Raw genomic sequence first — 57,671 nt, forward strand, 5'->3', positions numbered from 1 at the left:
TCATAACCGCTTATACAGGCTCATTACGCTATACTCGGCCATATCGCTGAATATCCTTTTTGTGGAAATCCACGCAACCGCGTACAATACGTTGATATATAAACAAATGAGTCAGAAAAACAGACTAAAGGGGAAGAAAAATGAGAAAATCAGTGTTAACTGTATTTGGACTATTTATGATTTTATCAATGGCCTTAGTTGGTTGCGGCGGCAGCGCGTCCGTAGATACGGCAGAGGGCGAAACGAACGCAGAACCAGGCGACACGACAGACGGCAAATTGTTGGACCCGAACAAGTTCCATTTTGCCATGAGCGGCGTGTATAAACCGTACAACTACGTGAATGAAAAGAATGAGCTAGAAGGCTTTGATGTGGATATCGCCCATGAAATCGCGAAGCGAATGGAGTTGGAGCCTGTTTCGGAACAGTTGCCGTGGGACTCGCTGATCATGGAACTGAAATCAGGTAAGTTTGACGCGATTACGGCAAGTATGGCAATCACCGATGATCGACTGAAAGAAGTCGACTTCACCCGCCCGTACTACTTGTCACAAGCCGTCATGTTTGTTCACGAAGACAATGCGGATAAGATCCGATCCAAAGAGGATCTCGAAGGCAAAAAGGTAGGCGTGGTGGCGGCCTCCACGTTTAAAGAAGCGGCAGAAAAATTGATCGGCCCCGAGGGCGAAGTCGTCGAATACACCAGTGACCTGCTTGCTCTAGAAGAACTAAAAGATGCGCGTCGCCTCGATGCGGTCATTACGGACTTAGGGGTGGGCCAGCATGCGATTGAACACGCAAATTTACCGGCAATCGCAGTGGGCGAAGCGCTTTTTGTTGATAAGATCGGAATTGCCGTGCAAAAAGGCAATCAAGAGCTGCTCGATGAGCTGAACGAAGCGCTCGAAGCGATGATCGAGGATGGAACGTACTTAAAAATCAGTGAAGAGTGGTTTAACGAAGATATGTTAGAAGAGAAATAGGCGACACAAAAAGCTTGCTTCAACAAAAAGGGGCTGGTTCATTGAGTAGGCGGTTAAATAAACACCTAAGCGAATGAATCAGCCTTTTCTATTTTTCTTTTAGGTTTCTTTCAGGGAGGTCAACATGGCGGACATTATCAACTTATTTATGCAAACGTGGCCAGGTTTTTTGAAGGCGGCCTGGTTTACTTTACGCTTAACTGCGGTCGCGCTCGTTTTTGGCAGCGTCGTTGGATTGATCGTTGCTTTTATGCGCTTGTCAAAATGGCGAATCATCTCGGGTTTGTCACAAATTTACATCACGATGGTTCGGGGCACGCCGCTTATTTTACAAATTTACGTGCTGTATTGGGGGATGCGCGAAATTATTTTGCTCGATCGATTTTGGGCGGGAGTGATTGCGCTTGCGATTCACAACGGGGCGTACATCGCCGAAATTTTCCGCGGAGCGATCCAGTCGATCGACAAAGGGCAGGCAGAAGCGGCTCGGTCGCTGGGCATGTCTCTGCCGTTAACGATGCGGCGAATCATATTGCCGCAGGCTTTTAAGCGGGCGATTCCGCCGCTCGGCAACCAATTTATTATCGGGCTGAAAGATTCATCGCTTGTCGGCTTTATCGGGTATCAGGAGTTGTACATGTTTTCCAACTCGACCGCGGCTCGCACGTTGTTGAACTTGGAATCCTATATGATCGCGGGCCTTTATTATCTGGCGCTCGTTTTAATTTTCACCTATATCGTCCATCGTTTGGAACAGCGGCTAGATGTGGACAACAATCATAAAGGAGGTGTAACGCATGTCGAAGGAACGCATGGTCGAGGCGCGCAAGCTTAACAAATCGTTCGGTCAACTGCATGTTTTAAAAGATTGTGACCTACAAGTCGATCGCAACGAAGTCGTCGTGATGATCGGGGCGAGCGGCTCGGGCAAAAGCACGTTGCTGCGTTGCCTTAACTTCTTGGAACTCGAAGACAGCGGTGAGATCTTTATTTCTGGAAAAAAGGTGGACCCGCGTAAAGACGACTTGAATCGCATTCGCCAACAAGTCGGGATGGTGTTCCAGCATTTTAACTTGTTCCCGCATATGAACGTGTTGCAAAATGTGATCGAGGCGCCGATGCAGGTTAAAGGGGTGAGCAAAGCGCAGGCGATCGCCTTGGCCCAAGAGCTATTGGAAAAAGTCGGGCTCGCCGATAAAGCGGACAGTTATCCGAGTCAGTTGTCAGGCGGACAACAACAACGCGTCGCCATCGCGCGGGCGTTGGCGATGAAGCCGGATGTGATGTTGTTCGATGAACCGACCTCGGCGCTCGATCCCGAACTCGTCGGCGAAGTGCTCGGCGTCATGCGCGATTTAGCCAAAGAGGGGATGACGATGGTCGTCGTCACCCATGAAATGGGCTTCGCTCAAGAAGTCGCCGATCGAGTCATCGTCATGCACGACGGGGCGATCATCGAACATGGTCCGCCCGAGCAAATTTTCCAACACCCGAAACACGAACGCACCCAGCGGTTCCTAAGTCAAGTACTCTAAAACAAAACAAGCGGATCAGATAACGGGTAGTTATCTGATCCGCTTTTCATTTAAACCATTCCATCCTCATCTCACTATCTTAACCGACCTTGTCAAACTGACTTTGATACAGTTGAGCGTAAAACCCATCATTGGCGAGCAATTCATCGTGTGAGCCTTGTTCAATGATGTCCCCGTCTCGCATCACCAAAATCAGGTCAGCGTTGCGAATCGTGGACAGTCGATGGGCGATCACAAAGCTGGTGCGCCCTTGCATCAGATGGTCCATCGCTTTTTGAATGAGCGCCTCGGTGCGCGTATCGACTTTACTGGTCGCTTCATCCAAAATCAAAATTTTCGGATCGGACAAAATCGCGCGAGCAATCGTCAACAGCTGTTTCTGCCCTTGTGAAATGTTGTCGGCCGCCTCATTTAAGACCATCTCATATCCGTCCGGTAACGCCCGAACAAAATGATCAACCTGAGCCGCTTTTGCCGCTTCAATCACGTCTTCGTCCGTCGCGTCGAGCCGACCGTATCGAATGTTATCGGCGATCGTCCCATTAAACAACCATGTATCTTGCAGCACCATCCCGAACAGCCCGCGCAGTTCATTCCGTTCAAAATCGCGAATGTCATGACCATCGATGCGGATCGTCCCACTGTTCACATCGTAAAAACGCATTAGCAGTTTGACGATCGTCGATTTACCGGCCCCGGTTGGACCGACGATGGCGATTTTTTGTCCCGGATTCACGTTTGCGTTGAAATTGCGGATGACGGTTTGTCCAGGTTCATAGCCGAACGCGACCTGTTCAAACTGGACGCCGCCCTCAATCGCCACCGCATTTTTTCCATCGACGCCAGTTTGTTGAACCGTCAAGGCCTCAGCCGCTTCCTCGACTTCTTCCTCTTCCGCCAAAAACTCAAAAACGCGTTCCGCGGCCGCCGCTGTTTGTTGCAGCACGTTGGAAATGTTGGCGATCTGGGTGACAGGATGGGTAAACGAGCGCACATATTGAATGAACGCCTGGATGCCTCCGACCGTCAAACTGCCTGTCACCGTCAAGTAGCCGCCGAGAATACAGATGACGACATACGTCAAGTTCCCGATAAAGGTGGTGATCGGCATGATCATCCCTGACAAAAAGTTCGCCTTCCAAGCCGACGCGTACAGCGTGTTGTTGTACTCATCGAACGTGGTGGCCGCTTCCTTTTCCCCGTTGAACGCTTTGACTACCTCATGGCTGCTAAAAATTTCTTCTACATGCCCGTTCACATGACCTAAATATTGTTGTTGATTGCGAAAATGAGTTTGTGATTTTTTCACGATGCCGATGACAGATACCATCGATAGCGGTAAAATCAGCAAGGCCGCTAGCGTCATCTGCCAACTGATCGTTAGCATCATCACCGTAATCCCGATCACTGTCGTTACCGACGTGATGATTTGCGTCATGCTTTGGTTTAGTGTCTGGTTGATCGTGTCGACGTCGTTCGTAATCCGCGACAGCACCTCGCCGTGGTTTGTTTTATCGAAATAACGAAACGGTAATTTATGAATCTTCTCATTAATATCACTGCGCAGCTTGCGGGTGATCTGCATGCTGACCCCCGCCATCACATACCCTTGTAAATAGGAAAAGACGGCGCTGATGATGTACAAGCCGAGCAACCATAATAAAATTTTCCCAATCTTTTCAAAGTGGATCCCGCCAATGCCCGCGATTTGGTCCATGATTCCTTTAAAAAGTTCGTCCGTCGCTTGACCTAGAATTTTGGGGGCCACAATTGTAAACACGGTGGAGATGATCGCCAATATCCAGACGCCCGCAATCGTCCACTTGTGCCGCCCGACATAACTGAGCAACTGCTTCATCGTTGCTTTAAAGTTTTTCGCTTTTTGGCCCGGCATCATGCCGTGTCCGCCGTGCCCGCGTCCGCCAAAACCACCCATTGGTCCGCGACCGCCGCCAGCCCCGTGTCCCGCGGGTCCGCGATGCCCACTTTGTTGTTGACTCATGCTAACTCCTCCTTTGACAGCTGCGAAGAAGCAATCTCGCGATACTCAGGGCATTGTTGCAGGAGTTCGCGGTGGGTGCCGCGTCCGACAATTTCGCCTTTTTCCAGCACGAGAATTTGTTCGGCATGCATAATCGTGCTCACGCGTTGGGCGACGATAATCATCGTTGCGTTCGCCGTTTGCTCCTTCAACGCCTGGCGCAACCTGGCATCGGTGCGAAAATCGAGCGCGGAGAAACTATCATCAAAAATGAGCGCGTCAGGACGTTTCGCCAAGGCGCGGGCGATCGTTAACCGTTGTTTCTGTCCGCCCGACACGTTGGACCCGCCTTGCGAGATCGGCGCCTCAAACTGCTCGGGTTTTTCCGAAATAAACTCCGTCGCCTGAGCGACTTCAGCCGCCCACTTCATTTCTTCTTCGGTCGCATCGGGTTTGCCGTAAATCACATTCGAGGCGATCGTCCCCGATAAAAGTAATCCTTGTTGGGGCGCGTACCCGATTTTTGCCCGTAAATCTCCCAGTTTTACGTGACGAATATCGACGCCGTCCAATTGAATTTCACCCGCGCTCACATCGTAAAAACGGAGAGCTAAGTTGGCAATCGTTGATTTACCTGAACCGGTTGACCCGATAATCGCGGTCGTTTGTCCGGGCTTGGCCACAAAAGAAATCGCGCGCAGGGCGTCTTCTTCGGCGCCTTCATAACGGAAATAAACGTCCTTGAATTCGAGTACCCCTCTTTTCTGCGGGTCAAACGATTGTGGTTCGACAGGATCGGAAATGGCGATTTCCGTTTCTAACACTTCCGTGATCCGTCCCGCTGACACCGCCGCTCGCGGCACCATAATAAACATCATCGAGACCATCATAAACGACATTAAAATTTGCATGACGTATTGCATAAAAGCCATCATGTCGCCCACTTGCATTGAAGAAGCGGCGATCCGCTGGGCCCCGACCCAAACGATCAGCAGAGTAACGGCGTTCATAATGAACATCATCGTAGGAAACATGAACACCATCACGCGGTTAACGAATAAGTTTGTTTGCGTCAAATCGGTGTTCGTTTGTTCAAAACGTTCTGTTTCGTGGCGCTGGGCTCCGACCGAGCGAATCACCATCAGCCCGTTCAAATTTTCCCGAGAAACCAAGTTCAATTTATCCATTAACTTTTGAATTAATTTGAATTTAGGCATGGCAATCGTCATCACGACAATAATCATCCCCAACAAAATCACGACGGCGAGGGCAATAATCCAACTCATCGAAGCCGATTTGTTGACAGCCATAATGATCCCGCCAATCCCCAAAATCGGGGCGTAACACATCATCCGAATCCCGATCAGCAGCACTTGCTGCACTTGGTTGACGTCGTTTGTGCAGCGGGTGATCAGTGACGCGGTTGAAAATTGATCAAATTCCCGCTTCGAGAAATCCTCGACTTTGGCAAAAATTTGCGTCCGCAAGTTTCGGGCCACGCCTGTTGCCGTTCGCGAAGCAAGAAAACCGACAATCACCGTCGCCAGTCCACCAAGTAAGGCGATGCCGAGCATTTTGAGTCCAACTTTGAGAATGTAGCTGGTCTGTTTGGCTCCTAAATCAACGCCTAATTCATTGTAAAAAGCTTTCGTAAACAGGATCCCCGTTTGTTTTTGCATCATCGGGTCGGTCGCCGCAAGTTGCCGCGCCTCTTGGATCGCTGATTCTGGCAACGAATGTAGCATCGGTATCATTGGATACAATTTTGTCACATCGATGTTGGTGGCCTGTTCCGCCTGGGAAGCTGCCTCGGCATCTCCTGTTGGAGGCTGCATGTCTGGCGCCATTTCTGTCATCAGGTGGACCAACGTGAGCGACGCCGCCCCAAAAGCATCGTCGAGCGCTTCCGAATCAGCGCTGGGTTTGCCGCCGTCATTGGTCTTTTTTATATAATATTGTGGATCCGCTGCGGCAGGGTACAAACTTCCATACAATTCCCCTTCGGTATTTTTATCCGTGGCTGAAACGGGCGCATAGTTCGCTTCCACTAATCGCTGTTCCTCATCCGTCATCAATGTCGTCGCCAACCGCATTCCGTCTTCGCTCAGCGCGTCAGGCGCGGCGTGTTCAATTCCGCTTTGTTGAATCCCAACATTGACGATCTCTGACATGTAGTTTGGCAAGTTCAAATCGGCAAAAGCCTGCGTAAACAGGAACACAATCGCCAACAAAATCCCGCCTAAAAATGGTTTAAGCTGCTTTGCAAATTTCATCCGCGATCCTCCTCCCCTTTTTCATTCAACTGCTCGGAAATATCGGCGAAACGTTGAAACAAATCCACCAGTTGCCGTGTGTCATCCTCGCCAAACAACGTAATGATCTCCTCCAAGCGCTGATTAAAATACCGCTCCATCTGGGCCAACATCTCCACGCCCGCCGAAGTCAGCGTCACCACCACTTTGCGGCGATCCGCCTTGTCCGTCTCACGAACAATGTACCCCTTTTTCTCAAGCGAACGATACATCTGTGAAATGGCAGGCTTCGTCACATGCAGCTTTTTTTGCAATTCCTTCGTCAAAATCGGGCGATCGGAGTCCGCCGCGTGCCGCGCGATTCGCTTCATCAAAAAAACTTCTCCCATATGCAAATCCAATTCCGGCGGGAACTGAATCGTAACCTTTCTAAAACGAAAAAGAGAGCGGGCGAGCTGTTCCTTCAATTGATGGTCTGCATGGCTTCCCATTCGTTGCTTGCTCCTCGCAGTCCGTTCATCGTCAACCACCGTTCGTACCCTCCTTCTGATCACAAACTATTAAGCACTTAACTATTAAGCATTAAACAGTATACAACCATTAGCGCGAAAAATAAACCTTTTTTAAAAAGGGGATCGCTGGAAGCGAGGCATTGCGACGGGTAACGAGTTAAACCGCGATTGTATTGGGGGAGGACGAGGGGAGCATTCCGCTCCCGCTTCGAGCGGTATATCCACAATACTCGATAAAAAAGGGCCGCGATGACAGAGAAGACCAGCGAGATTAAAGTCAATCCACAAATCCACAATATTCGATAAAAAAGCGAGGCGCGGCGGGGATGGGGGCGGAAGGTAGGCGCGGAAGGGGAGGTTGGTTGGCAGGTCGGCAGGCGGGAAGGTTGGCTGTAAAGGCCAAAACGGCCCTTACAAATTTAAGATTCGAGCATCAATCCCCTGTAAGGGGCTCCCAGGCCTTTACAACAAGATAAGTGGGGAAAAAATGGGGCATGATCACTTGTAAGGGTCTGAGCTGCCTTTACAAACCCAAATTTGCGGGTGACATTTATGCAAGAGTCAAAACTCCCTTTACAGTCCGATCAAACGCGCAAATTTGATCCCGGCTAACTCGATCCACAATATTCGATAAAAAAGCGAGGCGCTCCCTCCCTCCACCGACCGCTGCCCCACCACCCATTAGCAAAAATTGGTTAACCACCAAAATATCTGCTAACATAAACACACGCACAATCGTTTTAATCGATTAGTTCATTTTATATATAATGATAGGAAGGTATTATGACGCGTAAAAAAAGGAAAAGCAAGTTCAAAAGATTGCTCTACTGGATTCCCGTCATTCTTTGGATGGCTGTCATTTTTAAAGCGTCTTCGCAACCATACGAAGATCAAGATTTACGACCGATGTTGGACCAATATGCTCCGAAAGCAACGGTAGAAAAATATCTCGGTGATGTCAAAGTAAACTATGCGGGCAGGGAAATCAGTATCGAACAAAGGGGTGTGCCCGCGTTTCTTGAGTTTTTCATTCGTAAAGGAGCGCATATTTTCGTATTCATGATGCTGGCGATTCTCATTCAATGGGTTGTCCAAAAAACATGGTTAAGAGGATTCCGCAGTTACGCCTTTACCTTGATCGTCACGTTTCTGTATGCGTGCAGTGACGAATGGCATCAATCGTTTAACCCCAATCGCACCGCCAAATTATCAGACGTAGGAATCGACATGGTTGGCGTTTTCATCGGCCTCGCGTTCATCTTTGCGATCAACACTTGGAATCGATTTCAGCAGCGTATCCGTTAAAAGGAAAGTTTTTTGAACATTTATATTGTTTCGTTCATCGACTAATTATAAAATAGAGCATAGGCAACTGGTTCTTTCTTATATACAGAAAGCGTTCGGTTGGTTAAAAGGGTCAAATTTGCTAAATAAAGAATGGGAAAATCTTAAGGGGGAAAAAGAAGGTAATGTCTACCATGTTAGAAAGTGAACAAACGGAGTTGGAAGCGGCGCGGGCTTATGTGAAACAAGTGTATGATTCTGTCGTTCAACGCAACTCGATGGAACCGGAATTTCTGCAAGCGGTTAAGGAGATTTTGGATTCCCTCTTGCCTATTCTCGCTAAAGAGACCAAATATAGGGAAAATGGAATTTTGGAGCGACTCGTAGAACCGGAAAGATTAATTTCGTTCCGCGTGCCGTGGGTCGATGACCAGGGCAAAGTCCAAGTGAATCGTGGTTATCGGGTGCAATTTAACAGCGCAATAGGCCCCTATAAAGGTGGAATTCGTTTTCATCCGTCGGTCAATGCGAGCATCGTTAAATTTTTAGGTTTTGAACAAATTTTCAAAAATGCCTTAACAGGACAACCCATCGGCGGTGGTAAAGGCGGATCCGATTTTGATCCAAAAGGAAGATCCGACCGCGAAATTATGAATTTTACACAAAGCTTTATGACCGAATTGTACCGTTATCTTGGACCTGATGTAGACGTTCCCGCGGGGGATATCGGCGTTGGAGCGAGAGAAGTTGGGTACATGTTTGGGCAATATAGAAGAATTCGCGGCGCATACGAAGCCGGCGTGTTAACTGGAAAAGGAATCGGGTACGGTGGAAGCTTAGGTAGAAAAGAAGCGACCGGGGCGGGTCTCGTTTACTTCATGCGTGAAATGCTAAACGGGGCGGGACTCAGTTTTCAGGGCGCGTCCGTCGTCGTTTCAGGATCGGGTAACGTTGCGATTTACGCGATGGAAAAAGCGATTGAGTTTGGGGCAAAAGTGGTTGCTTGCAGCGATTCCAGCGGATACATTTATGATCGTAACGGATTGAATCTTGACACAGTTAAGCGATTGAAAGAAGTAGAAAGAAAGCGAATCAGCGAATACGTGAATGAGCATCCTGGTTCAGAGTACTATGAGGGATGTTCTGGGATTTGGACAATTCCATGCGATATTGCGTTACCTTGCGCGACACAAAATGAAATTGACGAAACTTCTGCGAGACAACTCATTGAAAATGGGGTAAAAGCAGTTGGAGAGGGCGCCAACATGCCGTCTACGCTAGAAGCAATTGATGTGTTCTTAAACGGCAACGTCCTATTTGCTCCAGCAAAAGCGGCGAACGCTGGCGGAGTTTCCGTGTCCTCTTTAGAGATGGCGCAAAATGGCATGAAATTGGCTTGGTCCGCGGAAGAAGTCGATGAAAAACTCCAAGGCATCATGGCCGACATCTATCGCAGCGCAATGGCTGCGTCACAAGAATATGGTGTCCCTGGTAACCTCGTAGCTGGCTCAAACATTGCCGGTTTCCAAAAAGTAGCCGAAGCCATGCTGGCCCAAGGTGTTATCTAATTAAAGGCGCGTATTAGCGCATATGCGTATCACGGCGGCGAAAAGCGATCCATTCGTTTTTCGCCGCTTTTATATTTTACCCAAATCCTCACGTGGTCAATGGGGGATGTCCCCCTTCGTAACGGCCTTTTTTATCGAATATTGTGGATGAGTGATGTGGATAGATAGACCAATAATTGCTTTTTTATCGAAAATTGTGGATGGAATAACGGCTCTTCCTTCGTTCGTTTCCTTTTATATCTGAAAATGTGGATGAAGGCGGAGTGAAAAGCGGAAAAGTCGGTGTCGAAGCTCTCATAATGGATAGAATGCTCAGTCATTTTCTTTTTCATCGAGTATTGTGGATAATGTGCTACGAATCAATTTTGATAGTTCGCTTTATTATTAGAAATTGTGGATGGATTACTGGGCTTGGCTTAACTAGCATTTAGATATCCACAATGCGACATTTTGCCCGATGACTTTCAGAAGAACCCTGTTTGCTTGGTCCTAAAAAAGTTTTTCTCGCCCGCTCAACTTGATCCACAATATTCGCTAAAAAAAGAAGAGTAGCCCAAAAGCGTTCGCAGGCTACTCTTCCTCTCCAGTTTTTATATCCACTTCCTACTTATCAAAATAATTCCACCTAGCATCTTCCTCGACGATCTCTTTTCAGGCCAAACCGATTGCCTCTTTTACGCGACTTAATTCCAACTCTATAAACTCCTGAAAAGTAATGCTCAATTTTTGATTTCGGTAAATGTCCGCCATTTTTTCAATGAACTCATCAGAAAGAATAACATGTCTCATAACCAATCAGCGCTCCTTTTTGAATATAAAATCCCGCGATTTAGGGTACTTAAAGTATTCGACCTGTAGGTCTGTCGAATCCTTTGATGAAAAAGGTCTTTCTTTGACTTGTTTCGTTGAATTGAATTTTTGTTATAATAGGGTAACTAATTCTAATTTATAGGAAGGGGGATGGGACCTTATGGCTATTTTAGTAACCGGTGGCGCCGGGTACATCGGCAGCCACGCGTGTGTGGAATTGTTGAACGAAGGGTATGACATCGTTGTCGTCGATAATTTTAGTAATAGTAAACCAACCTCGTTAAAAAGGGTAGAAGAGATTACGGGAAAAACTTTTCCGTTTTATGAGGCGGATTTATTGGACTGCGCAGCGTTGGACCGTATTTTTCAGGAGAATGAAATTGAGGCTGTGATCCATTTTGCGGGGTTAAAAGCCGTCGGGGAGTCGGTTGAAAAACCACTCAGTTATTACCATAACAACATCACGGGTACGTTAGTGTTGTGCGAGGTGATGCAAGCCCATGGCGTATATAATATCGTATTCAGTTCCTCGGCAACGGTGTACGGTTCACCGGAAAAAGTGCCGATCAAAGAAACGGCTGCGTTACAAACGACGAACCCGTATGGACGGACAAAACTAATGATTGAAGAGATTTTACGCGATTTGCGGGTGGCAGATGAAAGGTGGAGCATTGCTTTGCTCCGTTATTTTAACCCAATCGGCGCTCATAAGAGTGGAAAAATTGGCGAAGATCCAAGCGGATTACCTAACAATTTGATGCCATATATCACCCAAGTGGCGATTGGCAAACTGGCTGAGTTAAAAGTTTTTGGTAACGATTATGAAACGGTGGATGGAACAGGCGTTAGGGATTACATTCACGTTGTCGATTTGGCAAAGGGGCACTTAAAAGCGTTACAAAAAACGCAGCTCCATAGTGGAGTTGAAGCGTATAATTTGGGGACAGGCAAAGGGTACAGCGTATTGGAAGTGGTGGCTGCTTTTGAAGAAGCGTCAAAATGTAAGATTCCTTACGCGATCGATGAACGCAGACCTGGGGATATTGCCGCCTGTTACGCGGATCCACAAAAAGCGAAAGAACAATTGGGTTGGCAGGCAGAAATGGGAATCGCGGAGATGTGCGCTGATTCGTGGCGGTGGCAATCGCAAAATCCAAATGGGTATGAGTGAGTTAAATGAACAGGAAGAGGGGAGCGAATTCGCTCTCTTTTTTTTCCCATTAACCTTGATTCACATTAGGTGAATCGACATGAAGGATTGCGCGAGAAAGAGGACGGACGGTGTTAAGTGACGCCTCACGATCTGCTAGTGTATTGTTGTGAGGTGTGAATGGACTTCACAGACCGCGCGGTGGGATGGGACAGGGGACAATCGCGCTCGACACAGGATAAAATGTTTTATCTTTATAAGAAGGATTAGTCGTGGTTTAACCCGAAATATATACAGTATGAAATGATGTGAATAAAGATGAAAAAGGGGGGTGATCTGGTTGTTGGTCGGGGAGTTTTTGAATCGTATTCAACAAGGGGAAACGGTAACTGGGATTAGTGAAGCGCTAGGATTGCATCGCAAAACACTGCAACGGCGGTTGCGACGTTTAGGGTATAAGTGGGATTCAGATAACTTAAGATGGCGTTGGGACGGTAAGGAAGGGTCGGAGCCGCTGCATATGTCTCTAGTCGACATGAATATGAGTTGGTCAAAACAATTGGATAAATCCGATTCACAGCCTATGAATCAAGACAAAAAAAATATTATTTCGTCCCCTTTCACTTTGGATGAAATAAGAGATTTAAAGGACATGCTGGAGCAATGGCGTCAATCCCCTGATTCGTTATCCGTTTCTGAACAAGACTTGGTCGATCGTATACAACAGATACGTAATAGTGAGAACGAAAAAGTGCGCAAGACGATTGTGATTGACCATGAGATCGGCGATCGGTTCGATGATTACGCGGATAAGACACGTTTAAATAAATCCGATTTGCTTCATTTGGCTATATATGAGTTAATGGAGAAGTATCGACTACCTTAAAGAGTAGCAGCGGGAGTAGGCATTTTAGCTGATCGAAACAATAAATTGTGAAAAAAGCGGTAATATTTAAGAAAAAAGCGAGGAAATGTCTAAAAAACCTTGCCAAACCGCTGAAATGAATGTATTTTGTAAGCAGGCCAAACAATTGTTTGGAAAAGTTTTCTATCGAGGAGGGCTACGCGTGAACAAGTCAGAATTGATCGCATATGTAGCAGAGCAATCAGAATTAACGAAGAAGGACGCAACAAGAGCCGTAGAGGCGGTATTTGAAGCGATCGAAAGTACTTTAAAGAATGGCGAGAGGGTTCAACTTATTGGGTTTGGGAATTTTGAGGTTCGTGATCGCGCTGCGCGTAAGGGGCGTAACCCACAAACAGGTGAAGAAATCCAAATCGCAGCGAGCAAGGTTCCTGCGTTCAAACCTGGAAAGCAATTAAGAGACGCTGTAAACTAAAAGCGTTCCACTTTCCAGTCATTTTAAAGGTTACGTTTTCCACTATAAAAGAGAGAACGTGTTTTACGATGCTTCGAGATTTCAAAAGAAACCGAGATTTCCGAAAAGGGATTTCGGTTTTTTTGAATCCTTTTTTTAGAAGTGAGGGCTACATTGGGTGGCGCGGGGGATTGGAGTTGTCGGACAGGAACAGCTTTTTTATCGAATATTGTGGATGGCAGTGATAGGGAGTTACCCCTGCATATATGGATATAGTTGTTTTCTGTAATCTGCTTATACGAAAAAAAACGCGGCGATCCATTGGAAGGTCTTCTCCATTGTTTCGACTTTATTAAAGGGAGTCCTATATGGCGCGTCTGCGAGTCGGATCTATTCATCGAAGTTGCCCCTACATCAGGCGATTGATCGTAATAGTAAGTGGATTGGTTTGCAGACCATTGAACAATGTAGTGTTTATTGTTCGGCTTATGTTGGCAAGCGCGTGTAAAAAAGATAGTTGAAATGAAAAGTCTAGTCTAGCAGGGTTCTCGGACAGAATTATACGTTTGATTGAGGCGAGGTGAGCAGGTCAGTAAAAAAAGTTCTTTCATCCGCTCAAATCGGGATTTATACGTCGTGTCAAGATGAAGAAAATAAAACCAAGCTAAATAACGATTCAAATATTTAAAAGAGATCCAGCTGAAATAGGCGATCCAACTTACAAATGTGGGGCGCAAGTCATGGTCCATATGCATGAGTGGAATAAATGCGCCGCTACGGAATGTAATGTAGGGGCTCTTCCAGCCAAGTTTTTCGGTCTCGAATAGCTTTACGTTAAGTTCAGCGCTTGCCAGAGCTTGAAGGATTTTGTGCCGCCAGTAGAAAGCAGTCGTAATCGAAATGCGAACGACAAGAGCAGCATTGAATAGGGAGTAACCTTTTACCATGCATTCAAGGAATTTTACGAATTTTTGCGGCGAATGTGTCCAATGGAACGGAGTGTTGGTCAAATCATTAAAAGTCCGCTCGCAACATTTGCATTTATAACGTTGGCGATCACGATATTTTCCGTAGCGAACAATTTGCTTACTTTTGCAGTGGGGACAAGCATGCTCTCTCTCTTTCAAGGCGTTTAGAATCGCGAGATACGATGGGTAGTCAGTGTAACGCTCAAATAAATTAAAATAAGCCTTGTTCATTTTGAAAACCTCCCCCTTTTTCGAACGCCTGTTCCCATAATAACGTAGATAGCTGATTTTGTCCACCCACAATTTTCAATAAAAAAGGGAACTTTTGAACTCCTTACTTGTATTTTTTCGGAAGCCTCTTTAAGGCTAAATTGGATCAACAATATTCGATAAAAAACAGGGGATAGCAGGCGCCTCGCTGGCTTTTTTAGTTTGAGAAAAATGGTTTTGGCGTAAGGAAAAAAGCATCAACAATATTCGGTAATAAAGCAAAGCGCACGGCGATCACCCCGCCAGAGCCCCCGCCAACAAGCAAAAAAAATTCCTCCTGAATCAGACCAGAAGGAATTTTCACGCTTTTATCTTATTCGGCTTTTGCCTTCGCTTTTTGCGGTTGCTGAGTTTTATAGTCTTTTTCGGATACTAACGGAATTGCTCGGATGAAAATAGCGACAACGACAGCGACGAGCATAATGATCGATCCCGTTAGAAAAGTTGTCGTCAATGCATCGCTAAATATCCCTCTTATCATGACAACCATTTTTTCCGCTAAAGGTAAAATTTCCGTAGGCATCCCATTTAAAATAGTCGTTAATCTCGGTTGATCCAGCAGCGTCTCGGGATTCATTAATTGAGCAAACTGATTCACTTGATCAGGAGGAAGCTGCTCCATCTGTTGACCGCCCGCGCCTGCAAACGCGTCTGTCATCCTGCTCGTCATCCGTGAGCTCATCACACTCCCCAGCACTCCGATTCCAATTGTGCTTCCTAATGAACGGAACAATTGCGAAGATGCCGACGCCACACCAAGCTGAGTTAACGGAACCGCATTTTGTACGGTGAGAGAGAACACGGGTAGGCTAGCGCCGAGTCCAATTCCAATGACAGCTAAGTACAAGATGAGAATTGAGATCGGCGTATCCATATGGATAAAGTGCAGTAAAAACATGCCAATGGACGTGGTCAGTAACCCCGCTACCGCTAACGCCTTGTATTTCCCTGTCTTTGTCATAAATTGACCCGCAAAAGAGGTCGCGATCACCATCACGATCGACATCGGCATCATAATATAGCCGGACCCGCTTGGTGAAATTCCTTTTACACCTTGAATGAAAAACGGCGTATAGATCATCACGCCCATCATCCCCGCCCCGAGTAAAAACACAGCGATATTGGACAACGTCACTATATCATTTTTAAATAACGAAAGAGGCAGCACAGGTGATTTTACTTTTGATTCTGTAATAATAAACGCGATCAAACCTACTATCGTAAGACCAAACAAACTCAAAATTTCCCACGAAGTCCATGCGTACTTACCAGGTCCCTGACCGGCTAAACTAAACGCAAGCAGTAAGGAAACGATGGTTACAGTGAGGAAAAAGGAGCCAAAATAATCGATCGTTTCTCCTTGTCTGCGCTCGACTTTTGGAAATAGCGTCATAATCATGATGAAAGCGACGATGCCGAGCGGGAGAAACACCCAAAACACCCAGTGCCAGTCGAGGTGGTCAACAATATAGCCGCCCATTAACGGCCCGAGCACACTCGAAATACCAAAAATACCACTCATTAATCCGGTCCAACGCGCCCTTTCTCGCGGCAGATACAAATCTCCGATCGCAGTAAAAGCGGTTGACATAATAATCCCCGCTCCGAATCCTGTTATCCCCCGATAAGCAATCAGTTGAAAAATGCTATTTGAGAGTCCAGATAAAAAGGCGCCGAGCGTAAACAAGCCAATTCCTGCTAATATAAACGGTTTCCTTCCATATATATCAGAAAGCTTTCCAACAAGAATCGTCGCGACGGCCGTCGTTAGCAAATAAATCGTAATCGCCCATGTGTAGTAATCCATCCCGCCGAGGCTCGCAATAATACGCGGCATCGCCACACCGATAATTGTCTGGTTAATCGCCGAGAAAAACATCGCAACCATAATTGCGATCATAATCGTTATTTTCTTTTTCTCTGTTAAGTCGTTCATTCGTTTTTCCCCCTTCGTAAATCGTCGATGTTGCGGGAGGCCCGTTCAAAGCAGTTTATAAAAAACGTCAAGTCCGCATCGGATAAGTCGTTGAACACGAGCCTCATCAGTTCAGAGCCCTCGTTTTGCAGCTCCCGAATTGCTTCCTTCCCTTTGTTCGTAATCTTCAAATAGACAACTCGACGATCATCTTGATCACGTAGGCGGGTAATATACCCGTTTTCAATGAGTTTGTCTGCTACCGTTGTCGCCGCTCCAGGTGTGAGGTTCAATGCGTCCGCCAACTCTGACATCCGCTTGTGGGCCCCATTTCGTTCGAGTAAAAAGAGCATATGTGACTGTGATCCAGGGAACCGTTCTTCAAAAATTTGCTTCCATAGAGAACCCAACTTTTTGGATAAATGCCAGTATACCCTCTCAAATTGTCCGAAAAGGTGTTGTTCGTTCGTTAACAAAAGTTTTCCTCCCATAAATGTTTATGTGATTAATAGTTTGACTATCAAAGTATAATGCAGGAGATTGCGGGTTGTCAAACCCAATAATTCCCTCAAATCGCCTTACTCCAGTATGAGGAAAAAGAGTGTTATTTATTCAGAATTGAAAAGGGACATATAGGCATAGATACGGCCGACACATCCCTTTTTATCGAAGATTGTAGACTTTGTAGGGTGTCGTGTGATCGGAAATTCTAAATTAGGTATAAAAGAAATAGGGGCTCGAAAGCCCTACTGTATGATTGTTATATATAGACTAGCAAGACTAAAGGCACTCTTTTTTTTAGTGAAAAGCAGATAAATGAGCTTTTTGTCATTGTAATGTTGTAAAAACTCTGTTATTTTATATTAAAGTTATTCTAATTAAGGAAATTAAGACCTGAGACAGTCGGTGTAGTAGGATTGGACCGTAATCGTAAGGATGTACTGTACCGCCAAGCGGTGGTTACACTTATATGATTTTGTAAATAAGGACTAGGGGGAGATGAGATGGGGTTGGATACTCCACTAGCAGGGATAGACAGTTTGGCATTCGAAAATGAAGGTCCATTAGATATGGAGTGGGTGGAACTAATTCTGGAAGCCAAAAGGTTGGGGTTGAGTTTCGAAGAAGTTCGTAATTATTTTCGCCTTTTTCAAAAGTAATGATATGGGTTTTAAAAATTTGTTGGTCGATTCGATAGGTTGGTAGTTTAGCTAAAAAGAAGAACTACAATCTGTCGAAGATTGATGTGACCCCCAAAAATTAGATTTGTGACTCTCGCTCTTGTGGCGCGGGTCAGACTCCTTTCGAGTGTTGCCATGCATTAATTTTTGAGTCCTATCGTTCTTGATATAGAACAAGGGCGTTATGATATAAAGAACGATCATAAGGAAGTAATGAAACGTGATTTCAACAATTATGAAGCGTCGCAGGTTATTTTTCATCAGCCATTCGCTTTTAAAATGCCCAATCTTGGAATCCGGGCCAAGGGAACAGAGATCACCTTGGAAAAGGAAACGGATCGCCTAACGGTCATCCAGTCGGATCGACGAATCCGGGAAAGGGTAAAGGCAATAAAAAAATAGGTTACTTTTAAAGCAACCACCTATCAAACAGTAATCCATTTTACATAAGACCTGTAACCAAGGTCTTCTTTTTTTCCTCGCTAATCCAATTCTTCATGCCTTCTTGGAAGCTCAACCAGCTGCTTGCAAATCCAATAAAAGGGTAGACGAGGTCATTCCTGAAACTAATAAATGCTAATAAGGCTCCGACCGTGCGCGTTCTATAGGCGCCCATCCACGAGAGATCGCCATGAAGACGAGCAAGATGAGGTACGTTTTCCACTAGGTACGAATAAAAGAAAAAATCCTTTGCAGTGGAATCATGCTATGAGTTCGCATGTATTTAATGGGATCCATTTGATTGTCCCTTCCTGGATGCGATCTCTTTTAATCGTCTCCAATAGTAAAAACCCTTTTTGCAATAAACAGGAACTGTGGGAAAAGAGAGAATGAACCGAGTCCAGATGCGCGTCACCCTCCCGCCTGTTTTTAGAACCGATCGTTTCTTTTTAATGGATATCAATTTACCAATTAGCTGTTCAGGCGAAAGCGGGGGATCAAATTGAACATTCGAATCCCCTTTGAAAGCGTGAAAAAGAATCTGGTTCTTTAAAAAACTGTGATAATAACGGTGCCCGATCAGTTGACCGTCCTCCGTTTGGAACAAATAGACATCTCCTTTTTTAAGATCCAGCTCTGCGGATAATGGGACAAAGCGGCATATATCGCCTTCTTTAATCAACGGAAACATGCTCACTCCGCTGGCAGGGATATCGACCCAGCCTTTTTTTGCAAGGATCGATTTAATGCTTGAACCTAGTGGGTTAACGTTGCTCATGAACGAGCCCGATCTTTTCCAGTTGTTGAATAAATCCAATTGTTTCATATCTGATTTTTTCGGAGTCGGCTTGAAATTGACGCGTGATCATTTCTATGATCTGCTCGATTGTTTTATGCGCTAACAACGCCTCCACAATATAGGCGCCCATCCGATTAATTTTTGTAATCGTAAATCCTTCGGTATCCATGACGACCCATTCTCCATCCATCTCAATCAGTTCGATGTGATTCATGAAATCAACTCCCAAAATCGGTTGTTTTTTTGAAAATACAATTGGCGCGCGGGTACCGCGGTAATTAACTGCTGGCATAAGTGAAGTATTTTTTTCGTCTCGCTTGTATCATGCGGCCAGTAGAACACTTTGTCGATGAGTTGAAAAAGTGTTTCCGTTCGGTTGAGCGGCTTTGTTTTCACGTCCGACGATTGTGTAAGTAAGTAGATCGCGGTGAGCGGACAAAAGGGTTGACGCCCTGTCATTGCCAATTCACTATTAAAAGGCGACGGCAGTACCTGAACTGCCCCGTCCGTAATTTTTAGAATGGTTGCTTCATCGGAATAAACTGCCCGCGGCTGAGATAGTTTGGCCACGGTTGATTTTCCCGCTCCCGAACGCCCCGCAAATAAATAGGCTTTCCCCGCCTGTTCAAGGCAAGAGGAATGGAGCAGCAATCCCCAAGATTGATAAACAATGAACGCGCTGTATAAATTCATCAGGGCATGTTTTAAAGCGACCGCATCGAGAACGAGCAGCTTTGCGCGATTAAAAGATGTATCAATAGTGATCCGATAATCCGAGCGTTCATAAGCGATCATTCCTTGTCTATTCGTTATAACGACATGAAAATCAGTCGTTGTCACGCCAATTGGGTATGGTTCAAGACGCGCCTGAAGATCCACCTTCTTTGGCGGGGGATTAAGGATGAACGAAGCATAGTCTTGGTAGATTAGTTGAATCATTTGTTCCTGAGCGCTTTCGATTTGAAAAATGTGTTCACCAATTTTAAGATGAGTCTGGTACATAGGATGCCTCCTTTTTTATTGAATATTGTTGGTTTTTACGGCGCGGTCGACAGTCATTTCCTGCTGATCATCGCCGCAAATTGCCCCCATCTTTGTTTGTACAATTTGAATAAGGAGCTCCCGTGGGAATCTTCGTCACCTACCGCTTTACACTCATAAGCGGCCATCGCTTGTCCTGGGATGAACCATGTGGCCAGCTTTCTCAGTCGGTCCCGAGGTGAATCGAAATCAAGGAATTCAAAACAGAACATGTTGGCGTATTGCTTGTATGTTTTGTAATCGTGATTGCGGATCGCCTCGTATTCCCACCAGCGTGTTGTATTGCTTGTCAAAGGAAAGATATTAACTGGTTTAAGGTGAGGAAATTGTTGATAGACGATCGATAGTGTTTTGCGTATTCGTTGTTCGGTTCCTTGTCTGATCATCTCTCTTTCTAGTCGTTTCCAGTCAAACTGTGGACCGATTACACTGATCACCCGCAAAATATCAATGAAGTATTTTAAACAGTTTAAATGATGTCGCCAGCCGTGCAGACAAATCATATAGAAGGTGTGATAGTCGCTCAATTCACGGATATATTCACTCGTTTGGATCGGTTTCGACTCCGCCCAAAATTCATCCATCGACAATTGAGAAGTTCGCTCTTGCAACAATCCCCAGTGCAATTCAACTGTTAAGGGGATATTAGAGTGAGGAAGCGCTTGACTAAAGCTGAGATGAAAATGCGCAGGGATCGGTTCTTCATCGATTGTAAAGCCTAAATCCCTCACGACAGCGGCTGCCTGACTCAGCTCGGCTTGAGGGATGAGCAGATCAATATCTGACGTCCACCTTGCAGATAGTTTCCCGAAATACGTTTCGATAAAATGGGTTCCTTTTAATGGAATCACATAAATGTGAGCTTCCTCAAAGGCAGCTAAAATTTGTTCCATCTTTCTTTTAATGTACAGATTTTGTAAGAAGGCCTGATTGGCCTGTTGTTTTAAAGCCTTTTGGAAAAAAACTGGCGTTTGATGTACGGCGTTTCGCTGTTCTAAGTAAAATAGAATTTGCGGTGAGATGGAGAAGTGCTCAATATCAGTAAGAGCCTTTTCATACCAGGTAGTCTCACTTGGTAAAGGGAGCTCTGGGTCATGCAGAGTGGTGATGAATGGGCGTAACAAAGAATACCCTCCTAACAATTTGGATTCAATCAACGTTCATTATAAAGAACGTAATTGGAGTTGTAAAGAGATGTAAAAACAGTCGAATAACTATTGACTCGTTCATTATAAAGAACTATAATGGAGCGCGATTGCTCTCGGAAAAATGAATGGATTGTAGGTGACGTGGTGATTGGACAGCGCATTAAAAGATTAAGGGAAGAGAGAGGATATTCCATCACGGAACTTGCTAGCCTGGCGGAAGTATCTAAATCATATTTAAGTTACATTGAGAGGAACTTGCAAAATAATCCTTCTCTTCAGTTTTTAACAAAGGTGGCAGTACCCTTGGAGACTACCCTCGAGTTCTTACTCGAAGACACTGCCAAAGAGGAGGATAAGCTTGACGAGGAATGGAAGCAGCTCATTCAAAATGGGATTGAAGAGGGCATGAGCAAAGAGGATTTTCAAGCCTTCAAAGATTTTATTCGTTTTAAAAAGTGGAAAAATAATGAACAGGATAATTAATTTCTATTGACTTGTTCGTTATAAAGAACTACACTGATTAGTATGTTAGTCCGTTTTATCTATTTGCAGTGGTGTTCTGTATATTGAACATTCCATCCAAAAAAAGAACGATGGAGGAAACCGTGGACAAAGAAATTAAAATCATTGATTTTATTCATCCGCTTAAGAAACGATGGAAATTAATCTTGCTTGTTACGGTCGCGACGGCCCTGATTAGTGGGTTGTATAGCTTCAAGACGACGACGCTTTTGTATCAAACGCATACGCGTATTTTACTTGGTCCGCAGCAAGGGAATTTAGTATCAACAATGGCGATCGTAATTAAGGATCCCGTTGTGCTTGATCAAGTGTCGGACAGGCTAGATCAGTCCCGCTCGTCACGGGCGCTGAGCGGCCAGATTAGTCTTTCTAGCGAGAATGATTCCCAGTTTGTGAAGATCACGGCGTCAGATGCGGATCCTGAGATGGCCGCTCAAATTGCCAATATCGGCGCCGAAGTTTTCATTAAGGAAATTGGGAACATCCTCGGTGTTTACGATGCAAAAGTGTTATCTGAGGCTAGCCCGAATTTTGCGCCGATCAATGCCAAGCCCCGCTACAATATGGATCTTGGTTTAGTCGCTGGGATCGTCATTAGTATCGGAATTGTATTGTTATTGGATAGCATGGACCACAGCATCCGCTCTGAACGAGAAATTCGAGAAAAATTACATTTGTCTGTCTTAGGGACCGTTTCGAAAGGATCGAAGAAAAATTTTCGGCGCGTAACGAGTGTTGAGCGCGCGGTTAGGAAGGATCAGAAGAAACGGGCGAGGGGAGAGGACGGTGTGGTCGATGTTTAAACCAAAAAGAGCCAAGTTGGAAGCGTGGATTCGCCCTCATTCGGTTATTGCCGAACAATTTCGGGCGATTCGGGAGAATATAGGATTCACAGCCCATAATCAATCCCTTAATAGTATCGCAATCACATCCCCGCAGTCGGGAGAAGGCAAGTCACTGATCGCGGCTAATTTGGCAGTATCGATGAGTCGCCAAGGACAGCGTGTGTTGCTTGTGGACGCCCATTTTAAAAGCCCTATGATTCATACGCTATTTTCCCTTTCTAACGCAGTCGGACTAGCAGATGTTTTACGAGGCGCGATTGGGTGGGAAGAAGCGACTCAGCAGTCGGAGTTGGCTGGGATAGACATTCTAACAGCTGGGTCGCTCATAGGCGGCTCGAACGAATGGTTGTATCCCCAAGCATTTCGAGGGTGGCTTTCAATGACAACAGATCTATATGATGTTGTTTTAGTTGATTGCCCTCCGATTATTGATTGCGCGGATACTCAAATCATCGCTTATCAAGTGGATGGCGTGATCCTTACGCTCAGAAGAGGAGTAAGCGACCTAGCGCGCGCGGAAGAAGCGAAAAATAGACTTACGCTTAGTAAGGCAAATATTTTAGGTGTTATATTCAATGATAAGGACAATTGAATCGATCAATATCGCGATGCGTTCATTATAAAGAACAGACCGTGATAACGGTGATGTCTCCTCTCCGGTAACAATGGAGGCACTCGGCTATGCTGTGGGTTTAAAAACCTTAGCATTAATTGGCGAAAGTATAGCGTGAGGAAGGGTTAGATGCCCTAGGGAGTTTTTCCCTGCGCGGTTTACGCGATAGTAGACCGCGCAGGGAAACGCTTTTTTAGTTAGAAATAAGAGAAAGTGGAGGTGAACAAGATGACCTATCGACAACGGTTATTCTTGTTGGCTTTTGTGGATTCAATCAGTATCATCAGCGGCATGGCGCTCGGGAATGTCATCATTAAAAATAGCTTGCCGATGAATGGATTTATGCTATGGGTTAGCGCTTGGATCCTGCTGCTAAGCCATTTTGGGTGGTCTGTTCGCTACAAAATTTATAAAAAGGCGTGGGAATACGCGAGTGTCGGCGAACTGATTGCAATTGTGAAGTGTTCGCTTTTTTCCATTCTTTTTACAGCAATTGCTCAACTTGTTCTTTTTAGCGAAGTTCATTTCCGCTTGCTGATTGTTTCTTGGATGATGTACCTCCTTTTATTCGGCGGTTCAAGATTTGGTTGGCGTCTATTTCGCGATCGTTATTTTAAAGAAACTACCAATCGAAGACGCGCGCTGATTATTGGAGCGGGATCCGCAGGAACAATGGTTGCCAGACAACTACTGCATAACAACGACGCCCAATTGTTGCCGATTGCCTTCATTGATGATTGTCCATCTAAACAAAACCTTGAAATTTTAGGGCTGCCTGTGATTGGCGGTGTTGATCAGATTAAGCAGAAAGTAGCGGAATTGCAGATAGAAAATATCGTCATTGCGATTCCATCTTTAAAGAAAAGGGAGCTGCGAGTTATTTTTCAGGCCTGTTCTGGAACTGCTGCGAAGACGAAAATGATTCCAATGCTTGAGGATATTGTAATGGGAAAAGTGTCGGTTAGCCAATTTCGCGATGTGCGGGTGGAAGATCTACTCGGGAGAGATCCGGTTGAATTGTATACAAACAGTATCTCCGAATACATCACGGGTAAAACAGTCCTTGTGACGGGCGCGGGGGGCTCAATTGGCTCTGAGCTTTGCAGACAAATCATGTGCTTTAGCCCAGCCCAGTTGGTTTTACTCGGACACGGTGAAAATAGCATTTATACAATAGAAATGGAATTAAAGGATGCCCATGGTAGTACGGGCGTACAGATCCATACGGAAATTGCTGACTTGCAAGATCGTGACAAAATGATGGCCATCATCGCTGAATATCAACCGCATGTTGTGTATCATGCCGCGGCTCATAAACACGTGCCGTTAATGGAGCGGAATCCTGAAGAAGCTGTTAAAAACAATATGATAGGCACGCTGAATATAGCCGAGGCTGCCAGTCAGTACGGTGTTGAAACATTTGTCATGATTTCAACGGACAAAGCGGTGAATCCAACGAGTGTGATGGGAGCGAGTAAAAGATTAGCGGAGATGCTCATTCAACGCTTAGATCAAGTCAGCCCCGAAAGTCGCTTTGTAACTGTTCGTTTTGGGAATGTGCTGGGGAGTCGCGGCAGTGTGATTCCTCGCTTTAAAAAGCAAATCCAAACAGGAGGTCCTGTAACCGTTACGCATCCTGAGATGGTTCGTTATTTCATGACGATTCCCGAAGCATCGCGTTTAGTCATACAGGCTGGCGCATTGGCTGAAGGCGGTGAAGTTTTTGTGCTCGATATGGGGGAGCCTGTCAAAATTGTTGATCTAGCCAAAAACTTGATTCGCTTATCGGGTAACTCTTTGGACGAGATCGGGATTCAGTTTTCAGGCATTCGTCCAGGCGAAAAATTGTTTGAAGAATTGTTGCAAGAGGATGAAATCGGTGATCATCAGGTTCACCCTAAAATTTACATCGGTAAAACATCTACCTTATTAATAGAAGAGATTGAGGAATTGATTCAAGAGTACGCGCAATTAGACCGAGGGGAATTGCGAGAGCGATTATTAAAGTTAGCGAATCACAAAGTTGAAGCTAAAGCGGCGCCTGAATTGCTCTCCGTTGGGGGATAAAAAATTAAAGCTTAGGGGAGGAACATAAAGAATGAAAGTGAAAAAAGCGATCATTCCAGCCGCGGGTCTTGGCACTCGGTTCTTACCGGCCACGAAAGCGATGCCGAAAGAAATGCTGCCAATCGTAGACAAACCGACGATTCAATACATTATTGAAGAAGCCGTCGCATCTGGAATTGAAGATATTATTATTGTTACCGGAAAAGGGAAACGGGCGATCGAGGATCATTTCGATCATTCATTTGAACTTGAACAAAACCTGTTGGAACAAGGGAAGCTAGACTTGCTTCATAAGGTTCGACATCCATCTAAATTGGTGGACATCCATTATATACGTCAAAAGGAACCGAAAGGTTTGGGTCATGCGATTTGGCGCGCGCGTAAGTTTATCGGGAATGAACCATTCGCCGTGTTGTTAGGAGACGATATCGTTCAGGCTGATAAGCCATGCTTGCTGCAATTGATGGAACAGTATGAACGGTACAATGCCTCAATCATTGGTGTTCAAGCCGTGCCCGAGTCCGAAGTCGACCGATATGGTATCGTCGATGCTCGCATCATGGATGAGCGCTTTTATCGCGTTAATAATTTAGTAGAAAAACCGCGTCAAGAAGAGGCGCCTTCCAATCTTGCTATCTTAGGACGCTATATTCTAAGTCCGCGTATTTTCGATATCTTAGCGAGGCAAGAGCCCGGTAGCGGCGGGGAAATTCAATTAACTGACGCCATTGCGGGATTGAATCGGCATGAGGCGGTATATGCATATGATTTTGAAGGCGTTCGTCATGATGTTGGGGAGAAAATGGGCTTTATTAAAACGACGATCGAGTACGCGTTGCAACGAACGGAATTGCGCTCGGATTTGCTTGATTATTTAGCGGAGCTCACTGAGCGAGAACTAGCGCGTCTGTAAAGGGGGATAAAAAACATGTCTGTTAAGAATGCAATTGAAACAAGAAAGAATAGCCTTATCCAAAAGAATAAAGCCGAACAGCTCGGTATGTCAACCGATGTTATTTCCTATCTTGTTGGTCGGCTAGATATTAAACAGGTAGAATCAGCATTATTGCGAGTTGCTGCTTATTCGGCAATGGTAAATCGGGAAGTAACGATTGAGCTAGTTGAAGAAGCATTGCAGGATGAAGCTGTCATTTCGCTTAGCCGAAGTAAGCGAAAAGAACGTCGCAGAAATTGGTCCTCTAGTGGAATGGTCGCTATGTTAAGCGGGCTTTTATTATTAAACGGTTGTTCGTTTAATTCAGCCGTTGGATCGCCACTTGCAGAAAAGGCATCCGCTCAGTCGGATGAAGCGTCCGCGGACGCGGCTACCCAGTCGGATATTACACTTCCAGGAAAAGCGATCCCATTTGAAGAAGTCACTGTATCGCCGTCGATTGCTGGAAATGTGCAAGCATTGATGGTCGAAATGGGGGCCTATGTGACGAAGGACCAAACGTTGGCTCAAATAGATGAAAGTGACTTAGGACTGCAAATCAAACAAGCCGAGGCGCATGTGAAAACGGTAGAAGCGCAAGCGCAGGCGCAGTCGATTGAACAACAGATTCGTTTAAATGAAGTGAAAGCCTCGTTAGAGCAAGGCAATACAGCCGGTGGGAGTTCAGCGGGGACCACGCTCGTAACGGCGGAAGCTTCATTGGCGGAAGCGCTTGATGAATTAGAAAAGGCCGTTTTTGTATTCGAACATGGCGGTATTTCCGAGGAAGAGTTGCAACAGAAAAAGAATAAAGCGCAGCAGGTCGAACAGCAGATTCAAGCGCACAAAGAAAGCGCCGCTGCTCAAGCCGCTGAGTCCCAAAAGAAACAACAAGCAACAGCGGAAGTGGCTAAATTACAACAACAAGCGATTAATGTAAGCGCGAGACTAACCCAGATGGGTAGAGATCAAGCGTTGGCTGATCTTGAGTTGGTGCGTTATCAATATAACAATCTGACGGTCAAGGCCCCAATCGCCGGGTTTATCACGGCGAAAGAGGTCATTACCGGTGATTCTGTCTCTCCTTCTACGCCGCTGTTCGTTATAACGAATCTTGATAAATTATACATTCAGGTGGACGTTCCGGAAGCGGTGATCAACCGCGTGAAAGTCGGTCAGCATGCACATGCCCAAATTCCATCCATTAATAAGCGTGTGGAAGGAAAAGTGGCTTATGTCGCTCCAATGAGCAACGCTGAATCTCAGTCGTTTCCTGTGCGAATCCTTGTAGAAAATGCAGAACATCTGATTAAAGGTGGAATGAAAGCGCGAGTTCGAATCCTATTTGAATCGGAGCAACCAGAACCTACTGAGCCAGAGGCGACAAAAGAAGCTTCAGCTCAACAGGAGGGGTAAGATGAGCAAAAAGGTGTTGTTTTGCGCGACGGTTGATTATCATTTCGAACTTTTCCATCTGCCCTATTTAAAGTGGTTTAAGGAACAAGGTTGGGAGATTCATGTTGCTGCCCAAGGTCAACGGAATCTCCCTTTTGTCGATCAAAAATATGATATACCGATCCAACGATCGCCGTTTAAGAAGCAAAATATATTCGCCTATACCGCGCTTCGCAAGCTGATGGATGAGCACCGATATGAGCTCGTGCATTGCCATACGCCAATGGGCGGAGCGCTTGCTCGTCTTGCGGCTCGACGCGCTCGAAAACGCGGCGCAAAAGTAATCTATACCGCGCACGGATTTCACTTTTGTCAGGGGGCTCCTTTATTAAATTGGTTGTTGTATTATCCGATTGAAAAACAGCTCGCTCGTTACACCGACTGCCTGATCACGATTAATCAGGAAGATTATCAACTGGCCCGCAGGCGAAAATTTAAAGCGGGGAAGATCGTTCATGTGCATGGCGTTGGCGTCGATTCAGAGCGGTTTGCGCCGATCACACAGGAACAATGCATTGAACAACGGCAAATGTTAGGTTACGAGGCGGATGAATTTTTAATGCTCTACGCTGCCGAATTTAATCAGAATAAAAATCAACAGCTGTTGCTCCACGCCTTAGCCATCATTCATGATGAGGCTCCGCAAGCGAGATTGGTGCTCGCGGGAGAAGGGCCGCTGCTTGATGAGTGTAAAGAACTCGCCCGCCGTCTCGGCATCGAGCAGAAAGTTGACTTTCTTGGCTTCCGCAACGACCTTGAACGATGGTTGCCGATTTGTGATCTCGCCGTTGCCTCAAGTTTGCGTGAAGGACTACCCGTTAACATCATGGAAGCGATGGCTTGCGGACTGCCTGTCGTCGCCAGCGATAACCGCGGACATCGGGAGTTGGTGAAAAACGACGCCAATGGGTGGGTTGTAGCCACGCGAGACGTAAAAGAAATGGCTGAAAAAATTAAATTAGTCATTGCTAATCCGACTTGGAAAAGAGAGTTAGGTTTAACGGGCAGGCAAAGGATTGATCAAACATACAGTGAGAGAAATGTTTTGCGCCAAAAGACAGAAATCTATTCTTCGTTGATAGAAGAACGGGCAAAGATGGAGGAGTTAACGTGGGTCGTCCCTTAAGGATACTACATAGTGTGGTCAACATGAACCGTGGCGGCGCCGAAACGCTGCTAATGAATCTGTATCGAAATATCGATCGGACAAAAATAAAATTCGATTTCCTCACAAATAAAGAAGGCGTCTTTGACCCTGAAATCGAACAACTGGGTGGTCGCGTTTATCGAATTCCTTATATCACTGACGTCGGCCACTTTGGCTATATAAAAGCCTTGGACCGCTTTTTTAAAGATCATCAGCAATATAAGGTCGTTCACTCTCACATGGATAAAATGAGCGGATTCGTTCTTCGCGCGGCAAAGAGGGCGGGGGTTCCCATGCGGATCGCGCATAGTCACAATACGAGCAGTGAAGGAGGGGCATTTGCCCGATTGTATAAATGGTATGCGGGGACACGCATTTCATCTAACGCGAGCCATCTGTTTTCCTGTTCGCGGGAAGCGGCTAAGTGGCTGTTTCATAGCCAAGCGGCTCATAGCGCCATCTTGAAAAATGGGATTGAAAGTGAACGATTTTTGTTCTCGCCTGATGTTCGATTACAAGTACGGAGAGATTTGGGATTAACAGAGGATCATTTTGTTTTAGGACATGTAGGGAGGTTTAATCGGCAAAAAAACCACCGGTTCCTGATTGAAATGTTCGCTGAATTACAGAAAGTGAAAAAGGATGCAAGGCTGATCCTAACGGGAGATGGTCCGCTTAGGCCTGAAATAGAGCAGCAAGTAAAAGACTTTGGATTGGATGAGCGCGTTACATTTTTAGGCGTCCGCTCGGATATTGACCGACTCATGCAGGCGTTTGATGTGTTTGCGTTTCCCTCGTTTCATGAAGGGTTGCCCGTTACGCTAATTGAGGCCCAAGGAGCGGGATTACCTTGCGTGCTTTCCGATACGATTACGAAAGAAGTCGATCTAGGCATGCAACTCGTCCATTACTGCCCTTTGGGAGATATGACAAGTTGGCTGGAAAAGATACTTGAAAGCTCTAATGCATCAAGAAAATCGTCAGCTAAAGCCCTGTTCCGAAATGGTTACGACATTTCAGATACCGCAGTGTGGTTAGGGGATTTTTATTTAGGAGTATAGGGATGAAAAATATGAGATTAACTGTTTTTACACCTACTTATAATCGCGCGTATTGTCTCCAAGACTGCTATGAAAGTTTGAAGCGCCAAACGAATAAAGATTTTATGTGGTTAATTATCGATGATGGTTCGACGGATGGCACACCAGAGTTAGTCGAACAGTGGATAGCGGAAGAGGCTGTGCCGATTCGTTATTACTGGCAAGAAAATCATGGGATGCATGGGGCGCACAATACGGCCTACGAGCTGATTGAAACAGAGTTGAATGTTTGTATTGACTCAGATGATTACATGCCAGACGATGCCGTCGAAAAAATTCTTGCTTTTTGGGAACGGCATGGCAGCGATCAAGTGAGTGGCATCATTGGGTTGGATTCAGACAGAGAAGGAAAGGTGCTTGGAACCCGATTGCCTGAAGATCTGAAGCAGAGCACACTGTTTGATCTCTATCGTAAACATGGCGTCACGGGCGACAAAAAACTAGTCTACCGAACCGAATTGACAAAGAAGTATCGCTATCCCATTTTTGAAGGTGAAAAATACGTCGGGTTGGCGTACAAGTACTATAAACTAGACGAACAATACGAAATGTTGTTGCTAAATGAGGTGTTATGCTGCGTTGAGTACCTTGCCGATGGATCCTCCATGAATATGTTGAGTCAGTATAAAAGGAATCCGAGGGGATTTGCTTTCTATCGAAAGGAATTGATGAAGCTCTCCTTTGCTAATTTTTCATTTAAATTCAGGCAAGCGATCCATCTAGTATCAAGCAGCATCATCGCTAGAAATCGCAACCTATTAATTGAAACACCAAGCAAATTAATCACTCTATTAGCTTTACCTTTAGGGGTTGTTTTGTATGGTTTTATCGTAGTTAAAACAAAGAGAGCCTAAGGGGACAGGTAGAGATGACGGTAATTTGGATAACGTTAGTGATTGCGTACATGTTCTCTTTATATGCTAGGTACTTGTCTACCCCTGTTCCCTTAGGGCTGGTCGAAGTTAGACCGAATAAGCTAATGGCGATCGTAGCTGTATTCACGTTAGCGCTTGTTGCAGGTTTAAGAAACAATATAGGCGATACGTACTTTTATATGCATACATACCGAACACAAGATGTCGGAAGTTGGGATTTTGTTCTCTCTCAGAAGGATGTCGGATTTAATATTTATCAGATGATTTTAAAGCAATTTTCGGATGATCCTCAACTTCTCGTTTTTGTGTCCGCGTTGATTACAAACGTATTGATTGGGTATGTGCTGTATAAGTATTCTAGATTGCTAGAGTTAAGCATTTTTGTTTTTGTTACTTCCGGGATGTATATCGTCTCTATGAATGGAATTAGGCAATATTTGGCTGCCGCGATCTTATTCGCCGCAACGAAGTATTTATTAGAAGGAGACTGGAAGAAATATTGTTTGGTAATTCTACTCGCTTCGGGCTTTCATCAAACGGCTATTATTTTGATTCCGATCTATTTTATGGTGAGAAGAAAAGCTTGGACAGTCACGACCTTCGTTCTTCTTTTTATTGCGATTATCTTTACAGTAGGATATGGGCAATTTTCATCCGCTTTTTTTAGCGCAATCGATGATACGCATTATAGCGAATATCAGAACTTTAACGAAGGTGGAGCGAATATCATCCGCGTGTTTGTTGATCTAATGCCTGTTGTTTTAGCTTATTTAGGAAGAGAAAGGTTACGGGAGTTATTTCCAAAAAGTGACTACATTGTTAACCTATCCTTGCTAAGTGTTGTGTTTATGATTATTGCCACGCAAAATTGGATATTTGCGAGAATGTCCATTTACTTTGGTCTGTATCAGTTACTGCTCATTTCATGGATTATTAAAGCCTTTCGAGAAAAGGAACAAAGATTTGTCTACTATTCAATTCTCATTTGCTATTGTGTTTATTTTTATTATGAGAATGTCGTGACCCTTGGAATTGTATACCGTAGTCATTATTTATAGGGTGGTTTCTTTTTTATGGACAAGAAAAAGAGGGTTCTGCATGTGGTCAGCGCCATGAATCGCGGCGGCGCGGAAACATTGTTAATGAACGTCTATAGAAATATAGATCGAGATCGAATCCAATTCGACTTTGTTTCCCATCGATCTGTTGAGGGTGATTTCGATCGTGAGATTTGTCAGTTGGGTGGGAAGATTTACAGAGTTAAAAGCTTAGGGCAGTCGGGGTTATTTTCATACATCTCTGCATTAAGGGGAATCATGGTTTCCGAAGAATATGCAGCGGTCCATGCCCATACTGACTATCAAGCAGGATTTCCACTGCTGGCGGCAAAGAGGGCTGGTATAAAGAGAAGAATTTGTCATTCACATAGCAACCATTTTCCGAAAGGGAATCGGTTGAAGGAAAGGGCTCTGCTGAAAGTGTTGCAAATGGTTATCACGCGGGCGGCGACGGACTACTGCGCATGTAGTCAGGAGGCGGCCCAATTTTTATATGGGAACAGGCAAGGTGTACATCTGCTAAAGAACGGGATTGATATCGATTCTTTTCTTGGGGAGATGGAACCTCCGCAAGCCAGAAGTGTGAGACAGGAACTGGGGATTCCGACAAATGCAAAACTGATCGGTCATATTGGTCATTTTTCACCTTCAAAAAACCATTCGTTTATGTTGAGGCTATTAAAAGAACTCGTTACGGAACGAAGCGATATATTCCTAATCCTAGTTGGGGGTGGTCCCTTACGGGAAGAAATAGAGGGTGAAGCTAGGAGACTTGGCGTTGATGACCATGTCCGTTTCCTTGGTGTTCGCTCAGACGCGCCTCGATTAATGAAAGCTTTTGACGTCTTTTTGTTCCCTTCGATTTATGAGGGTTTCGGCATTGTCGCAATCGAAGCGCAAAGCGCGGGCACGCCGTGTATTATAGCGGACAGTGTGCCGAAGAGCGTAGACATGGGGCTCGGACTCGTGTCATTCGTTTCCTTACAGGACAGTCTAGCAGAGTGGACCAAACAGATTCATAAAGCATTTTTAACAGAGCAGATATCAAACGAGGCGATTGTGAGTAAAATCTCGTCGGCGGGTTTTGATATCAAACAAAATGTTTCGGAATGGTTGGGGTTATACGGATGAAAAAGAAAAAAATATTAATCAGCTCTTTTGATTTAGCAATCGGCGGAGTCGAACGGAGTCTGATCGGATTGCTCAATCAATTGGATTATAGTCGATTCGATGTCGATCTTCTGTTATTTAGACATGAGGGGGAATTTATGCCTTTATTGCCGAGCGGCCCCAACTTACTAGCGGAAATCCCCCAATACGCAACTTTCAGACAATCGATAAAAGAAATCGTAAAAAGTGGACACGCTTCGATTGGACTCTCCCGATTGATCGCTCGGTACGTAGGAACGGTCCAAGGTAAGTTAACCCGAAGCGCGGAACCAGGGTATCGGGTGATCCAGTATGGATGGAAATATTCCCTGCCGTTTCTTCCCGAAATGAAAGAAGAATACGATGTTGCCATCAGCTTTCTTTGGCCCCATTACTTTATTGGAGATAAAGTGCGAGCGAAGCAAAAGTTGGGATGGGTTCACACAGATTATTCTAACATTCAAATCAATCAAGCGTTGGAGCAACAAATGTGGGAGCAACTGGATCAAGTTGTCGCTGTATCCGAGGAGTGCCGTCAATCGTTTCTAAAAGTAATGCCATCCTTGCGCGCCAAAACAATGGTGATCGAAAATATTATTTCTCCCGCATTTGTTCGTGAACAAGCCTTGGCCGAGGTTGCGGAAGGGATGTCGCAGATCGCTGGACGAGTAAAATTGCTTACTGTCGGTAGACTGTCTTTCGCCAAAGGAATTGACCAAGCGGCGTACGCTTGTCGGAAGCTAGTCGATCAAGGAATCGACGTCGAATGGACGATCGTCGGCTATGGCCCTTTGCAAGCTGAGATTGAGGAAATTATCGAAAATTTGAACCTGCGTGATCATTTTAAACTGGTCGGAAAAAAGACGAATCCATATCCTTATATGCGGGCATGCGATATTTATGTGCAGCCTTCGCGTTATGAAGGGAAAGCGGTGACGGTGCGTGAGGCCCAGATTTTAGGAAAACCCGTCTTGATTACGCATTTTCCTACAGCGCCTAGCCAAGTTCAAGACGGACTAGATGGTCTGATTACACCGATGGGAGTCGATGGAATCGTAGTCGGAGTAAAAAAGTTACTAGAGGATAACGATTTGCGAAAGAAGCTTGCCGCAAATGCGCAAAGACGTGATTATAGCAATAATGACCAGGTTGAAAAATTATATTCATTAATAGAGTCGAATGAAGGGAAAATAAGTAAGGCGGCGGATAGATGATACCCAAAGTTAGCTTAGTTGTTCCTATTTACAAGGTTGAACAATACCTTGCCCAGTGTGTCGAAAGCATCCTCAGGCAGACCTATCCGAATTTAGAGATCATCTTAGTCAATGATGGATCTCCGGATAATTGCGGACACATAGCTGATCGCTATGCCGCGTTGGATCCGCGGGTTTACGTCATCCATAAGGAAAATGGCGGACTATCTGATGCGCGTAATGTCGGTATGCAACGGGTGACTGGCGATTATGTGCTATTTGTCGACAGTGATGATTGGCTGGATGAAAAAATGGTAGAGGAAATGGTGAATAAAAGTTTGAGCTATGAAGCCGATGTCGTTCAATCGGCTTTTTATTATGCCTACGATGATCATCTCCTTTACGACAATCGGTATTTCTCGCGTGAAGATGAGCCGCTCGTCTTAGATCGACAGCGTCTGATGAAGGAATTAGTGATCAATGAAAAGGTCAAAAACTTTGCTTGGGGCAAGCTTTTCAAGACGAATCTGGCGCGCGATATTCCATTTAAAAAAGGCGTTTTATTTGAAGACGTGTTTTGGGCGCATCAAGTCATGCACCGCGCGCAAACGTATGTCATTTTGCATCAACCGATGTTCTATTATCGTCAACGCAAGGACAGTATCGTGGCGACCTACACACCGCGCAATTTAGATTATTTACGGGGATTGAAGGAGCGGCACTCATTTATAGCTTCACATTATCAAGAACTATCGGCCCAGTCGTACAAAAACATCTTAAATGCCAGTTTGATCCACTACAACTTGCTGTTTTTGAATAAAGAGCAAGACAAGGGCGGCGCATTAAGACGGGAGATACAAAACTATGTTAAAAACCATCATCAACAATTAAAGAAAGCCGCCAAAAATGACAATGGACTAAGTCGGCAGCTAACATGGTTTGTCATCCACCCCAACCTTTATCTCGTGTATAACGTAGTGATCAAGGGTTTGAAGAAATTGAAAGTTATTTCGCAACCGAGCGGATTAGAACGGATTAATTTGTAAATGAGGAAATAGAATGAATCGATTCTTGGAAAAAGTAAAGAAAACCATATGGTTTATTCTCATTCGTCTCTTTAACTGCTTTCCGATTAAAGAAAATAAGATCTTTTTAACGAGCTACTATGGCAGTCAGTATGGAGACAACCCCAAATACATTACGGAATATATCTTAGAACATGCTCCGAAAAATAAGTTTGATCTTGTCTGGGGGTTTACGGATCCAGAAGCTCGAGAGGGTATCCCCGGAATCCGAAAGGTCAAGAGAATGTCGATTGGCTATTTTTACGAGTTATGCACTGCGAAAGTTGTTATTACAAATTATCGAACGACTGAATTTTTTGTGAAAAGAAAGAATCAATATTATATCCAAACATGGCACAGTTCTTTGCGATTGAAACAGATCGAAAAGGATGCGGAAGCGTCTTTACCTGAGGGCTATCTTCGTATGGCGAAACAAGATTCGAAAAAATGCGATCTTCTATTGTCCGGAAGCGCTTTTAGCACCGACATTTTTGAAAGATCCTTTTGGTATAGCGGAGAAATCTTTGAGCATGGAACTCCGCGCAATGATTTTCTTTTTCGGAACAACACAGAGAAAAGAAGGGATGTTTTGAAACAATTAAACATTCCGAGCGATAGCAAAGTTGTATTGTATGCTCCGACGTTTAGAAAAAATAAGGGTTTAGAGGTGTATGACCTACAATATCAAAACATCTTAGATAGATTAAAACATCGATTTGGCGGCGACTGGATCTGCTTGGTGAGGTTGCATCCGCATCTACTAGCTCAATCTAGCCAACTGCAATTTGCTTCAAACGTTTTAGATGTGACTGCTTACGATGATATTCAGGAATTGCTTAGTGTTTCGGATATTTTGATTTCCGATTACTCTTCGCTCATGTTCGATTTCTCGATTACGAATCGCCCTTGTTTTCTCTATGTTCCCGATTTGGAAGAATATATCCAAACCGATCGCAATCTCTATTTCGATTTGAATGAATTGCCTTTTATTAGTGTGATGAACAACGAGGAACTAGTCGCTGAAATAGACAATTTTGATCCTGATCAATACACGCAAGACCTGCAAGTGTTCTTGCAGCGGATTGGGACTTTTGAAAACGGAGATGCTTGTGAGCATTTATTGAGTCGCATTCATCGGGTGTGCTTTAAAGAAAAGGGGAGATATGAAGATGAAGCCGTATAAAATAGGATATACAACCGGGGTATTTGATCTTTTCCATGTTGGGCATCTTAACATCTTAAAAAGGGCTAAGGAACAATGCGATTATTTGATTGTAGGGGTAAGTACAGACGAGTTAGTGATGGAGTATAAAAGTAAGAAGCCCGTCATTCCCCAGCAAGAACGCGTGGAAATCGTGAACTCGATTAAATATGTTGATCTAGTTGTCCATCAAACCAATCGGAATAAGTTTTTTGCTTGGGAAGAATTAAAATTTGACGTTCTCTTCGTGGGGGATGATTGGAAAGGAGACAGCCTGTTCGTGGAAATGGAGAAGAAGTTCAATCATGTAGGGGTGGAGATCATCTATTTCCCATATACCAGCGGCGTTTCCTCCACTGGACTTAAGGAGAAAATTAGATACAAAAAATCGGTTGTGTGAAGATGATCAGGCCAGCCATTAGTATTATTGTCCCTGTTTATAATGATGAGCTCCACTTAAGGGCTTGCGTTGATAGTCTTTTAACTCAATCTTTTACCGACTTTGAAATCATACTCGTCAATGATGGATCGACAGACGGAAGCGGTAAAATTTGTGATGATTTTGCCGTGAAAGATGCTAGAGTGCGAGTGATTCACAAGCATAATGGGGGAGTAAGTTCAGCAAGAAATATAGGGGTGGCAGCGGCTAGGGGAGAATACATCGGATTTGTAGACGGGGATGACCGAATTGAGACAAATATGTATGTTGAACTCCATACTTTGTGCGTGGAGACCGATAGCGATATCGCCATCTGCAGGTTGGGTAGGGAGATTAATGGTGAATTAATGAATAATGATCCGAGACCATTTGTGAAAGAATTAGATCACAATGAAGCGATTGCGCGGCTATTTGAAGGTGTTTTGTATAGGTTTTCGCTGTGTAATAAACTGTTCAAAAAGACGTGTTTTGAAGGGGTGTCCTTTCCTGAAGGGAGGATTCACGAGGATCTGTCTTCAACCTATAGGCTATTCGCTAATGCAAATAAAGCTATATATTCTAATTTTATCGGATATATTTACGTGAAAAGGGAAAACAGCATTTTAACATCAACATATAGCGAAAAAAGATTGGATGCCTTTTTAGGATGGGATGAAATATTAACATTTATGAATGATAGATACAAACATCTAACCCATACGGTCATAACTTGTTTTTTATATTGGTGCATAGATAATGTTTTTTATATATTAAAGCAGGTAGAGAATAGGAGGGACCGCAATCAATATTTGGGTGTCATTCAACAATGTGTTAAAAAGCATTATAAAGAGATCATGAGCAGTAAAATTTCAATGAAACATAGAATGATTATCACCCTGTTGAATTACAATGTGCGGTTACTGACTATTAGCTATTCGTTGAGGGGAGCGATATTCGATACATCGAGCTAAGTCGATTGGCAAGCAAAGGAGAGTTTTGATTTCAGCTTATTTCGCAAGGAATCTTGGCGATGATTTGTTTTTAAAAATACTTTTTGATCGCTACCCGCATATTCAATGGGAGCTGTTGACGGCCAATAGAAACTACAACGACATATTTAAATCGTACCGTAATGTAAAAATTATTTACTCGTACAGAGACGTTAAGATTGGAAAGTCGCGTTTCAATTTATTTTATAAGATAAGCGAATTAATTAACGGTTTTAGAAAATATGATGCTCTTGTGATTATAGGCGGTTCAATATTTATGCAAAGTCCGGCTTGGAAGATGAAGTGGGAAGAAAGAAAATACTTGCTGGATAGATTTAAAAGAATGAATAAGAAAACATTCATACTGGGCGCAAATTTTGGGCCTTTTACCGATAATGTATTTCTTGAAAGGTATACAGAGTTATTCAGTGAATTTGATGATGTATGTTTTAGAGATCAGCACTCCTATCGTTTTTTTAAAGACCTTAAAAATGTACGAGTCGCTCCAGATGTCGTTTTTAATCTCGATACTGGTTTCCCGGAAACCAAAGAAAAGAATGTAGGATTTTCAATTATAGATATTAAGGAAAGAGAAGGATTGAAAGAAAGTTACAATCGTTATAACGACAAGATGGAACAAATCATCAGACGGTATGCCGAGCAAGGTTATAACATAAAATTATTTTCCTTCTGTGAAAACGAAGGAGATTTAAGAGTCGCCAACCAATTGTCGAGGAAGCTTAAAGATGTTCATAATGGAAACAATATTCAAGTCGTAAATTACGAAGGCAAAATTAAGGAGTTTTTAGAAGTGTTTCATTCGTGCCAGATAATAATTGGCGCTAGGTTTCATTCCATTATTTTGGCGGTGATATACGATCAAAGCGTATTTCCCATTATTTATAATGAAAAAACATTGAATGCGCTAAAAGACCTGAGCATGGAGCAAAACAGTATCCATCTTAAAGAGATTCACAACATGGATGTTATAGATATCGTCCAAATCGCCGCAGATAATAGAAATCAAGACCGACATGTATTTAATGAAGCAAGTAGACAATTTGAGAAGTTAGATACGATTTTAAGATGATAATATAAAATTGGGTGATCTATTAATCATGAAAAAGAACCTTCTATTTGTGATAGATTCATTGGACTGCGCTGGCGCGGAAAAGAGTCTAGTCACATTATTGTCGCTTATTGATTATTCGGAGTATTCCGTTGATCTTAGGCTTTTTGCCCATGGCTATTTACTCGAGGAACTAGTTCCTCAAGAGGTTAATATTTTAAAGCCATTGGACTATACGCAATACGCAAATTTAAGCTTGGTAGAAGCCTTGGGAAATTCACTGAAAAAATTTAATTTTAGCATGCTCTACTCAAGGATAAACTACTCCTCAAAAATTAGGAGAGGGAAATATAGCAATCCGCAAAAAGCAAGGATCTTCTGGCAGGCTGTGGGGCATAACATTGAAAACAATCCAAAGGAATATGACATAGCGATCGCTTATGCTCAAGGGGTTCCAACTTTTTACGTGGCGGAAAAGGTGAAAGCTAAGAAAAAGTTTGCTTGGGTTAACGTCAGCTACAGATTAAAAGATGAAGATAAAATCTTCCAAAGAAAGTTTTATGATGAATTTAATGGAATTGTAGCCGTATCGGAATCAACAAAAGAGATTTTAACAGAAACATTTCCGTATTACTCGGATAAAATAGACGTTATTTATGATATTAACAATCCCGAGTTTATAGCTAATATGGCCAAGTTAGGAAACGGTTATGATGATGGCTTCGATGGATTGAAGATATTAACGATTGGTCGATTTAACTATCAAAAAGGATATGATATTGCTCTTGAAGCGTGTAAAAAGCTGAAGGAACAAGGTATCCAATTTAGATGGTATGTGTTGGGTAAAGGCCCTATGGAAGAAGAAATAAAAGCAAGTATTGAAGAAAAAGGCCTATCTGATCATTTTATATTGCTTGGGATCAAGTCGAATCCTTATCCATATATAGTGAATTCGGACATCTATGTCCAGACATCTCGATTTGAAGGATTCGGATTAGCGATAGCGGAAGCGCGCATGCTGAATGTGCCGATTGTGACGACAAGATTTGACGCCGTTTACAGTCAAATGGTAGAGGGGAAAAATGGTCTGGTTGTCGATATGAACGCCGATGCGGTTTGCGCCGGGATTGAAAAGCTGATTGAGAATCAGCAGCTAAGAGAGCAAATTATAGAATATCTAAAGGTTGAAAAAAAGGGAAACGTCGAGGAAATAGAAAAGTTTCATCAGTTAATAAGCTAATGAATATGGAAGAGAGTCAAGTGAACATGAAAAAGAAAGTATTATTCATGCTAATTAATATGAATGTGGGTGGGACGGAAAAGGCGTTATTAACGATGTTATCTGAGATTCCTAAGGATAAGTACGATATTACATTGCTATTGTTAGAGGAGATTGGAGGCTTCATGGAATCTATTCCAGATGAAGTGGAAGTAATTCACCTTAAGAATTATGACAAAATGAAAACCCTGCTCAACGACCCGCCCAACGTTCAGGCGAAACGTTTTATGAAACAAGGACAATGGCTGAAAGCGGCCAATATTATAAAACACCGAATTTTAGCTAAGGTGTTTGGAGAAAGAAAATTATTTTTTCAATATGTATTAAGGGACCATCATCCATTAAAAGATACGTATGATGTAGCGATTGCTTATGCGGGACCGATGGATTTCATTAGTTACTACATAGCGGAAGAGGTAACAGCTAAAAAGAAAGTTCAATGGATTCATTTTGATATCACGAAGATCGGATTTAATCGCAAATTTGCATCCAAAACCTATCAAAGATTCGATAATATATTCGTTGTTTCAGATGAAGGGAAAGATAAATTAATCTCTTTTACGCCGAGGCTGAAAAATAAAATAGAGAGGTTCTCAAATATCCTTTCCCAAAAGTTAATTGTTCAATTAGCTGACGAGGGGAAGGGGTTTGAGGATGAATTTCAAGGGATTAGAATTCTAACAGTTGGACGTTTAAGCAAGGAAAAAGGACAGGACCTAAGCATCCCTGTCTTAGCAAAGCTTAAGGCCGCGGGATATGAGGTTCGTTGGTACTGTGTTGGCGACGGCCAGGCCAAATCTGAATATCAAAGGTTGATCAAGCAATATAAAGTGGAAAATGACTATATTCTACTTGGCGCCGATCCGAATCCATATCCTTATATGAAACAGTGTGACCTTTACGTACAATCATCCCGTCATGAAGGATATTGCATTACCCTTGCGGAAGCTAGGTGTTTCGATAATCCGATCATTACGACCCATTTTACAGGAGCAAAAGAACAGATAACGCATGGAGAAACTGGTTTAATCGTTGAATTTGATCAAGAACAAATGTTTACTGCGATTAAACGTTTGTTAGATGATGCCTTATTGAGAAAGAAATTGAAGAAGAATCTAAGGAACGAAAAAGTAGACACAACGGTGGAGATGGAAAGATTTTATCACTTAGTTGACAATTAACAAAAGTTTAAAAAGACGCACCTTTTCATTGGACGTAAAGACAACCAAAGAAGAGGTGTGTTTTTTTATAGGGGATATGGATAGGAGGGATAAGGAATGAAGAAAATTTTGATTATGATGACCAGTATGAATATTGGCGGAGTGGAAAAATCGTTGGTGTCTCTCCTATCCGAAATCCCGAAAGATCAATTTGAGATCACCCTATTGTTATTAGAGAAAAAGGGCGGGTTTTTGGAACATGTCCCTGAATGGGTGAGAGTGGTGGAGGTTAACTGGTATCAAGATATTAAACCAATTATTATGCAACCGCCACATGAGACCGTACAGGGGTATCTTAAAAACAAGCAGTACCTTAAGATCCCGTTTTTTATTGCTTCCTATTATATATCCAAATACTTTGATAATCGATACGTCTATTACCGCCATGTTATGAAGGAAGTGCCTGAATGGACAGAGACGTATGATGTAGCGATCAGTTATCAGGGTCCGACTGATATTATTGACTTTTTTGTAGCAAATAAAGTAAGAGCAAAGAAAAAAATATCCTGGATTCATTTTGATATATCCAAACACCTGATTAATCAGAAATTATATGAAAGATTGTATAAGCAATACGACCAGATATTTGCGGTTTCAAATGAAGCAAGATCTTGTCTTGTTGGGAAGATTCCTTCGATTAAAAACAAAACGGATGTCTTTTATAATATCGTCCCAGAAACGTTGATATGGGAGATGTCACAGGAAGAAATCGAATTTGATCAAGATTACCAAGGGATAAAAATTGTAACTGTCGGAAGGCTCTCTTTTGAGAAAGGACAAGATTTGGCGATCAAAACGCTAGCCAAACTTCGCGCCGAAGGAATAGAAGTTAGGTGGTACTGTATTGGAGAGGGGAACTATCGAATGGATTGTAAAAAGTTAATTGAACATTATGGTTTGGAAGACGATTTTATGTTACTTGGCGCAACAGTGAATCCGTATCCGTACATTGCAAAAGCTGATATTTATGTCCAAACCTCAAGACATGAAGGCTATTGTTTGACCCTCGCTGAGGCCAAGTGTTTACAAAAACCGATAGTAACGACAAACTTTATTGGCGCTTACGAACAAATTATAGATGGTGAGACGGGGTATATTGTTGAATGTGATGCAGAGGAACTTTATCAAAGGATTCAATATCTTGGAGAAGAACGCCTCGAACGAGAGAGGTTGGAAAATAATTTATCCAACATAATACATGATTCAGAAAAGGGGTTCATGAGCATATTTAATATATTTAACTAAAGAAGGTGTAACCAATTGATAGAATCAACGCAAAAATTACTTAGAATGTTTAACAAGAAAGAAAAGAAAAAGCTGTTGATCATATTTTTTATGATATTTGTAGCGGCAATATTAGAGACGGTTGGTATTGGCCTTATCGTACCGTTCGTTACCATTGTAACGGAACCTAGTCTTATTCAAGAACAAGCGATTTTAGCTTATGTATATGATCTTTTTCAATTTCAATCCACAACCACGTATATGATCTTTTTAGTCGTGCTGTTGCTTTCGGTTTTCGTCATAAAAAATCTATACTTATTATTATTTAACTACATTCAAAATCGGGTGATACTTAATCAACAGACATCGTTGTCGCAAAGATTGCTCAAAGTGTACTTAACGAAACCATATGTATTCCATTTACAACAGAATAGCGCCGTTTTATTAAGGAATGTGAATAGTGAAGTGCCAAAGGTGTTTCAGGGCATCATTATGTCGGCTTTCCAATTGTTTACCGAAATACTTGTCATCGTTTGTATTCTTGCTTTGTTGCTCATCACATCACCTACAGCCACCTTAGTTGCTGCCGTTTTATTAGCGGGCAGCGTCAGTATCTTTTTTAGGGTTTTTCGAAAGAAAATATCATCATTGGGAAAAGAGCAACAAGCTGTAACGTCTGCCATGATTAAGTGGATCAATCAAGGGCTTGGAGCAAGTAAAGAAATTAAGGTCTCTGGGAAAGAGGCCTTTTTTATTAATGCCTATACTAAACAAAGTCATATCCGCGCGCAAAATAGCCGTTATTTGAAAATGTTGGAACAAGCTCCAAGACTATTTATCGAGACACTGCTTGTCTCCGTTGTTCTCATCACGATGCTTGTGATCATCCTTCAAGGATTAAATACGACTGAGCTTGTTTCTACAATGGCGCTGTTTGCGATGGCTGCTTTTAGGCTGATGCCTTCTATCACTCGCGTCGTGGCTATGATTACAACGATAAGATATAGTCACCCCGCGCTTTCGGTGGTTTATGAGGATTTATATATCAACAATGATCCATCTCAATCAGAACCTAAATCATTGTTCGAGGGAAGGCCACTCGAAATCAATAAAGGGAAGAGAACATTTGTTGATTCAATAAAATTACAAGATGTGCGCTTTCGGTATCCTGGCCAAGAAGGTCTTTCGCTTAAAGATGTATCTCTCACGATCCCGATCGGTCAATCGGTCGCATTTATAGGCGAATCGGGAGCTGGGAAAACGACGATCGTGGATGCCATCCTGGGCCTATTAGAACCGGAAAAGGGAGAGATATTAGTCGACGGTAAAAGAATACAAGACCAAAAACTAGCCTGGCAGCAAAAGATAGGGTACATTCCACAGTCCATTTTCTTATCCGATGACACTATTCGCGGAAACGTAGCTTTTGGAATAGAACAGGATCAAGTTAGTGATGAGGAAGTCTGGAGAGCTTTAGATCAAGCAAAATTAAAAGAGTTCGTACAATCGCTTCCGAACCAATTAGATACAGCTGTTGGGGAAAGAGGGGTTAGACTATCCGGTGGACAACGCCAACGAGTCGGGATTGCTAGAGCTTTATACCACAATCCAGAAATCTTATTTATGGATGAAGCGACATCGGCATTAGATAATCAAACGGAAGCTGAGATCATGAAGGCAATTGATGGCTTAAAAGGGGAGAAGACATTAATTATCATTGCGCACAGATTAAGCACGATTAAAAATTGCGACATTATATTTACGATGAGCCAAGGTAAACTGGTTTCGGTTGAGAACAAGTTTGAAGCTCCAATAGTACAACATTTTTAATAAAACAGATGTTAAATAGGGTGATAATAGTAGTTGATATGTCAAGAGTGAGAGGAGTAACTTAAACCAATTGAGATTACAACATAAAATAAAGTATATAAAAACATCGCAGGGTTTTTATGTATGTATAGATAGGAACATTTTTGTCATAATTTGGTTGCTTCTTAATAGATCTGAACCTTTCAATTTAGATGTAAAAACAATTAACTATCTATCAGGGCCATTGATGAAATTTTTAAGGATTATTAAAATTTTTATAGAATTGCTTATTTTTAAATATGCAAGAAAGGGAAATGAAGAGGTTATTGAAGTGCCTTACGATGGGCATATACTATTAAATAAGTCTGGTGGCTATAAAGTATTTGATCTATCGAAGGAGATCGTGGCGACACAATTTAAGTCGGATTTAAAAGACGATATGTTTAATGAAATCGTGGTTGAGTTAAGAGGTATTTCAAAATATCCATTTGCGCCTCATCTTGTGGGAGTAGATTACTTAAATAAATGTATTTACGAAGGGTATATAAACTTAAAAAAGTCCCGCCGTTTTTACCCGATTTCAGATTATTTTTATGAAAGAATCCTTCCGATTTGGAAGGAAATGATCAAGGTATATCCCTGGAAAAAGAAAAATCTATATGAATACGTTGAGAATCAATTAAATTATATTTTAAAGTGGATTGAAACTTTAGAAAAACTAAATGTTGAGAAAGAATATGTACAGAATATAAAGATTTTTGTCAAAAGAACAGCTGATGATATTTTGACATGTATACCAAAACATCGGGGTGTTTATTTAACCTTATCACATGGGGATTTACATGCTTGGAATATTCTTCAGGATCGTGAACGGGCTGTGGTTATTGATTGGGATACGGTAAAGGAAAGGTCGTTCTATCATGACCTCTACTATATCTTTTACCACAATATATTTAGCGGACATAATAAGGATCTAAAAGAATTTTGTTTACAATTAGAAAGATGTATTGATATGTGTCAAGTTTATTTACCTGAAGAACGAGTTCAGGAACATGGTGATAAAAAACTGTACAGAATGTTATTTTATTTAGAATATGTTCAACTGGACTTGGAGAAAAGATTGGCAACACTTGGGGAGATTTCTGAAATTAATGGCCGCTTAAGAAAGATGAACTCTTCTATTATAGCTTTTGAGTCAGTAGAGAAAAACATTGTTTCATAATAGCTCACGCAGTCTTAGTATGTTAAACATCGGAGAGGCTGTTTGACGCGATATGACTCTAGTATGTTTACAAAGGGAGTGATGACTTTACCGTTGAATTTACAAGAGGATATAAAGAGTCTTAAAAGGAGTAGCTGTACTTTTTGTGCTACTCCTTCATTTGTTCTGGAGAGAGGATGCCAAGGTTCTCCAAAGTTGAATTTGTGAGTAGTGAAGGTGGTAATCAATGAAAAGATTATTTGATGTTGTATGCGCTGTGACTGGGCTCGTTATACTTGGACCAATCATCCTACTGACTGCATGGCTCATCCGCTGGAATATTGGATCGCCAGTGTTTTTTAAGCAAGATCGTCCCGGGTTAAACGGAGTCCCTTTTATTTTATACAAGTTTCGGACGATGACCAACGAATGTGATGAATACGGAAAGTTGTTACCTGACCATAAAAGATTAACTCCATTCGGGAAGCTCGTTCGAAAATTAAGTTTAGATGAATTGCCGCAATTGTATAACGTTTTGAAAGGTGAGATGAGTCTGGTTGGTCCACGTCCTTTACTAATGGAGTATTTGCCTTTGTATACGGAAAGACAAGCGATGAGACATCTTGTTAGGCCAGGGATAACCGGATTGGCGCAGGTCAGCGGCAGGAATGCGATCAGTTGGGATGAACGGTTGGAAATGGATGCCCAATATGTTGAATCTCGGAGTTGGATTTTGGATCTAAAGATTTTGTTGCTCACAATTTCAAAAGTATTTAAATCGGAAGGAATCAATCAAAAAGGGCATGCAACAGTGGAAAAATTTGCTGGTTCGAAGTCTATAGGAGGAGACCATCAATGAAGATTATGGTGATCGGGCAAGGTGGTCATAGTAGGGTGATCCGTGAAATCATCGAAGAACAGACAACTTATCGACTCATCGGATACCTCGATGATAAATTTGAGACGGTGACGAATTTAGAGGGCCGATATACGGGACCGATTTGGGCAGTAAGGGATTTTATTCACCAGTTTAGGGATTTAAAATTCATTCTTGCCATTGGAAATAACCGCATTCGCAAACAAATCTTTGATCGGTTACAGCTAGCTAAGGATTCTTATGTGTCATTGATTCATAAAACGGCTGTGATCAGTCCGAGCGCGGAAATTGGTAACGGTACAGTGATCATGGCAAATGCGGTTTTGAACGCGGGAGCGTATGTTGGAAGTCATACGATTATTAACACAGGATCGATTGTTGAACATGACAATATTGTAGGTGATTTTGTTCATCTTTCGCCAAACGTCACATTGACGGGTACCGTTAAAGTAGGCGATGGTTCACATATTGGAGCAAGCGCGACGCTTATTCCTAATATTCAAATCGGTGAATGGACCACGATCGGAGCTGGAGCGGCCGTCATCCGCGATATTCCCGCCTATAGCACCGCTGTTGGTGTTCCAGCGGTGGTCAAGGGGAAAAGTAACACGGATGCGCAGGCGATGTAGTCTGTCTTTTTTTATAATCTAATGTTCTTTAAGGAGAACAGGAAGGGTGCCGAGGAGGGGTGTTCATGGCTAAAAATAAACGAAGAATTCATTTATCGTTGCCACATATGAGCGGAAGGGAACAGAAATATATTGAGCAAGCTTTTGCAACAAATTGGATTGCGCCGATAGGACCACATGTGGATGCTTTTGAACAAGAGATGGCGGCTTGCGTCGGAACGAAGGGGGCTGTTGCGGTAACTTCGGGAACGGCTGCGATCCATCTGGCTTTACGCTTACTCGATGTCGGGCGGGGCGATCGCGTGTTTTGCTCAAGTTTTACGTTCGTCGCCAGCGCAAACCCAATTATTTACCAAGGGGCAGAACCCGTTTTTATTGACTCAGAACCAGAAACGTGGAATATGTCTCCACAGGCGTTGGAAAAGGCGTTGTTAGATTCTAAACGAGCGGGGAAACTTCCCAAAGCGGTGATCGTCGTCCATCTGTACGGACAAAGCGCCAAAATGGATGAAATCATGAATATTTGTGATCACTATGGGGTGCCGATCATTGAAGATGCCGCGGAATCACTCGGCTCAGCGTACAAAGGGAAGGCGAGTGGAACACTCGGTCGGTTTGGCATCTATTCTTTCAATGGCAATAAAATTATTACGACGTCTGGCGGGGGAATGTTAGTTTCCAACGATGAGGTTGCTTTACGGAAAGCCCGCTTTTTTGCAACACAAGCGAAGGATCCAGCTCCTTATTACCAACATAGTGAGTTGGGTTACAATTATAGAATGAGTAATTTGCTTGCGGGAGTTGGAAGGGCGCAATTAGAAGTGCTTGAAGACCGAGTAAAGGCCCGACGAGAAATATTTAGACGCTACGAGGCAGAGCTAGGAGATCTTCCTGAAATTTCATTCATGCCTGAACTGGAGCAGACCTACTCCAATCGGTGGTTGAGCGCGTTTACGTTGGAAGAAAACACGGGGATTACCGTTCAAGAGATCCTTTATTCGTTAGAGCAAGAAAATATAGAGGCGCGTTTCGTATGGAAACCGTTGCACCTGCAGCCCTTGTTTAAGGGAACGGATTATTATGCGCATGACAAGGATCATCATGTAGCGGAATCAATATTCAAGCGGGGGATTTGCATCCCTTCAGGTTCCAATATGACAGTTGAACAACAAATGAGGGTCATTGATGTGATCCGCGCTGTATTTGGCAAAGAATCGAGCGTTGTTCTTTAAATAGAACAATAATCATCTATTGTTCTTTATTGAGGGGTGTGTTATTCTTTATATAGAACAAAACAAACCACTATTTGGAGGGCTATGATTGTTTAAAATATCCCCTGTTATTATTTTGGTATTAGGCGCGGGGATCGCGCTTAGTCCAACTATAGAAAACAAAGTTTTGGCGGCGTCATCCGTTGAACAGCTAAGTCAACCACAAGCTGAGATTCAATTGAAGCAGTCTGCCATCTATTATGATAAATACACACTCGTTCCGCTTGGTGAACTACTCACTGCTTTCGGAGCAAGTGTGGAGTGGCAAGCGAACACGAAGACGGTCATTGCGAGAAAAGGTGAGACTCTGCTTGAGGTGACGATTGGCGCTTCTCACGCGTTCGTTAACAAAGAGAAGGTAACGCTCGATTTGCCAGCGGTCTTACTCAAAGGAAAAACGTACGCCCCAATCGGATTGCTGTCAGATACTTTCGGTTCTCATTTGAGCTGGAATCCGTATACGAATAAAGTGGCTATTCTTCCGCAAACCAGTCAGACGGAATTTAGCGAGGAGGAGCGCGCCTTCACGATTGAACGGGCTGTCGACGAGGCCAAGCTGCATAGCGACGTGTTAGATCGAGCGAAACAAGAAATAATGAAACAAGAGTTGCGCTATCAGGAAGCAGAGGCAGATTCGGATCAGCGTCCCGCCCTGAAATTGGCGTATGAGATGGCAAAGAAAATGGAAGATGTTGCGAATGACCAAACCGCGTTGCTCGTGAAACAGACTTACCAGGATATCTATGTGAAACAACGAGCGCAAAAAGTAAATGCAATTGCTTATGGTATTGCATTCAATCAGGCTGAAATTGCTAACGCGCGTTCTCAAATTGGAAGAATCTCACGGGATCAACTAAACACGACGAATGAGGCAATGGAAAGAGCTTTTAGGAATTTGCGGCAAGCTAAGGCAGAGTTGCAAAAATCGCGGGTAAAATTAAATGGATTACTCGGCAAGCCGGGTGATTTTAACCATGAATTAGTTGATCAACCTCGCTATAGCGTGGCCGTTCACAAATCTAAAGCGGATCTTGATGCTCATATTAGAGCGATGTCGGACAAAAGCCCGCGTTTATGGCAATTAAAAGAGCAAGTTAAAATTGAACAAAGAAAAAATGATCTATCCGCTGATTTAAAGGAAATTGCTGTGAAGAATGCTGAGGCAGCCTTAGCTTCAAATAAGGCGTCGTTTGCAGAAACGATCAAGTCGATGAATGAGCTCCTCACTTTGTTAGAGGAACAATATCAAATTGCGCAGCGTCAATTAAAATCAGCAGAACAAGAATTAGCCGTTGAAATCACGAAGTATGAGCGTGGTTGGGTCACGTTATTAGATGTCATGAAAAAGCAGTTACATGCCGAACAAAGTAGATTGGAATTGGACCGATTGATGATCCAATTGGACCAAGCTAAGTCCAAATGGGAGAAGCCGTGGTTATAGCTTAAGCTAGGCAATCACCGTTCCCTTATACGCAATATAGAGATAATGTAAAGTGATTAAGCCTTAAAGGGGTATCGTATGGAAGGAATCTCAAAAGAATTAGAATTCCTATTTCAACTTATAGGGACAGATTGGAGGAGCAATCTGGAGCGAATGGAGTTGGGGGAGATTGATGAGGAACATTTCCTTGAACTCGCACGACATCACCGAGTCTACCCCATCCTCTATCATCGATTGAAATCGAGCTCTGCCCAGACGTCAGTCTCCGTGTTGAGAAGATTAGAGCAAAAATATCAGTTTAATACATTTGAAATGCTGCGCCAAAGTGGTTTAATGGAACGATTCGCCAGAATATTTAATGAACATAACATTCGTGTACTATTCTTGAAAGGGCCCATTTTGGGGGCGGATCTTTATGGCGATATCTCTCTTCGGACTTCCGGCGATGTCGATCTTTTAATAGAGGTCCAACACTTGGAAAAAGCGGAGCAGTTGCTGATCGATGCGGGCTACGAGAAGGACGAGTATATTAAAACGGTTTTAAATGATTGGAAATGGCGTCATCATCATCTTACTTTTTTTGACGAGAGTAAAAAGAGTAAAATAGAGGTTCATTGGAGGCTGCATCCCGGTCCGACGAAAGAACCGAGTTTTGGTGAATTGTGGAAACGGAAACGAAAGAGTGAGATTACAAAGTACCCCCTTTATTTTTTGGGCAGGGAGCATCTGTTCTACTTTCTCGTTACGCACGGCGCGCGCCATGGGTGGTCGCGATTGCGTTGGTTGATGGATATCGAGCGATTAGCCCAACAGGATCTTGATTGGATCGAACTTCAAGTGATATTGCGTAAATACTGGAGCGAAGATGTAGCTGGACAAGCCCTTGTCCTTGCCAACAAACACCTAGGGTTACCGCTCGGTCATCAGATGGAACCATTGGTACATGGTCAGCGGCCTAAGCAATTAGCGAAAGGCGCTTTCTACTATATGAAGCAAATGATTAATCTTCATACCGAGCCGCTTCCTGAAGACGTATCAACCTACCATAAACAGCACATGTTTGCTCTCATGTCGACTCAGCAAAAGCTCTTATTCATGTTGAGTTGTCTTTATCCGTATCCAGAAGACGCGGAAACGTTGCCGTTACCGAAACCCATTCATTTTCTCTATTTTCCGTTACGTCCGCTATTATGTGTTTATCGAAGAATAAAGGTGTAACTTTGTTCCTATCAACCATTGACATATAAAGGGTAAAAGATTACAATTGTTCTATATCAAGAACGTAAGTCGGGGGCAGCCGGCTTTTATTTTGCCCAACTGTTCTTTAAATAGAACGGTATGTGATGGCGAACAATCTTTCTATTAATTGAAATAATGCAGGTGAAAAATGAGCGCAATTACAGGGATTTACAACATAAATGATGAACCGATCCAAATGGAGCAAGGTAGGAAATTAATGCAAGCTTTAGAAAGATTCCCGGCTGATGATGCATCCGTCTGGCATTCACATAATGTTTTCTTCGGTTGCCATGCGCAATGGATTACACCGGAGTCTGTCGGAGAACTCCTGCCTTATTATGATTCGGAAAGACAACTTGCGATTACAGCCGATGCGATCATAGATAATCGGGAAGAACTATTCGAAAGATTAGGGATCAAGCGTGACAGAAGGAAAACGATGACAGACAGCGAACTGATTTTACTCTCCTATTCCAAATGGGGTGAGGAATCACCGAAGTATTTAATCGGTGATTTCGCTTATATGATCTGGGATGAGAAGAAGCAGCAACTTTTTGGGGCGAGAGACTTATCGGGGTATCGAACTTTGTACTATTACAGAGACAATGTGAGATTTGCTTTTTGCACGACAATCGAACCGCTACTATCTCTTCCCTATGTAGAAAAAAAATTGAATGAAGAGTGGCTGGCTGAATATCTAGCGATCACGGGTCCCATTAATACAGCAAGCGAGTCGACAACGCCATATAAAAATGTTGACCAAATACCGCCTTCGCATAGTTTCGTTGTACGGGGCAACCATATCAAGTTGACGAGATATGGATTTTTAAATGCGAGAGAAACTTTAAAATTCAAGTCCAATGAAGAATATGTCGAAGCGTTTCAGGAAGTTTTTCAAGAGGCTGTCATCTCTCGATTACGCGCGCGTCGCAAAATTGGAGCGCAGCTAAGTGGAGGGCTGGATTCGGGGGCTGTTGTTGGTTTTGCGGCTAGGGCATTGCGAGACAGCCAACAGAAAATACATACGTTCAGTTATATTCCACCAAAAGATTTTGTGGACTTTACCCCCAATTATATGATTGCAAATGAGACGCCTTATATCCAATCGACGGTTCAATATGTAGGTGGTATTATACCTCATTACTTAGATTTCAAAGGGAGAGATTCGTATACGGAAATTGATAGCTATTTGGATGTAATGGAAATGCCGTATAAGTTCTTTGAAAACTCTTTTTGGATCAAAGGAATATTTGAAGCGGCCGCAGAACAGGGAATCGGTATCTTGCTCAACGGGGATCGCGGTAATTTTACAGTTTCTTGGGGATCTACTTACGATTACTATGCAAGTCTTCTAAAAAGAGTGAAATGGGTTAGACTTTTTCAAGAGTTACATCAGTTTAGCTCAAAGGTTGGTGGTCCAAGATTAGGCAGGCTGCCGATAGTGGCAGGTGTTGCGTTTCCAAAGCTTGAACAAATGTTATCACCAGGAAGCGGATGGCGACTCCCAAGTATGATTAACCCAGATTTTGCTAATAAATCAGGTGTCTATGATCGTTTACAGGAATATGGAATTAATCGAAAAAAAGGGTGGGTTACAGATCTGGGTATTTATAGAGAGAGGGAAATTTTCTTTGAAAGATTATTTCCTTGGAATACTGGGAACGCCTTGACAACCAAGCTCTCTTTGCGATATGGCCTTTGGAAGCGCGATCCTACTAATGATGCGCGAGTAGTCCGTTTCTGTTTATCTGTGCCTGAAGAGCAATATGTTCAAAATGGAATGGACAGAGCGTTGATCCGTCAATCGACCAAAGGTTACCTTCCCGATGAAGTGCGTTTAAACCAAACCGTGAAAGGTGTTCAAGGCGCTGACTGGGTTTATCGGATGATCCCTTTTTGGAATAAGTTTTTAAAGGAAGCAGAACTGCTTACCCAAGACGGTATTACACTGCAATACTTAAATGGCGAAGTAATTAAAAGCGCGTTAGAAAAAGCAAGGCAAGGGCCGAAGATCGAGTTAGCGACAGATCCTGAATATAAACTCTTAGTCCGAAGTGTGATTGTTTATAGATTTATGAAAAAATTTACCTGAAGGGGGGTGAAACTATGAAAAAGGAATGGCAAAAGCCTGTGTTAGAAGAATTAGATGTGAACATGACAATGCTAGGTAATGATGGAGATTTCACAGATGATGTATTCCCAACTAATACACCTAGAGGTGAGCTAACTTTCAGCTAAATTTAAATATGAATAGCCCTTAGACGTATATCTTACAAATCCTAAGGGCTATATTCATATTAACATTGGACATATTGAGGTGGAACAATTGCCAGATACGATAACTAAAGTGGTCTATAAAGCTTTTGGGTTATCTATCGAAAGTGATATTCCCTTGCCGGAGTTGCCGCAAGCGGAAGATTATTCGAATTTGATAGATATTCAGATTAGGATGGATGATTCATTTGACACGTACCCTAAATTGATAGAGGACAGTGGCGGTATGGTTATAAAGGAAGACGAATTGATATTTTATTTTGAAAAGTCGGGTACCTTTCGTATTCAGGAAGGAACGAAAATTACGGTTTCTCCTATTCCTGATTATGATCCGGAAATGCTTCGGTTATGGATTCTTGGCACTTGTATGGGCGCGTTATTAATGCAACGCCGAATATTGCCACTACATGGGAGCGCCATTGTGATTGAAGGTAAAGCCTACGCGGTGATCGGCGATTCCGGCGCGGGGAAATCTACATTGGCGACAGCTTTCATGAATCGGGGCTTTCACCTTTTAACGGATGATGTCATCGCGGTTTCCTTAACTGAGGAAGGGATTCCGATGGTCAGCCCATCTTATCCACAGCAGAAGCTATGGCAGGAGAGTCTGGACCAATTTGAGATGGATAATGATCAACTCAGTTCGATCTATGGCAGGCTAGATAAATATTGTGTGCCCGTTCGCTCCCAATATTTCACAGAATCTGTACCATTAGGCGGGATTTTTGAACTCTCGAAAACAGAAGACAGCGCGGTTGCGCTTAGCCCGATCCCAAAATTGGGGCAATTTGATACGTTGTTTCGTCATACGTATCGAAACTTTTTGATTCCAGGAAAGGGACTGATCGATTGGCATTTTAAAACGTCCGCCAAGATTATGTCCTTCGTAGAAATGTATCGGTTACAACGCCCTTTGACAGGGTTTAGCGCCAATGAACTGGTGTCTACCATCTTAAATACGATTGGAAGAGAGGAATAGAAGATGATTAAAAGCGGTACGATTTCAATGAATCAAATCGTTGCCCAAATGGAAGGCAACATTGTTAGCGATATGGGCGGGGAAAAGGTGATGTTGAGCATAGATAACGGAAAATATTATAACCTTGGTGAAATAGGCGGAGACATTTGGGAACAGATAGACCAACCGATCCGCGTTGAACAGCTGATCGAAAGGTTATTAGCAATCTATGATGTGGATAGAACCCAATGTGAACAACAAGTATTTTCTTTCTTAGAACGTTTACTTTCGGAAGGGTTGATCAAGCTATCCGGCGAATAGGGGGATGGTGATGAGCATTTTCCAAAAATTAAAAATATACATAACGATTGACAGGCAAACAAAATGGCTCTTTGCGGAAGCTTTCATTCTGCTAGGGTGGGCGCGTATTCTTAAGTGTATGCCGTTTGCAAAAATGGCTCCTAGACTTGGCGAACGATGGGCGGAAACTTCGCAAGACTACGAGGAATCTAATCGAAAGTTACTTGGTGAAGTTTCCCAAGCAGTGAAGATGATGAGTCGGTACACGTGGTGGGAAAGTATGTGCCTCGTTCAAGCGCTTGCCGCGATGAAGATGTTGGAGAGAAGACAAATTGAAAGCACCTTATACTTAGGGACGGCAAAGGATGAACAGGGAGAGCTTATCGCTCATGCCTGGTTGCGGAGCGGCCCATTCACAATCACAGGCGGAGAAGTGATGAGCCAATTTACTGTCGTCCAAAAGTTTGCCAAACTACCTAAAAAAGAGGGGTCAAAATGAAGCATGTTCTTTATTTTACGAGGTCTATCTTTTCTTTCGGAGGGATAATCCTTTACATTAATCTATTGGGCATGGTGTTAATCAGCCTATTGGAGGGAATAGGCCTCCTTGTACTGCTGCCACTATTACAGGCGATCGGGGTACTGGATAGTCAGAGTCACGTTTCTTTTCTAGCTCCCCTCTATCAATACACCGAATCGTATCCTCAATTGATGAGTTTACCAGCTATCCTTGCCTATTATGTCTTATTGGTTGTTGGGCAAGCTTTGTTGCAACGTCGCCAATCCTTATTGAATGCAAGGATTCAGCAATCGTATGCGAAAGAGCTGCGTATTAAAACATATCGGGCCCTGCTGCAAGCAAAATATAGTTTGTTTCTTCGAAAACGAAAGTCGGATATTAGTAATTTTTTAACGTTAGAAATCTCGCGGGTTACGGCCGGCGTGAGTTTGCTGCTTCAATTTTTCACCTCCATCATCTTTTCGGGAATCCAAATCTTGATTGCTTTTTGGTTGTCATTTCAATTGACTAGCCTCATCCTCGTGTCGGGTCTGGTCCTACTCCTTGTTTCTCGTCGTTTTTTGAACAGATCCAAAGCGATCGGAACCGAAATCTCGCAAATATCCGAAGGCTATATGGCGGCGATCACCGATCATTTTAACGGGATACGAGATATTAAAGGAAATAATCTTGAAGAGAATCACATCAGCTGGTTTTCAGCTTTGTGCGCAAAGATGGAACACAATCATTTTTCTTTTGTTAAAGTGAGAAGCGCTTCCCAAAGCGTTTTTAAAATATCAGCCGCTGTGTTGATCGCAGGCTTTATCTATGCATCCGTTCATGTGTTTAAGATTCATCCCGGGGAACTTATTTTGATTATTCTTATTTTCTCTCGATTATGGCCACAGTTTACTAGCTTCCAGTCTAACCTTGAACAACTCTATTCTCTAACTCCCGCGTTTCAGAGGTTGCAGGAGCTTCACCAAGAGTGTGAAGATAACATAGAACTCTCAGAGGAGCAGTTAACGAATCATGAGCAACCGTTATCCATTGCTTCGGGAATTGCTTGCCGTGATGTTTACTTTAGATATGATGAAACAAAGTTATCCTATGCTTTAAAGGACATTCATATCTTTATACCAAAAAAGCAGATGACGGCAATTGTAGGGAAATCTGGGGCGGGTAAAAGCACGCTAATTGATCTATTGACAGGACTCATCGAACCGGAAAAAGGGGAAGTGTTAATCGATGGCAGTCCGCTTTCAAATCATAATTTATTAGCGTTGCGACGTTCGGTTAGTTACGTGTCGCAGGATCCATTTTTGTTTAATACGAGTATCCGTGAAAATTTGTTGCTCGTCACGCCAGAGGCGTCTGAAGACGAGATGTGGGAAGCGTTAGCATTTGCCTCCGCGGATGATTTTGTTCGCAATCTTCCGCGAGGTCTTGATACAATGATTGGCGATCGTGGCATCCGCTTATCTGGGGGAGAACGCCAGCGCCTTGTGTTAGCTCGAGCTGTTTTGAAGAAGCCTTCGATACTCGTACTTGATGAGGCCACAAGTTCACTCGATACGGAAAATGAGCGCCGAATTCAAGAAGCTCTTGAGAGGATCAAAGGGAAAATGACGGTTATCGTCATTGCCCATCGCTTATCGACGATTCAAAATGCGGATCAAGTAATTGTGCTGGACCAGGGACGGATTGTTCAACAAGGGGATTTTCGCGTATTGGCTCAACAAAAAAAGGGGGTGTTCAGTCATTTGCTTGGTGATCAGTTGCAAGCAAGTTTGTAGCCCTTCTCGTATACTATTTCATTTGTTTTAGTATTTGTTTGGCTTCAATTCCATTGTAACCGAAACGATTCCCAATAAGTTTAATGTACTCGTTGATTGCAATTTGTCGACTTTGTTGATCCAATAACCATTTTTTTGGCTGGTAGTCGGTTTCTGCGGAACAGTATGTAAGTTGAATATCGGATCCCCGATAAACGCGGTCAAAATTTACTTTTACTCTTCTCATATGATAGTCCGATGAGACAATGATCGCAGACTTAAGCTTAGCTTGTTTTATGATATTGCGTGTGTAGACAGCATTTGTAAAGGTGCTGTCTGCTTTGTTCTCTTTCCAAACGGATTGTTCGGGGACCCCGTGATTTAGTACGGCTTCGTAGATTCCATCCTCTGTCGCATTGCTGACAATGAAACGCGGAGCGTATCCTTGGTAATAAAGTTCGACCGCTTTTTCATGACGTTCTGTGTTTCCGCCAGTTAATAAGATGATGGCGTCGGCATGTATAGGACGTTCATCTACGAGTAGGTATCTCCCGCCGAAAAGGAAAAATAGGATAAGATTTAATAGAATAATCAGGGAAAAGCTTAGCGTCGTGTATCGAATCTTCCTTTTTTTCAAATGAATATTCTCCTGTTTAAAATGATAGTAAGCGCTGTCTGCAGTCCGGTTAAAAGATCTTGCCAACCCTAGCAATTTGTAGTATCGTTCTCAATAGGGCACTTTATTGTATCCTATTAAGAACGATACTATAGAGATAGGGGTTAGTTTATATGGAAACGCATTTACAGAATATTATTCAA

Annotated in this window: 55 protein-coding genes (1 of these 55 cut by a window edge); 43 read left to right on the forward strand and 12 right to left on the reverse strand. The window is 43.3% G+C overall.

Annotated elements, in window-relative coordinates; genetic code table 11:
• The first annotated feature begins 140 nt into the window (after window positions 1–140).
• The 3 genes from BEP19_RS14560 to BEP19_RS14570 all read left to right on the forward strand — a co-directional run bounded on the left by BEP19_RS14560 (window position 141) and on the right by BEP19_RS14570 (window position 2,518).
• A complete protein-coding gene (locus BEP19_RS14560) occupies window positions 141–983 on the forward strand; it encodes a transporter substrate-binding domain-containing protein (protein ID WP_120190628.1) in 843 nt (280 codons plus the stop codon).
• 124 nt (window positions 984–1,107) lie between these two features.
• Window positions 1,108–1,818 (forward strand): amino acid ABC transporter permease, encoded by a 711-nt coding sequence (locus BEP19_RS14565; protein ID WP_120190629.1) that lies wholly within the window; start codon window positions 1,108–1,110, stop codon window positions 1,816–1,818.
• Complete coding sequence (locus BEP19_RS14570) at window positions 1,781–2,518, forward strand: amino acid ABC transporter ATP-binding protein (RefSeq protein ID WP_120190630.1); 738 nt, start codon at window positions 1,781–1,783, stop codon at window positions 2,516–2,518. The genes BEP19_RS14565 and BEP19_RS14570 overlap by 38 nt, the downstream gene beginning before the upstream one ends.
• A 79-nt stretch (window positions 2,519–2,597) precedes the next feature.
• On the opposite strand, the gene BEP19_RS14575 is transcribed toward BEP19_RS14570, so the two are convergent.
• Genes BEP19_RS14575 through BEP19_RS14585 form a run of 3 tightly spaced genes read right to left on the reverse strand, consistent with a single transcriptional unit; the run spans window position 2,598 to window position 7,281 of the window.
• A complete protein-coding gene (locus BEP19_RS14575; RefSeq protein ID WP_120190631.1) occupies window positions 2,598–4,520 on the reverse strand; it encodes an ABC transporter ATP-binding protein in 1,923 nt (640 codons plus the stop codon).
• Window positions 4,517–6,772 carry an ABC transporter ATP-binding protein gene (locus BEP19_RS14580; protein WP_120190632.1) on the reverse strand — a complete coding sequence of 752 codons (2,256 nt, stop codon included), beginning with the start codon at window positions 6,770–6,772 and terminating at the stop codon, window positions 4,517–4,519. The genes BEP19_RS14575 and BEP19_RS14580 overlap by 4 nt, the downstream gene beginning before the upstream one ends.
• The gene (locus tag BEP19_RS14585; protein ID WP_120190633.1) at window positions 6,769–7,281 is read right to left on the reverse strand and encodes a MarR family winged helix-turn-helix transcriptional regulator; all 513 of its coding nucleotides are present in this window, start codon (window positions 7,279–7,281) and stop codon (window positions 6,769–6,771) included. Before BEP19_RS14585 ends, BEP19_RS14580 begins: the two co-directional genes overlap by 4 nt.
• 765 nt (window positions 7,282–8,046) lie before the next feature.
• Between BEP19_RS14585 and BEP19_RS14590 the strand changes: the two genes are divergently transcribed.
• Together BEP19_RS14590 and gdhA are read left to right on the forward strand one after the other, a co-directional pair.
• A complete protein-coding gene (locus BEP19_RS14590) occupies window positions 8,047–8,568 on the forward strand; it encodes a VanZ family protein (RefSeq protein ID WP_120190634.1) in 522 nt (173 codons plus the stop codon).
• A 164-nt stretch (window positions 8,569–8,732) separates the two neighbouring features.
• On the forward strand, window positions 8,733–10,115 hold the full coding sequence (gene gdhA / locus BEP19_RS14595) for an NADP-specific glutamate dehydrogenase (RefSeq protein WP_120190635.1): 1,383 nt from the start codon (window positions 8,733–8,735) through the stop codon (window positions 10,113–10,115).
• Window positions 10,116–10,766: 651 nt separating this feature from the next.
• Here gdhA and BEP19_RS17740 read toward each other — a convergent pair.
• Window positions 10,767–10,904, reverse strand: a complete 138-nt coding sequence (locus BEP19_RS17740; RefSeq protein ID WP_170145381.1) for a hypothetical protein — start codon at window positions 10,902–10,904, stop codon at window positions 10,767–10,769.
• A gap of 181 nt (window positions 10,905–11,085) precedes the next feature.
• Here BEP19_RS17740 and galE point away from each other — a divergent pair, with 181 nt between their 5' ends.
• From galE to BEP19_RS14610, 3 genes are all read left to right on the forward strand, one after another.
• Window positions 11,086–12,096 carry a UDP-glucose 4-epimerase GalE gene (galE, locus tag BEP19_RS14600; protein WP_120190636.1) on the forward strand — a complete coding sequence of 337 codons (1,011 nt, stop codon included), beginning with the start codon at window positions 11,086–11,088 and terminating at the stop codon, window positions 12,094–12,096.
• Between the two features lie 310 nt (window positions 12,097–12,406).
• Window positions 12,407–12,961 (forward strand): ribbon-helix-helix domain-containing protein, encoded by a 555-nt coding sequence (locus BEP19_RS14605; protein WP_147393808.1) that lies wholly within the window; start codon window positions 12,407–12,409, stop codon window positions 12,959–12,961.
• 115 nt (window positions 12,962–13,076) lie between these two features.
• On the forward strand, window positions 13,077–13,415 hold the full coding sequence (locus tag BEP19_RS14610; RefSeq protein WP_170145393.1) for an HU family DNA-binding protein: 339 nt from the start codon (window positions 13,077–13,079) through the stop codon (window positions 13,413–13,415).
• A gap of 515 nt (window positions 13,416–13,930) precedes the next feature.
• On the opposite strand, the gene BEP19_RS14615 is transcribed toward BEP19_RS14610, so the two are convergent.
• The 3 genes from BEP19_RS14615 to BEP19_RS14625 form a co-directional block, all read right to left on the reverse strand.
• On the reverse strand, window positions 13,931–14,593 hold the full coding sequence (locus BEP19_RS14615; RefSeq protein WP_120190639.1) for an IS1 family transposase: 663 nt from the start codon (window positions 14,591–14,593) through the stop codon (window positions 13,931–13,933).
• Window positions 14,594–14,945: 352 nt separating this feature from the next.
• Window positions 14,946–16,568: an MDR family MFS transporter gene (locus BEP19_RS14620; protein ID WP_120190640.1), complete on the reverse strand. Its 1,623-nt coding sequence runs from the start codon at window positions 16,566–16,568 to the stop codon at window positions 14,946–14,948.
• Entirely contained in the window at window positions 16,565–17,023 is a 459-nt protein-coding gene (locus BEP19_RS14625; protein WP_170145382.1) for a MarR family winged helix-turn-helix transcriptional regulator, read from the reverse strand. The genes BEP19_RS14620 and BEP19_RS14625 overlap by 4 nt, the downstream gene beginning before the upstream one ends.
• Window positions 17,024–17,551: 528 nt before the next feature.
• Between BEP19_RS14625 and BEP19_RS18225 the strand changes: the two genes are divergently transcribed.
• Window positions 17,552–17,707, forward strand: coding sequence for a DNA-binding anti-repressor SinI (locus tag BEP19_RS18225; RefSeq protein WP_120190642.1), 156 nt, complete (start codon window positions 17,552–17,554; stop codon window positions 17,705–17,707).
• 745 nt (window positions 17,708–18,452) lie between these two features.
• Here the strand turns inward: BEP19_RS18225 and BEP19_RS14640 are convergent.
• From BEP19_RS14640 to BEP19_RS14655, 4 genes are read right to left on the reverse strand one after another with little or no spacing between them, the layout of a single operon-like run.
• Window positions 18,453–18,947, reverse strand: coding sequence for a S24/S26 family peptidase (locus BEP19_RS14640; protein WP_120190644.1), 495 nt, complete (start codon window positions 18,945–18,947; stop codon window positions 18,453–18,455).
• On the reverse strand, window positions 18,934–19,182 hold the full coding sequence (locus BEP19_RS14645; protein ID WP_170145383.1) for a PqqD family protein: 249 nt from the start codon (window positions 19,180–19,182) through the stop codon (window positions 18,934–18,936). Before BEP19_RS14645 ends, BEP19_RS14640 begins: the two co-directional genes overlap by 14 nt.
• Window positions 19,179–19,970, reverse strand: a complete 792-nt coding sequence (locus tag BEP19_RS14650) for a hypothetical protein (protein ID WP_120190646.1) — start codon at window positions 19,968–19,970, stop codon at window positions 19,179–19,181. The genes BEP19_RS14645 and BEP19_RS14650 overlap by 4 nt, the downstream gene beginning before the upstream one ends.
• 53 nt (window positions 19,971–20,023) lie before the next feature.
• On the reverse strand, window positions 20,024–21,133 hold the full coding sequence (locus BEP19_RS14655) for a nucleotidyltransferase family protein (RefSeq protein ID WP_170145384.1): 1,110 nt from the start codon (window positions 21,131–21,133) through the stop codon (window positions 20,024–20,026).
• A gap of 168 nt (window positions 21,134–21,301) precedes the next feature.
• Between BEP19_RS14655 and BEP19_RS14660 the strand changes: the two genes are divergently transcribed.
• The 33 genes from BEP19_RS14660 (at window position 21,302) to BEP19_RS14820 (ending at window position 56,873) form a co-directional block, all read left to right on the forward strand.
• Window positions 21,302–21,640 carry a helix-turn-helix domain-containing protein gene (locus BEP19_RS14660; RefSeq protein WP_120190648.1) on the forward strand — a complete coding sequence of 113 codons (339 nt, stop codon included), beginning with the start codon at window positions 21,302–21,304 and terminating at the stop codon, window positions 21,638–21,640.
• A 122-nt stretch (window positions 21,641–21,762) separates the two neighbouring features.
• The gene (locus BEP19_RS14665; protein ID WP_170145385.1) at window positions 21,763–22,482 is read left to right on the forward strand and encodes a YveK family protein; all 720 of its coding nucleotides are present in this window, start codon (window positions 21,763–21,765) and stop codon (window positions 22,480–22,482) included.
• Window positions 22,475–23,116: a CpsD/CapB family tyrosine-protein kinase gene (locus tag BEP19_RS14670; RefSeq protein WP_170145386.1), complete on the forward strand. Its 642-nt coding sequence runs from the start codon at window positions 22,475–22,477 to the stop codon at window positions 23,114–23,116. The genes BEP19_RS14665 and BEP19_RS14670 overlap by 8 nt, the downstream gene beginning before the upstream one ends.
• A 249-nt stretch (window positions 23,117–23,365) precedes the next feature.
• Window positions 23,366–25,204, forward strand: a complete 1,839-nt coding sequence (locus BEP19_RS14675; RefSeq protein ID WP_120190651.1) for a polysaccharide biosynthesis protein — start codon at window positions 23,366–23,368, stop codon at window positions 25,202–25,204.
• A 31-nt stretch (window positions 25,205–25,235) separates the two neighbouring features.
• Window positions 25,236–26,117, forward strand: a complete 882-nt coding sequence (galU, locus tag BEP19_RS14680) for a UTP--glucose-1-phosphate uridylyltransferase GalU (protein WP_120190652.1) — start codon at window positions 25,236–25,238, stop codon at window positions 26,115–26,117.
• 15 nt (window positions 26,118–26,132) lie between these two features.
• The gene (locus BEP19_RS14685; RefSeq protein WP_120190653.1) at window positions 26,133–27,554 is read left to right on the forward strand and encodes an efflux RND transporter periplasmic adaptor subunit; all 1,422 of its coding nucleotides are present in this window, start codon (window positions 26,133–26,135) and stop codon (window positions 27,552–27,554) included.
• Window position 27,555: 1 nt separating this feature from the next.
• Complete coding sequence (locus BEP19_RS14690) at window positions 27,556–28,719, forward strand: glycosyltransferase family 4 protein (protein WP_120190654.1); 1,164 nt, start codon at window positions 27,556–27,558, stop codon at window positions 28,717–28,719.
• Complete coding sequence (locus BEP19_RS14695; RefSeq protein ID WP_120190655.1) at window positions 28,704–29,801, forward strand: glycosyltransferase family 1 protein; 1,098 nt, start codon at window positions 28,704–28,706, stop codon at window positions 29,799–29,801. Before BEP19_RS14690 ends, BEP19_RS14695 begins: the two co-directional genes overlap by 16 nt.
• A gap of 2 nt (window positions 29,802–29,803) precedes the next feature.
• Window positions 29,804–30,694, forward strand: coding sequence for a glycosyltransferase family 2 protein (locus BEP19_RS14700; protein WP_120190656.1), 891 nt, complete (start codon window positions 29,804–29,806; stop codon window positions 30,692–30,694).
• Between the two features lie 14 nt (window positions 30,695–30,708).
• On the forward strand, window positions 30,709–31,773 hold the full coding sequence (locus tag BEP19_RS14705; RefSeq protein ID WP_120190657.1) for an EpsG family protein: 1,065 nt from the start codon (window positions 30,709–30,711) through the stop codon (window positions 31,771–31,773).
• A 15-nt stretch (window positions 31,774–31,788) separates the two neighbouring features.
• Window positions 31,789–32,904 (forward strand): glycosyltransferase family 1 protein, encoded by a 1,116-nt coding sequence (locus BEP19_RS14710; RefSeq protein ID WP_120190658.1) that lies wholly within the window; start codon window positions 31,789–31,791, stop codon window positions 32,902–32,904.
• Window positions 32,901–34,136 (forward strand): glycosyltransferase, encoded by a 1,236-nt coding sequence (locus tag BEP19_RS14715; protein ID WP_120190659.1) that lies wholly within the window; start codon window positions 32,901–32,903, stop codon window positions 34,134–34,136. Before BEP19_RS14710 ends, BEP19_RS14715 begins: the two co-directional genes overlap by 4 nt.
• Window positions 34,133–35,161, forward strand: coding sequence for a glycosyltransferase family 2 protein (locus tag BEP19_RS14720; protein WP_120190660.1), 1,029 nt, complete (start codon window positions 34,133–34,135; stop codon window positions 35,159–35,161). Before BEP19_RS14715 ends, BEP19_RS14720 begins: the two co-directional genes overlap by 4 nt.
• A 13-nt stretch (window positions 35,162–35,174) precedes the next feature.
• Window positions 35,175–36,362: a CDP-glycerol glycerophosphotransferase family protein gene (locus BEP19_RS14725; RefSeq protein WP_120190661.1), complete on the forward strand. Its 1,188-nt coding sequence runs from the start codon at window positions 35,175–35,177 to the stop codon at window positions 36,360–36,362.
• On the forward strand, window positions 36,349–36,780 hold the full coding sequence (locus BEP19_RS14730) for an FAD synthase family protein (RefSeq protein WP_120190662.1): 432 nt from the start codon (window positions 36,349–36,351) through the stop codon (window positions 36,778–36,780). The genes BEP19_RS14725 and BEP19_RS14730 overlap by 14 nt, the downstream gene beginning before the upstream one ends.
• Before the next feature lie 2 nt (window positions 36,781–36,782).
• Entirely contained in the window at window positions 36,783–37,769 is a 987-nt protein-coding gene (locus BEP19_RS14735) for a glycosyltransferase (RefSeq protein ID WP_211329352.1), read from the forward strand.
• Between the two features lie 25 nt (window positions 37,770–37,794).
• Entirely contained in the window at window positions 37,795–38,877 is a 1,083-nt protein-coding gene (locus tag BEP19_RS14740) for a polysaccharide pyruvyl transferase family protein (RefSeq protein ID WP_170145387.1), read from the forward strand.
• A 28-nt stretch (window positions 38,878–38,905) separates the two neighbouring features.
• Window positions 38,906–40,096: a glycosyltransferase gene (locus tag BEP19_RS14745; protein WP_120190664.1), complete on the forward strand. Its 1,191-nt coding sequence runs from the start codon at window positions 38,906–38,908 to the stop codon at window positions 40,094–40,096.
• A gap of 26 nt (window positions 40,097–40,122) precedes the next feature.
• Window positions 40,123–41,316: a glycosyltransferase gene (locus BEP19_RS14750; RefSeq protein WP_120190729.1), complete on the forward strand. Its 1,194-nt coding sequence runs from the start codon at window positions 40,123–40,125 to the stop codon at window positions 41,314–41,316.
• Window positions 41,317–41,412: 96 nt separating this feature from the next.
• Window positions 41,413–42,600 (forward strand): glycosyltransferase, encoded by a 1,188-nt coding sequence (locus BEP19_RS14755; protein ID WP_120190665.1) that lies wholly within the window; start codon window positions 41,413–41,415, stop codon window positions 42,598–42,600.
• A gap of 15 nt (window positions 42,601–42,615) precedes the next feature.
• Window positions 42,616–44,409, forward strand: a complete 1,794-nt coding sequence (locus BEP19_RS14760) for an ABC transporter ATP-binding protein (protein WP_120190666.1) — start codon at window positions 42,616–42,618, stop codon at window positions 44,407–44,409.
• Window positions 44,410–44,479: 70 nt separating this feature from the next.
• The gene (locus tag BEP19_RS14765) at window positions 44,480–45,610 is read left to right on the forward strand and encodes a phosphotransferase (protein WP_120190667.1); all 1,131 of its coding nucleotides are present in this window, start codon (window positions 44,480–44,482) and stop codon (window positions 45,608–45,610) included.
• A gap of 226 nt (window positions 45,611–45,836) precedes the next feature.
• On the forward strand, window positions 45,837–46,448 hold the full coding sequence (locus tag BEP19_RS14770) for a sugar transferase (protein ID WP_120190668.1): 612 nt from the start codon (window positions 45,837–45,839) through the stop codon (window positions 46,446–46,448).
• A complete protein-coding gene (locus BEP19_RS14775) occupies window positions 46,445–47,095 on the forward strand; it encodes an acetyltransferase (RefSeq protein WP_120190669.1) in 651 nt (216 codons plus the stop codon). The genes BEP19_RS14770 and BEP19_RS14775 overlap by 4 nt, the downstream gene beginning before the upstream one ends.
• 65 nt (window positions 47,096–47,160) lie before the next feature.
• Window positions 47,161–48,327 carry a DegT/DnrJ/EryC1/StrS family aminotransferase gene (locus BEP19_RS14780; RefSeq protein ID WP_120190670.1) on the forward strand — a complete coding sequence of 389 codons (1,167 nt, stop codon included), beginning with the start codon at window positions 47,161–47,163 and terminating at the stop codon, window positions 48,325–48,327.
• Window positions 48,328–48,415: 88 nt separating this feature from the next.
• Window positions 48,416–49,807 (forward strand): copper amine oxidase N-terminal domain-containing protein, encoded by a 1,392-nt coding sequence (locus tag BEP19_RS14785; RefSeq protein ID WP_120190671.1) that lies wholly within the window; start codon window positions 48,416–48,418, stop codon window positions 49,805–49,807.
• Between the two features lie 78 nt (window positions 49,808–49,885).
• Window positions 49,886–51,025, forward strand: coding sequence for a nucleotidyltransferase domain-containing protein (locus BEP19_RS14790; protein WP_120190672.1), 1,140 nt, complete (start codon window positions 49,886–49,888; stop codon window positions 51,023–51,025).
• Window positions 51,026–51,194: 169 nt separating this feature from the next.
• Complete coding sequence (locus BEP19_RS14795; protein ID WP_120190673.1) at window positions 51,195–53,138, forward strand: asparagine synthase-related protein; 1,944 nt, start codon at window positions 51,195–51,197, stop codon at window positions 53,136–53,138.
• Between the two features lie 14 nt (window positions 53,139–53,152).
• A complete protein-coding gene (locus tag BEP19_RS14800) occupies window positions 53,153–53,284 on the forward strand; it encodes a paeninodin family lasso peptide (RefSeq protein ID WP_120190674.1) in 132 nt (43 codons plus the stop codon).
• Between the two features lie 88 nt (window positions 53,285–53,372).
• The gene (locus tag BEP19_RS14805) at window positions 53,373–54,299 is read left to right on the forward strand and encodes an aldolase (protein WP_120190675.1); all 927 of its coding nucleotides are present in this window, start codon (window positions 53,373–53,375) and stop codon (window positions 54,297–54,299) included.
• Window positions 54,300–54,302: 3 nt separating this feature from the next.
• The gene (locus BEP19_RS14810) at window positions 54,303–54,599 is read left to right on the forward strand and encodes a lasso peptide biosynthesis PqqD family chaperone (protein ID WP_120190676.1); all 297 of its coding nucleotides are present in this window, start codon (window positions 54,303–54,305) and stop codon (window positions 54,597–54,599) included.
• Between the two features lie 10 nt (window positions 54,600–54,609).
• Window positions 54,610–55,077 (forward strand): lasso peptide biosynthesis B2 protein, encoded by a 468-nt coding sequence (locus tag BEP19_RS14815; RefSeq protein ID WP_120190677.1) that lies wholly within the window; start codon window positions 54,610–54,612, stop codon window positions 55,075–55,077.
• Entirely contained in the window at window positions 55,074–56,873 is a 1,800-nt protein-coding gene (locus BEP19_RS14820; protein WP_120190678.1) for an ABC transporter ATP-binding protein, read from the forward strand. The genes BEP19_RS14815 and BEP19_RS14820 overlap by 4 nt, the downstream gene beginning before the upstream one ends.
• 13 nt (window positions 56,874–56,886) lie before the next feature.
• On the opposite strand, the gene BEP19_RS14825 is transcribed toward BEP19_RS14820, so the two are convergent.
• The gene (locus BEP19_RS14825; RefSeq protein ID WP_170145388.1) at window positions 56,887–57,489 is read right to left on the reverse strand and encodes a YdcF family protein; all 603 of its coding nucleotides are present in this window, start codon (window positions 57,487–57,489) and stop codon (window positions 56,887–56,889) included.
• A 152-nt stretch (window positions 57,490–57,641) separates the two neighbouring features.
• On the opposite strand from BEP19_RS14825, the gene BEP19_RS17745 reads away from it, so the two are divergent.
• On the forward strand, window positions 57,642–57,671 hold the beginning of the coding sequence (locus BEP19_RS17745) for a YwzD family small protein (protein WP_170145389.1). The gene runs 126 nt beyond the window's last position; 30 of the gene's 156 nt are visible here — the first part of the coding sequence; it begins with the start codon at window positions 57,642–57,644; the stop codon falls past the right edge of the window.

The sequence above is a fragment of the Ammoniphilus oxalaticus genome (genome assembly GCF_003609605.1).
Lineage (GTDB): Bacteria > Bacillota > Bacilli > Aneurinibacillales > RAOX-1 > Ammoniphilus > Ammoniphilus oxalaticus.

Excerpts from the sequence above, each read along its gene's own strand:
- BEP19_RS14560 (WP_120190628.1), top strand. The coding sequence starts at position 141 with ATGAGAAAATCAGTGTTAACTGTATTTGGACTATTTATGATTTTATCA.
- BEP19_RS14565 (WP_120190629.1), top strand. The coding sequence starts at position 1,108 with ATGGCGGACATTATCAACTTATTTATGCAAACGTGGCCAGGTTTTTTG.
- BEP19_RS14570 (WP_120190630.1), top strand. The coding sequence starts at position 1,781 with ATGTCGAAGGAACGCATGGTCGAGGCGCGCAAGCTTAACAAATCGTTC.
- BEP19_RS14575 (WP_120190631.1), bottom strand. The coding sequence starts at position 4,520 with ATGAGTCAACAACAAAGTGGGCATCGCGGACCCGCGGGACACGGGGCT.
- BEP19_RS14580 (WP_120190632.1), bottom strand. The coding sequence starts at position 6,772 with ATGAAATTTGCAAAGCAGCTTAAACCATTTTTAGGCGGGATTTTGTTG.
- BEP19_RS14590 (WP_120190634.1), top strand. The coding sequence starts at position 8,047 with ATGACGCGTAAAAAAAGGAAAAGCAAGTTCAAAAGATTGCTCTACTGG.
- gdhA (WP_120190635.1), top strand. The coding sequence starts at position 8,733 with ATGTCTACCATGTTAGAAAGTGAACAAACGGAGTTGGAAGCGGCGCGG.
- BEP19_RS17740 (WP_170145381.1), bottom strand. The coding sequence starts at position 10,904 with ATGAGACATGTTATTCTTTCTGATGAGTTCATTGAAAAAATGGCGGAC.
- galE (WP_120190636.1), top strand. The coding sequence starts at position 11,086 with ATGGCTATTTTAGTAACCGGTGGCGCCGGGTACATCGGCAGCCACGCG.
- BEP19_RS14610 (WP_170145393.1), top strand. The coding sequence starts at position 13,077 with ATGAATGTATTTTGTAAGCAGGCCAAACAATTGTTTGGAAAAGTTTTC.
- BEP19_RS14615 (WP_120190639.1), bottom strand. The coding sequence starts at position 14,593 with ATGAACAAGGCTTATTTTAATTTATTTGAGCGTTACACTGACTACCCA.
- BEP19_RS14620 (WP_120190640.1), bottom strand. The coding sequence starts at position 16,568 with ATGAACGACTTAACAGAGAAAAAGAAAATAACGATTATGATCGCAATT.
- BEP19_RS18225 (WP_120190642.1), top strand. The coding sequence starts at position 17,552 with ATGGGGTTGGATACTCCACTAGCAGGGATAGACAGTTTGGCATTCGAA.
- BEP19_RS14640 (WP_120190644.1), bottom strand. The coding sequence starts at position 18,947 with ATGAGCAACGTTAACCCACTAGGTTCAAGCATTAAATCGATCCTTGCA.
- BEP19_RS14645 (WP_170145383.1), bottom strand. The coding sequence starts at position 19,182 with ATGAATCACATCGAACTGATTGAGATGGATGGAGAATGGGTCGTCATG.
- BEP19_RS14650 (WP_120190646.1), bottom strand. The coding sequence starts at position 19,970 with ATGTACCAGACTCATCTTAAAATTGGTGAACACATTTTTCAAATCGAA.
- BEP19_RS14670 (WP_170145386.1), top strand. The coding sequence starts at position 22,475 with ATGTTTAAACCAAAAAGAGCCAAGTTGGAAGCGTGGATTCGCCCTCAT.
- BEP19_RS14675 (WP_120190651.1), top strand. The coding sequence starts at position 23,366 with ATGACCTATCGACAACGGTTATTCTTGTTGGCTTTTGTGGATTCAATC.
- galU (WP_120190652.1), top strand. The coding sequence starts at position 25,236 with ATGAAAGTGAAAAAAGCGATCATTCCAGCCGCGGGTCTTGGCACTCGG.
- BEP19_RS14685 (WP_120190653.1), top strand. The coding sequence starts at position 26,133 with ATGTCTGTTAAGAATGCAATTGAAACAAGAAAGAATAGCCTTATCCAA.
- BEP19_RS14690 (WP_120190654.1), top strand. The coding sequence starts at position 27,556 with ATGAGCAAAAAGGTGTTGTTTTGCGCGACGGTTGATTATCATTTCGAA.
- BEP19_RS14700 (WP_120190656.1), top strand. The coding sequence starts at position 29,804 with ATGAAAAATATGAGATTAACTGTTTTTACACCTACTTATAATCGCGCG.
- BEP19_RS14705 (WP_120190657.1), top strand. The coding sequence starts at position 30,709 with ATGACGGTAATTTGGATAACGTTAGTGATTGCGTACATGTTCTCTTTA.
- BEP19_RS14710 (WP_120190658.1), top strand. The coding sequence starts at position 31,789 with ATGGACAAGAAAAAGAGGGTTCTGCATGTGGTCAGCGCCATGAATCGC.
- BEP19_RS14715 (WP_120190659.1), top strand. The coding sequence starts at position 32,901 with ATGAAAAAGAAAAAAATATTAATCAGCTCTTTTGATTTAGCAATCGGC.
- BEP19_RS14720 (WP_120190660.1), top strand. The coding sequence starts at position 34,133 with ATGATACCCAAAGTTAGCTTAGTTGTTCCTATTTACAAGGTTGAACAA.
- BEP19_RS14725 (WP_120190661.1), top strand. The coding sequence starts at position 35,175 with ATGAATCGATTCTTGGAAAAAGTAAAGAAAACCATATGGTTTATTCTC.
- BEP19_RS14730 (WP_120190662.1), top strand. The coding sequence starts at position 36,349 with ATGAAGCCGTATAAAATAGGATATACAACCGGGGTATTTGATCTTTTC.
- BEP19_RS14735 (WP_211329352.1), top strand. The coding sequence starts at position 36,783 with ATGATCAGGCCAGCCATTAGTATTATTGTCCCTGTTTATAATGATGAG.
- BEP19_RS14745 (WP_120190664.1), top strand. The coding sequence starts at position 38,906 with ATGAAAAAGAACCTTCTATTTGTGATAGATTCATTGGACTGCGCTGGC.
- BEP19_RS14750 (WP_120190729.1), top strand. The coding sequence starts at position 40,123 with ATGAAAAAGAAAGTATTATTCATGCTAATTAATATGAATGTGGGTGGG.
- BEP19_RS14755 (WP_120190665.1), top strand. The coding sequence starts at position 41,413 with ATGAAGAAAATTTTGATTATGATGACCAGTATGAATATTGGCGGAGTG.
- BEP19_RS14770 (WP_120190668.1), top strand. The coding sequence starts at position 45,837 with ATGAAAAGATTATTTGATGTTGTATGCGCTGTGACTGGGCTCGTTATA.
- BEP19_RS14775 (WP_120190669.1), top strand. The coding sequence starts at position 46,445 with ATGAAGATTATGGTGATCGGGCAAGGTGGTCATAGTAGGGTGATCCGT.
- BEP19_RS14780 (WP_120190670.1), top strand. The coding sequence starts at position 47,161 with ATGGCTAAAAATAAACGAAGAATTCATTTATCGTTGCCACATATGAGC.
- BEP19_RS14790 (WP_120190672.1), top strand. The coding sequence starts at position 49,886 with ATGGAAGGAATCTCAAAAGAATTAGAATTCCTATTTCAACTTATAGGG.
- BEP19_RS14795 (WP_120190673.1), top strand. The coding sequence starts at position 51,195 with ATGAGCGCAATTACAGGGATTTACAACATAAATGATGAACCGATCCAA.
- BEP19_RS14800 (WP_120190674.1), top strand. The coding sequence starts at position 53,153 with ATGAAAAAGGAATGGCAAAAGCCTGTGTTAGAAGAATTAGATGTGAAC.
- BEP19_RS14810 (WP_120190676.1), top strand. The coding sequence starts at position 54,303 with ATGATTAAAAGCGGTACGATTTCAATGAATCAAATCGTTGCCCAAATG.
- BEP19_RS14815 (WP_120190677.1), top strand. The coding sequence starts at position 54,610 with ATGAGCATTTTCCAAAAATTAAAAATATACATAACGATTGACAGGCAA.
- BEP19_RS14820 (WP_120190678.1), top strand. The coding sequence starts at position 55,074 with ATGAAGCATGTTCTTTATTTTACGAGGTCTATCTTTTCTTTCGGAGGG.